Here is a 55,371-nt window from a genome sequence, read left to right on the forward strand (position 1 = left end):
GCATGCCACCGCCCCGCATGCCACCTCCGCGGATGCCGCCACCCGCCGCGCCCCGACGCACACCGCCTCCGCCGCCACCTCGGGCAGGCGCTCGCCCCACGGCCGCCCGCGGACCGGCACCACGACCCCTACCGCCACCGCCGCCTGCAGCCCCGACGAAGCCGAAACGCGCTCGGCGCCAACGGCATTGGGGCCGACTGCTGTTGGTGGTGCTGTTACTGGCCGTGACGGCGGTCGTGGCCGGTGGCATCTGGATGGACTCGTCACTGCAGCGCATCCCCGCGCTGGCCGATTACGCCGGCCGGCCCGCCGCGGGCGCGGGCACCACGTGGCTGCTCGTCGGATCGGACAGCCGTCAGAACCTGACCCCTGAACAACAGGCGCAGCTGACCACCGGCGGGGACATGGGCAACGGCCGCACCGACACGATCCTGCTTGTGCACATCCCCGGCATCGCCTCGAGCACCGACACGACGATGGTGTCGATACCTCGTGACTCCTACGTGTCGATCCCGGGCTACGGCAGCGACAAGATCAACGCCGCGTACTCGGTGGGCGGCCCGCAATTGCTCGCCCAGACGGTCGAAGAGGCGACGGGCCTGCGGATCGACCGCTACGCCGAGATCGGCTTCGACGGGTTCGCGACCATGGTCGACGCGGTCGGTGGTGTGACGATGTGTCCCGCCGAGCCCATCAGCGATCCCCTTGCCGGCATCGACCTGCCGGCCGGATGCCAGAAGCTCGACGGCCGCAGCGCGCTGGGGTTCGTCCGCACCAGGGCCACCCCGCGCGCGGACCTCGACCGCATGGTTCACCAGCAGGAGTTCATGTCCGCGCTGCTGCACCGCGCCACCAGCCCGTCGGTGCTGCTCAACCCGCTGCGCTGGTATCCGATGGCCGAAGCCGCCGGCCACACCTTCACCGTCAACGAGGACGATCACGTGTGGAACCTGGCCCGGCTCGCCTGGGCGATGCACGGAGACGTCCTCACCACCACCGTCCCCATCGGGGAGTACTCCAGCGGTGACGCCGGCTCGGTCGTGGTCTGGGACGACGCCCTGGCAAGCCAGTTGTTCGAGGCGCTGCGGACCGACTCCCCGGTACCGCAGGACGTTCTCGACGCGCAGCCCTGACGCACCTTCAGCAAACATTCATCCGGGCGTGTAACCGCCGTCACAAAGGGTCGACTCATTAAGGTAAACCTGACCTCTGTTAGGTCGACCTTCGCTGACTATGGCCTCTGAGCTGGGATATCGTGGCGTCCATGACCACTGCTGAAGCATCCGACACCAAATTCCACGCCCTGCTGCAAGAGCAGATGCGCAACGAGTTCGGCGCCGCGCAGCAATACCTCGCCATCGCCGTTTACTTCGACGGAGCCGACCTTCCGCAGCTGGCCAAGCATTTCTACCGGCAGTCGGTCGAAGAGCGCAATCACGCCATGATGCTGGTCCAGTACCTCCTCGACCGCGACGTCGAATTCGAGATCCCCGGGGTCGACGCGGTGCGCAACGCCTTCGATGCTCCGCGCGATGCGCTCGTGCTGGCCCTCGATCTGGAGCGCACCGTCACCGAGCAGATCGGCCGGCTGGCCGGCGTGGCCCGCGACGAGGGCGACTACCTCGGCGAGCAGTTCATGCAATGGTTCCTCGGTGAGCAGGTCGAGGAAGTCGCGCAGATGACGACGTTGGTGCGCGTCGCCGACCGGGCCGGCGACGACCTCTTTCGCCTGGAGGACTTCGTAGCGCGCGAGCTCGGTTCGACGTCGAAGGACGTCGGCGCACCGAAGGTCGCAGGAGGCAGCCTCTGAGCGTCGCGCGGATCTGAGCGCGGCTAATCGCGACCGGCGGCGCCGGCCAGACCGTTCTGCAGCCAATCCTTGGTGCGGCCGGGGTGGTTGGTCGCGGCCCATGCCACACCGAGGTCGCGGCAGTACTGCACGTCCTCGAAATGGTCGACGGTCCAGCAGTACAGCGCGCGGCCTTGCGCGGCCGCCCGGTCGACCAACTCCGGATGCTCCCTCAGTGTGGCGATCGACGGCCCGACCGCGGTGGCGCCGACGGTCGTGGCGGCGCTGCCGCCGAGGTAGCGCGACGTCTCGCCGAGCAACACGGTCGGCAACATCGGGGCTGCGCGTCGGATTCGCCACACCGCGGCCGCCGAGAACGACATCACCACGGCGCGCGACAGGTCCGCCGATGCCGGGGAGGCGATCCCGAACCGGTGCAGCAGCGCCAGCACCTTGCTCTCCACCAGCCCACCGAACCGGACAGGGTGCTTGGTTTCGATGAACACCTTGACCGGCCGGTTCCAATCGAGCACAAGAGAGATCAGCCCTTCGAGGGTGAGCAAGCCCGTATCACCTTGCACCTCAACGGCATTGCGGCTTGGATGCCAACCGCCGTAGTCGAGCTCGCGCAGTTGGGCGAGCGTCATGTCGCTGACGAGCCCCGTTCCGTTCGACGTGCGGTCGACCCGTCGGTCGTGCACACACACCAGGTGGCCGTCGCGGGTGAGTCGCACATCGCATTCCACGCCGTCGGCGCCCTGCTGCAGCGCAAGCTCGTACGCCGCGAGCGTGTGCTCGGGACGGTCGGCCGACGCGCCGCGGTGCGCCACGACGAAGGGATGGCCCCCGGGCGTCGGTCCGGAAGTCGCGTTCTCGGCGGCTTCGGAGTCGCCTGTCATAGGGCCTATGCTGCCGGGTCCTGCCCGTGCGACTCAACCGGAGCCTCGGGCTCGGGTCGATCCTCCGCCGGCCTGCTGTCGTCGGGGACGATCACCCAGCGCTTGCTCGGGCGCTCGACCGGCTGCCGTTCGAAACCGGAAACGACCTTCATGGCGAGCAGCAGGGTGGTCAGCGCCAGCAGATAGGCGATCATCGTGGTCATCGTGTTGTCGGCGATTCCCTGCGCATCGCGGGTGAAGCTGGTCGCGATCGACCAGATCGACACCGCGTAGCTGGCTACCCACGCAAGCCACCACACCGCGATCGGCCTGCGCAGATAGCTGAGCCGCTCCTCGACGCCCGCCAGTTCGAGGACGAACACCGGCGCCCAGAACAGATTGACGAACGGGAGCAGGCAGCCGGCCTTGAGTCGCCAGGAGGATCGAGGGTCCGTCGTTCCCCGGTAGGTGTAGGCGGCGGCCCGCCTGGCGATGAGCCAGTTCGTCAGCACGATGAGGCTGGCCACCACCATGAACGCGGCAACGACGCTGAGTACGACACCGAACCAGGTCGCGATCGCGGCGATCCACGGGGGCAGCAACACCGACCGGTTGATGATCAGCAGCACGTAGCGCGCGAGGTGGATCAGCGCCGCGGCGCCCAGCACCGCCATCGTCAGGAGCAGCGTGCCCGTCACCATGCCCGGCGACGGGCCGCGGCGCGGCGCCTCCTGCTGTTGGTCAACCGGCGCGGGCTGGTCGACAAGTCCCCATCGCGGGATGGTCGCGTAGCGAGGTGTCGGGCCGAGCGCGCGCTTCGGGCGCCGCGGATGCGGCGGTGCGCCCGGCCGCACGGCGATCCAGCGGTATCCCGGTGGCAGCTGCGGCCGTGGGCCGGGCGCTGCGGCCGCGGACCGTGCGCTCCACTGGGCGTTCGCGGTGTCCGGCGCAGACGCCGATGGCGGCATCAGCGATCCGTTGCACCGCGGACACCACGTCCGGCGCCGGTCGCGCACGTTCCACCGGGTTCCGCACGCCGAACACACCTGAATCATTTCGCTCCTCGCGCGCGCGGAATCACTTCACTCCTCGCCCGACCATTCGACCAGCGTAGCGACGATGCGTCAGACCACACCCGGCCCGCCGTCGTCGGTCACGATCGGTCGGCCGGCACCGGCCCAGGCGAACATGCCGCCGCTGACGTTGACCGGTGAATAGCCGTTCCTGGCCAGGTACTGCGCCACGCTCTGCGACCGCCCACCGGCTGCGCAGATCACGAACACCTGCGCGTCGACGTCGATCTCCGCCAGACGCGCTGGGACCTGTCCCATCGGGATGTGCCGCGCATCCGGGGCATGCCCGCGTGCCCACTCATCGTCCTCGCGTACGTCGAGCAGGATCAAGCCGGCGTCGAAGGTCGTCGGCACGTCGGCAACGTCGACCTGCGCGATTTCAGCCTCTTTCATGCCTCAATGCTGACATGCCGCCAGCCGGCTCGCGGCGACAGCAATGACCACCTATCCACAATTTCCACAGGTTCATCCACAAGCCGCGACATCGGAGAACCCGCCTTGAGCCGCTGAATCTGTGTTTTTCCTGAGGATCGCTGTGGATAAGCGGTCGACGTTTGGGCGCTCCCATCAACAGGCGGTCGGGCGGCGAGCGAAATCCCTAGTCCCGCTAACCGCGACTTGAGCCGGCCGCACCCACATTCCGTGGTGCGCGCGAGCCGATTTTTCCGGTTCGACGCAAGGGGCTATGATCGGCGTCACAACCAGCAGTTGTGATAGATCTCACCCGGGGGAACGTGAAACATGCAGGTCAGGAGGGGTTCATGACATCTTCGATGGGATCGGGTTCGGCGATGCCCCCCACGAAGTGGCAGTCCTCGACGCCCGCCGCCTACAACCGCAGCCAGCTGATGGCGTTACTGCGCGCCGGCGTGATCGCGCTGGTGCTCGTGATCGTGCTGGCCCTGATCGTCCTGTTCTGACGACGAGCCGCCGACTCCTTCGCGAGGATACGACTTCTTCGCGACAACACGACAAAGCCGCCGGGTCTATGACTCGGCGGCTTCTTGGTGTCAAGAAGGTTTTCAGGCGGGCGGATAGACACCCATCTGCTTGCCCTTGTCGGTCTGCCAGAAGATGTCGGCGATCTCGTCGATCGTCTTGAGCAGCTTCTCGGCGACGGCGACATCGAGCGACTTCTTGACGTCGCCCGCGCCGTGCACGCCGTCCCAGAACAGCTGATGCAGGTTGGGGAACTGCTCGAAGTGATCCTTGGCGAAGAAGTCGGCCCACAGCACCATCAGGTGATGTTTGACCTCCTCGGCCTGCCGCTCCTTGATGATGATGCAGCGCGCGCGGAAGTGCTCATCGTCTGAGTCGTGGTACTTCTGGATCGTCTTGAGGCACGAGAGCGCCTCGATTTTGGCCTGCGCGGGGTCATAGACGCCGCAGTAGAGATCGCAGTGGGCATGGGCAGGGGTCGCGTGGTTCAACAATCGATGCAGCATGTACCTAACCTACCCTTTGGAGGTGCGCCGCAACCAGACACCGCGACGCTGGCCTCTGCGGTTGTTCCGAGTGGTCGACGACTCGATGCGCCCGACGGTCGGCCCAGGGGATGGCCTATTGGCCCTGCGGGGCGGGAGCATTCGGCGCGGGCAGCTACGGGTGTTCCCGGATCCGCGGCGTTCGACACGGTGGCTCGTCAAGCGGGTCGGCGATGTCTACGCCGAGGGTCGCGACGTGATCTTTGAAGCGCGCTCGGACAATCCGGGCGCCCCCGGTGCCGTCGACTCCCACGAATTCGGCTGGGTCCCGGCGGCCGGTTCGTATCGCGTGCTGTGGACTGCCCGAGCCAATTCCGGTGATTAGCAGTCGTGTCCACTTGCGTGCCAGCCGAGTTCTGCCGCATGCTGAGCAAATCGACCCACTGGCGTGTCGGGCCATCAGTCGGCCAGAGGCCGGCGTCCGAACACCGATGGCGCGGAGGCGATATGGAGAGGGAGTCGGGCAAGGCGATCGAGATCGCCCCCTTTCATTCACGCGGTTCACTCAAGGGATTCGTCATCTCGGGTCGCTGGCCGGATTCGACCAAGGAGTGGGCTCAGTTGCTGATGGTCGCCGTGCGCGTGGCATCGCTTCCCGGGTTGTTGTCCACGACAACGATTTTCGGTGCCCGTGAAGAGCTGCCCGACGAGCCTGAGCCCAATACGGTCGGCCTCGTCCTTGCCGAAGGCACCGTGGTCGGTGAATCAGCGGTACCGCCAGGTTATTTCGCCGAGCACCAGCCGCCGGCCCTGTTGATGCTGCATCCCCCGTCGGAAACCACACCGTCACTGCCGGAGTGCAGCGGCGCGGCCTCCGGTTGCGTGTTGCTGCCCGGCCTCCCCCATCTCGGCCTCGAGCACCGCGCAGCATGGGTGGAAGCCGAATCCGACGGAACAGTGACCTCCATGGTGAGCCGCGTCGGCGTGGACCCGATCAGCCACCCGGACACCGCGATCCTCGCGATGCTGCTTGCGGCATAAGGGCTTTCGAAGCATTTGATTCGGGTGCATGAACGGTGGATTCGGGTGCCCGAAACCCTACGTGACACTGGCACATCCGCGCGATCGAAGCTATGGTCGGGTCAGTAAGCGAAGGGGAGTAGCCCCCAATCGTCGTGTCGACATACTGGCGCAAGCCCGGCCGGCGAACCACACATCCGAGGTGGTGGGCGAGACCTTCGACCGAAGCCGGCGGGGCATGAACATCGCTACGTCGGCGACGCGTCGAAAGGGTCGTCTAAATGCTCGCCGCCATCGTGGTCAGCCTGGCCGTGGTCTTCGTCGCCGAACTCGGCGACAAGTCGCAGCTGATCACCATGACCTACTCGCTGCGGCACCGATGGTGGGTCGTGCTCTCCGGGGTCGGGATCGCCGCGATGCTGGTTCACGGCCTGTCCGTCGCGGTCGGACACTTCCTCGGGGTGACGCTGCCCGAACGCCCGATCGCGTTCGTCGCCGCCATCGCATTCCTGTTGTTCGCGGTGTGGACGTGGCGCGAAAACGGGCACGACGACGAGGTCCGGATCGCCGAGCCGCGGTTCGTCGTCCCCGCGATCGTGTCGTCGTTCGTGCTGGCCGAACTCGGTGACAAGACGATGCTGGCCACCGTCGCCCTGGCCAGCGAACACAGTTGGGCCGGGGTGTGGATCGGCGCGACTGCGGGCATGGTTCTGGCCGACGGTGCCGCGATCGCTGCGGGCAGGCTGATGCACCGCAGGCTGCCCGAACGGTTCCTGCACGGCCTGGCCAGCGTGCTGTTCCTGCTGTTCGGGCTGTGGCTGCTGTTCGACAGTGCGCTGGGGTTGCGGTGGGTTGCGGTGGCGGTCACCGCTTCCGTCACCGTCGCGGTGCTGGTGATCTGGCTCATCCGCCGCCGCAGTGCACCCGTACCGTCCGGGGCACCCCAGCCGTCGACCCGGGCGTCCTGACCTCCATTCGCGCGCTCGGCGACCGCTCGCGCGGGCTCCCGCGACCATCCGCGCGGCACTTGGCAAACGCTGCGTTCGGCTCGAATGCATACAACTGACGTTGCCGGCGGCGGTCAGCGGGTTTCCTGCGCACGCGGTGCACGGCACCATGGCAAAACTAGCTCGACGAAGTGACTGTTGTTTGCTTCGTCGCACCGTATGGTAGAGGCGTCGGCGCACGGGGAACACGCGGTAGCCGGCAAGTAGCGGGCCTTGAACGCGGGGGCTGGTCAACTTTTCCCGGGTTTGCACTTGGTTGTTGCCACAACACTCGCTACGATGATCAGCAAATACGCCGCTTGTACACCGCTCGTCCAATGCATGTGGAGGTCATATCGATGAGCACGACGTTCGCCGCTCGCCTGAACCGGCTGTTTGACACGGTCTACCCGCCGGGACGCGGCCCGCACACCTCTGCTGAGGTGATCGCGGCACTGAAGGCCGAGGGCGTCACCATGTCCGCTCCGTACCTCTCGCAGCTGCGCTCGGGCAACCGCACCAACCCCTCTGCCACCACCATGGCCGCTCTTGCCAACTTCTTCCGGATCAAGCCGGCCTACTTCACCGACGACGAGTACTACGAGAAGCTCGACAAGGAGCTGACCTGGCTCGCCAGCATGCGCGACGAGGGTGTCCGGCGTATTGCCGCACGCACCGTCGGCTTGTCGCCGGAGGCCCAGCAGGACATCGTCCAAAAGGTCGATGAGCTGCGTCGCCGCGAGCATCTGGACGATTAGCCCGGTGCGGCTCGCCGCGTCATAGCTGGCGAAGCGGGGCCGCGCTACCAGCTACGTCGCTTGACCCGTCGCGCCATCGCGACGGGTCAGTGCTCTGTACTGCTCGGCGATCTCCAGAATCCACTCGCGGTCGGAATATTCGCTGGGTTGGTTCAACCAGCCCAGGCCCGGAAAATCGACGCGCTTGTCCTCCGATGCGCGGTCGGCGGTTCCCGAATGGATCCACTCGGCGATCGCCCGGGCCTGTTCCTGCGGCGGAACCGGCGGGGACTCGAGGTCCGCCTCGTCCAGGTCGGCATCATCGCCGGAAATTGAACCGTCGCCGGACACCGCACCGCGCGGGTCGACTCGAAGCTTGCGCCGGTGTTCGGCGGCCGTGGCTTCCAAGTAGAGCGCGTCGGAGATCAACGACATCCGTTCCGCCACCCGGAAGACGAGGGGTCCCCGCGGGCGGACACCGATGCCGATGTCGGGGTGCCTGCGGCCCAGTTCGGTGAGGATCGGCTGGATCGCCCGCAGTTCGCGCCTGGCGCCGAACCAGTCCTCGATGCTGGGTAGCAGCGATCCCGCGGCGACGACCAACATCGCGCAGCCCAGGAGCGTCGCCGCGGCCCCGACGCCGACCGGTCCGCCGCGGTCGAGGGCACGCAGGAAGAAGAAGGCCGACGCCACCACGATCAGCACGATGCCGATCGTGAACACGAACAGCGCACGCCCCCGGCGGCTGCGGTTCGAGTAGCGCAGCCCCGCCCACGAGACCAACGACAATGCCAGCAGCACGTAGAGCAGCGGCAGCAGCCACGGCAGCGTGTTCCCACCGCCGCTGAGATTGCGCTGCAGGTATTCCTGGGGCGACATCTCGGGCTGACGGCCCGCGGAGAAGAAGGCCACCGCGGTCACCACGGCGATCACCGCCGCGACGCCGTACTGCGCGGCCGCGATCTTGCGGATGGTTGCCGGTTTGCGCACCGACGACACGGTCGTGATCATCACGCAGCTGCCCGCGGCGCACGCGACGAGCGCCACCTGGGACAGGCCCAGCGAGATGTTGGGCCAGCGCAGCAACCGGTCGATGAGCAGCGTCAGGGGCTGCCAGTTCAACGCGGCGATCAGCGCCAAGCTTGCCAGCGCGACGATCATCGCGGTGCTCACCAGGCTCTGCTTATTGACCAGCGCCCATCCGATGCGTAGTCCGGTGGCCAGTCCGAGCAGACCGGCGATCACCCAGACGATCAACCAAACGCCTCTCCGAGCCGCACCTGGACGATCGACGAACGGTCCGAAGGAAGCCTGCCCAACCGGTACAGCAGCAGGGCCGCAAAATCCTCCGCCTCCTGCTCGGCCTCCTCACCGGCCGGACCCATACAACCGGTCCGCTGGTTGAGCATGTAGCTGATCAGATCTGAGCTGGCGAACTCGGTGCTCTCTTCGGCGGCCTGCGCGACGGGAATACCGTCGTGGCCCAACACCAGGTGTCCCAGCTCGTGGGCCAAGGTGCGGTCCCACGCGGGCAGACCCTTCTGTATCAGGAACACGTCGTGGTCGTTGTACTGGCGCCACTGCCCGCAGACACCGGGCGGCAGCTCGGCCATCTTGAGCTCGATGGGTCGTTTGCGGTCTTCGCTGACGGCCTCGACGAGTCGGGTCAGCGACACCTCTCCCTGTCGCGGCGCCAGTTCGAGCACGGCCCCGACCGCGCGGGTGACACGGCGGTTAGCTGGCATGGATCCCCCTTCCGACTAGTTCACTATGCGCTGTCCGCCGTCTTGATGGGCGGCTTCTTCAGTCAGTTCGCGAACTTTGCGGTCTGTATAAGCATGCCCTCAATACGCCATGCAGCCAAGACGGGCTCGGCGCCCTCCCGTCGGCGCCGAGCCGCCCGCAGGCCGAACGCTGTGAACGATAGGGTTGTGCTGCACCAACAACCTGCACAGCCATGACGTCAGCAATCGAGAAAACCACCGGGAGGCAGCCGGGATGAGCCCGTTCAAGCGACGCAAAACCCGCGCCACCCGCAGGGCCGAGGCCCGCGCGATCAAGGCGAAGGCGAAATTGGAGGCCAAGCTGGCCGCCAAGAACGAAGCCCGTCGCATCAAGTCTGCCCACCGGGCCGAGGCCAGGGCGCTCAAGGCGCAGCTCAAGGCCCAGCGCGACAGTGACCGCGCAGCCCTGAAGGTGGCCGAGACGCAGCTGAAGGCCGCACGCGAAGGCAAGCTGTTCGCCCCCGGCCGGATCCGTCGCATGCTCACCGTCATCCGCCTACTCGCGCCGATCGTGGTGCCCGTGGGCTACCGCGCGGCCATCGCCGCGCGCGGCTATGCCGATCAACGCCGGGCGGACCGGCTCGGTGTTCCGCTCAGCCAGGTCGGCCAGTTCAACGGTCACGGCGCCCAGCTGTCGGCGCGCATCTCCGGTGCCGAACAGTCGTTGCGGCTCGTCTCCGATAAGAAGCCGAAGGACGCCGAGACCAAGCAATTCGTCGGGGCGATCACCGAGCGCCTCGGGGACCTGTCCGCCGCGATCGCCGCCGCCGAGCACATGCCGCCGTCGCGGCGCCGGTCTGCGCACGCCGCTATCGAACGGCAACTCGACGGAATCGACGCCGACCTGATGGCTCGGCTCGGCGTGAGCTGAGCTGAAAGTGTCGCCGTCCGGCTCCGCAGCCCGCCTTCGTGGCGCGGTTGCGGGGCTGCTGACGGCGACGCTCGCGGTGGCCGCACACGGTTACGGCGGTGCAGAGCCGCCGGGCGGTGCCGCGATCGTGGCGCTGGTCATCGTCGCCGCGACCGTCGGCACATCGACCGCCACCCTTTCCGCCGGTTCGAAAACGCCTGTCCTGCTTGCCATTCTGGCGTCAGGTCAGATCGCCGGCCACATCGTGCTCGGCGCCTCCGGGCATATCCATGCGACGCAGACCGCGACGATGGTCACCGCCCATGCGGTGGCGGTCGGCGTGGGGGCGGTGCTGATCGCGGCCGGTGAACGACTGAGCCGGGCGCTGTCGCGTGTAGTGCGTGTGGCGGTGCGCGTGGTGTGCCCGCCTGCCGCACCGCAGGGCCGTCCGATCGTGCGGCGGGCCGAACAACCGCTTCGCTCTGCGCTGCTTCTCGCCGCTTCGGTATCTGATCGCGGGCCGCCGGTCGCCCCCGCGTTCTGATCCACATACCAACGGCTCGAGAAAGACACATTCGATGAGAACCATCACCAGGGTGCCCCGTCGTGCCCTCACCACCGTCACCGCCGGTGCGGCCCTGCTCCTGTGGCTGACGATCGGAATGCTGGCCACCGCGGGCACCGCGTCCGCGCATGCGACCCGCATCGCGTCGGACCCTGCGGAGAACAGCCGGCTGACGGAGGCACCGGAAACGGTGTCCGCCACGTTCAGCGAGGCACTGCAGCCGCAGTTCGCGGCCATGACCGTCGTCGGCCCCGACGGCAACCTGTGGTCGACCGGCGAACCGCAGGTCCAGGGCGCTGTCCTCAGCGTCGGTGTGCGCTCACTCGGACCGACCGGGCGCTACACCGTGAACTACCGGGCCACGTCGGCCGACGGACACGTGGTCAACGGGTCCTGGTCGTTCGAGCTGAGCGTGCCGGGAACCGGGACACCGGGCCCGTCGGCGGCCGCACCGGCCAAGGCCCCGGCCGATGACGGCATCCCTGTGTGGCCGTTCTTCGCGGGAGCGGTCGTCATCATCGCCGCGGGCGCGGTGTGGGCGGTGCGGCGCCGCGCGTGACCCGTCGACGCACTGTGGTCGTCGGGGTGGTGCTCGCGACCGCCGCGACAGGCCTGACCTGGGGGCTGGCCTACCCGCAGGGGTCGCTGGGTGCGACCGCGGTGCGGATGGTCGCCGACTGCGCCGGTGTCGTCACGCTGGGCTTGGCGGTGGTGCCGGTACTCGACGGTGAGCGGCACCGCGGCGAGTTGTTGGCCCGCTCGACGCGACCGCTAACAGTAGCCTCGGTGCTGTGGCTGCTCGCCGAATTGACCCGGCTGATCGTCGCGGCCGCACAGGCCGCCTCGCTACCGGTGTTCCGCCTCGGCGTGCAGACCACCGCCGACTTCGCGACGACCACCGCGGCGGGTCGAGCGGGCATGCTCGCGGTCGCCGCCGCGACCGCCATAGCCGTGGCGGCGCTCGTCGCACCGCGGACGGCGTCGTGGAATGTCGCGGTGATCGGCGCCGCGGCGGTCGGAGTCGTCGCGCGCCAGCTGACCGGGCACTTCGCGAACAGCCCGCTGGGTGGTGTGGCGGTCACCGTGCATACCCTCGCCGCCGCATTGTGGGTCGGGGCGCTGGCGGCGCTGGTGCTGACCGTCGACCACCGCGGACAGTGGGCCCGGATGCTGCCGCGCTTCTCCGCACTGTCGCTGGTCTGTGTGGCGGTGCTGCTGGTCGGCGGGGTCGCCGGCGCCGCGCTCCGGTTGGGCGCACCGGCCGACTTGTACGCGACCGGTTACGGGCGGCTGGTGTCGGCCAAGATCGCGGTGACGGTCGCGCTCGTCGTCCTCGGCTGGCGAAACCGCACGATGTGGCTGCCCGCCGCACGGTCGCATCGCGCCACGGCGGTGGTCTCCCGAACCCGGGCGCAGGTCGAAACCGCGGTGATGCTCGTCGCGCTGGTCCTGGCCGCTGGTCTGGCCGTCACGGGGTAGTGCCATAGCCGGCCTGGCATGATGGACCGATCGACTTCCGGCCGCACGCTCGGCCGGCCTGGCGACCAGACACTGCAAAGGAGCAGCCCGATGGCAGACCAGCAGGGCCGACCCGACGAACAGCCGCACAGCACACCACCGGCGGATCAGTCGACCCCGCAGCCCGCTGCCGCGGAGTCGGCGAGCGTCTCCCCCGACCCGCTGATCCCTCCTCCGCCGGCGAAGAAGACACCCGCCAAGAAGGCTCCCGCCAAGAAGGCCGCCAAGAAGACTCCCGCGAAGAAGGCGGTGAAGAAGGCCGCACCGGCGAAGAAGTCGCCCGCCAAGAAAGCACCCGCCAAGAAGGACCCGGTAAAACAGGCGCCGGCGAAGAAAGCACCCGCGACTGAACCCGCCGCTACCGGCAAAGATGTTGAGTCTGCCGCGAAAGTGACTGCTGCGCAGGCGAAGTCGACGGTCGCTGCTGCCAGCAATCCGGTGGCCGGGCCGCCGCCGACGCCGTTGATCGGGCCCGAGCCCTCACGGTTGCCGGTTGCGGCGGCCATCGCTGCGGGTGTGCTGGCGATCATCGTCGTGCTGCTGATCCGCCGGGGAAGCGACGAGGGCTGACGAAAAACGCTTGACCCTCACGCCGCGTCAGGGTCGATAGTGGCGCTATGGACGCCATGACCGTCGGCGCGGTGGCCACCCTCACGGGTGTCTCGGTACGCACCTTGCACCATTACGACCACATCGGTCTGGTGGTGCCGAGCGTGCGCACCGCGGCGGGCTACCGCGGCTACACCGACGCCGACATCGAACGGCTGCATTTGGTGCTGGTGTACCGGTCGGTCGACATGCCCCTCGAGGAGATCCGCGCCCTGCTGGATGGGGATGGGGATGTGCTCGACCATCTCGAGCGCCAGCACCGGCTGTTGCTGGACCGTGCGGATCGGCTGCAGCACACGATCAAGGCAGTGGAGGAACTGATGAACTCACATCGCAGTGGCATACAACTGACCGCCGACGAGCAGGTCGAGATCTTCGGCAGCGCGGTGTTCGACGAGTACGCCGCCGAATCCGAGGAGCGGTGGGGAGGCACCGACGCGTGGAAACAGTCGCAGCAGCGCACCGCGCGAATGACCAAGCAGGACTGGATCGAGCTCAAGGCCGACAACGATGCGCTTTTGGCCGCGCTGGCCGAGGCGCGCCGCGACAGCGTCGTACCCGGCTCAGAGCGTGCGAACGAGCTGGCCGCCTGGCATCGCGCAAACATCGAGCGCTTCTACGACTGCGATCACGACATGCACGTGTGCCTGGCCGAGATGTATCTGGCCGACGAGCGGTTCACGCGCTACTACGACGACGTCGAGCCGGGGCTCGCGCAGTTTGTGCACGACATCATCGTGGCTAACATCGACCGGTGAGCATCGAACCCCGCCCCACCGCCGACCTTGTCGATGACATCGGGCCCGATGTGCGCAGCTGCGACCTACAGCTGCGCCAGTTCGGCGGGCGCGCGCAGTTCGCCGGCCCGATCGTCACCGTGAAGTGCTTCCAGGACAACGCCTTGCTGAAGTCCGTGCTGTCAGAACCGGGTGACGGCGCAGTGCTCGTGATCGACGGCGACGGGTCGCTGCACTCGGCGTTGGTCGGCGACGTCATCGCGGGGCTCGGCGTCGAAAACGGCTGGGTCGGCCTGATCGTCAACGGCGCGGTCCGTGACTCCGCGATGTTGCGCACCCTCGACATCGGTATCAAAGCGCTGGGGACCAATCCGCGTAAGAGCACGAAGACCGGTGCCGGAGAACGCGATGTCGCTGTCGAGTTCGGCGGTGTCGTGTTCCAGCCGGGCCACATCGCTTACAGCGACGACGACGGCATCGTCGTGGTCGCCGAACCGGACTGATCGCGAACCGTACACCAGGGTCGTCAATATTGGGGAATCACAGCCCTGGTGTACATCTCGCGGGCGAAGTTAGGCCGAAGCCTTCACCGAGGCGCGGTGTTTGGTGAACTCCAGCGCCTCGTCGTCGACCTTGCCGCGACGAATCAGCCGCAGGTCGAGCAGGTAGTTCTGCTTGAGCCGCCACGGCGGGACATGTCCGGCCTTCGGCAGGTAGTCGAGCGCGCGCAGGACGTAACCGGGGGTGAAATCCATCAGCGGGCGTTCGTCGACGCTGTTGCCGGGATGCATCGGTTCGAAGCGATCGAATCCCTCGGCGTCCATGTAGTTGAGCACCCGGCAGAAGAACTCGGAGACCAGGTCTGCCTTGAGCGTCCATGATGCGTTCGTGTAACCGATGGTGAATGCCATGTTCGGCATGTGGGTCAGCATCATGCCCTTGTAGGCCATGGTCTCGTTCAGCTCGATCGGCTCGCCGTTGCGCATGATCGCCGCGCCGCCGAACAGCTGCAGGTTCAAACCCGTTGCGGTGATGATGATGTCGGCCTCGAGCTCCTCGCCGGAGGCGAGCTTGATACCCGTCTTGGTGAACCGCTCGATGGTGTCGGTGACGACATCGGCCTTGCCGTGGCGGATCGTCCGGAACAGATCGCCGTTGGGCGCCAGGCACAGCCGCTCGTCCCACGGGTTGTAGCGGGGTCCGAAGTGCTTTTGCACGTCGTAGCCCTCGGGCAGCCGGCGCTGCGCCATGGTCATCAGCTGCTTACGCATGAAGTTCGGGAACCGACGACTGATCTGGTACTGCGCGGACTGGAACAGGATGCTCTTCCAACGGTTGAGCACATACGCGGGCTTCTCCGGAAGCGTCTTTTTCGTCCGAACCGCGAACGGATCCACGTCGGGCAGCGACCCGACATAGGTCGGTGAGCGCTGCAGCATCGTGACGTGCCCGGCACCCGAATTGGCCAACGCCGGGATCAGGGTGACCGCGGTCGCGCCGCTGCCGATCACGACGATCTTCTTGCCCTCATAGTCGAGGTCCTCGGGCCAGTGCTGCGGATGGATGACGGTGCCCTCGAAGTCGTCACGGCCGACGAACTCCGGGGTGTAACCCTCGTCGTAGTTGTAGTAGCCGCTCGCGGCGAACAGGAACGACGCGGTGATCTCGGCTTCCTCTCCGTCGCGCTCGACGCGCACGGTCCAGTGGTTCTTCTCATCCGACCAGTTCGCGGACAGCACGCGATGCTGATAGCGGATGTGCTTGTCGATGCCGTACTCGGCCACTGTCTCCTTGAGGTAGGCCATGATCGACGGCCCGTCGGCGATCGCCTTCTCCGAGGTCCACGGCTTGAACCGGAAGCCGAGTGTGAACATGTCCGAGTCGGAGCGGATGCCCGGATACTTGAAGAGGTCCCAGGTACCGCCGAGATTCTCCCGGCGCTCCAGGATGGCGTAGGTCTTGCCCGGGCAGCGGTCCTGCAGATGCCAGGCGGCGCTGATGCCGGAGATACCGGCGCCCACGATGACGACGTCGAGGTGTTCGCTCATGGTACCGGAGCGTATCAACGGTATGTCGAGTTAGTCAACGGGGTGTCGATAATCTCGACACCGTGTAAAGTCAATCGACGTGACCACCGTCAGCCAGTCCCGCGGACCGCGGGGACGTCGCTCCGGCCGCCCCTCCGGCGACGACCGCGAACACGCGATTCTCTCGACACTCGAGACGCTGCTCGAGGACCGCTCGCTGGCTGACATCTCGGTGGATGACCTGGCCAAAGGCGCAGGCATCTCCCGCCCCACGTTCTACTTCTATTTCCCCTCGAAGGACGCGGTGCTTCGTGCGCTCGTCGAGCAGGTCATCGCCGAGGCCGACGGCAACGCCGACGACGCGATGGGCGGCATGGATCCCGCGGTGGATCCGGCCGGAGTCTGGAAGGCCATCAACGCGCTGTTCAGGACGTTCGGTGCGCACCGCGCCGTGACCCTTGCAGGCGCCGCCGCCCGGCCCACCAATCCCGACGTGCGCGCGCTCTGGTCGCGCTTCATGCAGAAGTGGATCGACCACACCACCGCGTCGATCGAGAGTGAACGCGCGCGGGGTGAGGCGCCTGAGACCATCCCGGCGCAGGACCTCGCGACGTCGCTGAACCTCATGAACGAGCGCACGATGCTCGCGGCCTTCGCGTCCGAGCAGCCCGCGGTCAGCCCCGACCAGCTCGTCGACACCCTCGCCCACATCTGGGTCACCAGCATCTACGGCACCACTGGCCACTAGTCGGACATCGATGCGAACATATGTTCGTGTCGACTGGTTTCGGGGCAGCGGCGGCGAGCATCCTGCACGCTGACCTCGATTCGTTCTACGCCTCGGTCGAGCAGCGTGATGAGCCGTCGCTGCGCGGCCGGCCGGTCATCGTCGGGGCAGGTGTGGTGCTCGCCGCCAGCTACGAGGCCAAGGCATACGGCGTGCGAACCGCGATGGGCGGACGAGAAGCCCGCCGCCTCTGTCCGCACGCGATCGTCGTGCCTCCGCGCATGTCGGCGTATTCACAGGCCAGCCACGACGTCTTCGAGGTGTTCCACGACACCACACCGGTGGTCGAACCGCTGTCGGTCGACGAGGCGTTCCTCGATGTGTCGGGGCTGCGTCGGGTGTCGGGCAGCCCGGTCGAGATCGCCGCGCGGCTGCGGGACCGGGTCCGCGAAGAGGTCGGGCTGCCCATCACGGTCGGGATCGCGCGGACCAAGTTCCTGGCCAAGGTCGCCAGCCAGGAGGCCAAACCCGACGGGCTGCTGCTCGTCCCGCCCGATCGTGAACTGGCATTCCTGCACCCGTTGCCGGTTCGGCGTTTGTGGGGTGTCGGCGCCAAGACCGCCGAGAAGTTGCACACCTACGGCATCGAGACCGTCGCCGACGTCGCCGAGCTCAGCGAGCCCACTCTCGGATCCCTGGTCGGGGCGGCGATGGGCAGCCGGTTGTTCGCGCTGTCGCGCAACATCGATCGCCGTCGGGTGGTCACCGGCGTGCGCCGGCACTCGGTCGGCGCGCAGCGCGCGTTGGGCCGGCGTGGCAACACGATGTCGGCGCAGGAGATCGACGCGGTCGTCGTGAACCTGATCGACCGCATCACCCGGCGGATGCGCAAAGCCGGCCGGACCGGTCGCACCGTGGTCTTGCGACTGCGCTTCGACGACTTCGGCCGCGCCACCCGGTCTCACACGATGCCACGGGTGACCGCGTCGACCGAGGTGATCCTGCACGCCGCCCGAGGCCTCATCGCCGCGGCGGCGCCGCTGATCGCCGAGCGCGGTCTGACCCTCGTCGGGTTCGCCGTGTCCAATATCGATCGCGACGGTGCACAACAGCTCGAGCTGCCGTTCGAGGAGAGCCACGACACGACAGCGGTCGACGAAGCGGTCGACCAGGTGCGTCAGCGGTACGGCAATTCGGCGGTGACCCGCGGTGTACTGCTGGGCCGCGACACCGGTCTCGAAGTGCCCCAGCTACCCGACTGACCCGGGCCTGCCCTTGCGCGGCTGGGCCTTCTTGGCCGTCGTCCTCTTCGCCGTCCTGCCGGGCTTCGGCGGGGGGTTGGCGGCTTCCGTTTTCGCCGACTTCATCGGCGGGACAGCCTTTTTCGCCGGCGTCTTCTTGGCGGGAGTCTTGGTGGCGGCCTTCTTCGCGGCCGTCTTCTTTGCCGGAGCCTTCTTCACCGGCGCCTTGGTCGCCGCCTTCTTGGCGGGCACCTTGGTCACCTTCTTGGCAGGCACCTTCTTCGCGGGCACCTTCTTGGCCGGTGCCTTCTTGGCCGGTGCCTTCTTGGCCGGTGCCTTCTTGGGTGCAGCCGATGACGGTGGCGCCGACGGCGGTTGGATCTGCTCGGCCTGGTCCTCGGGCTCGCCGCTGACGCGTCGCACGAGGCGCCCGGCCGTCTCGCCCGCAGCGGTCGCGAGCTCTGCGGCACGCGCGCCGAGCGCCGCGGCCGTCTCACCGATAATTTTTCTCACAGTGACCCTGTACCCCGTTCGGGGCGGTTAACCGCGGGCGATTCTCATGATCCGGCCCACGTCAGCAATTCCTCGGCGGGCCAGGTGTTGACGATGCGGTCGACCGGCACCTCGGCATCGAGCGCACGTTGCGCGCCGTAACCGAGGAACTCCAGCTGCCCGGGTGCATGCGAATCGGTGTCGATCGAGAACAGGCAGCCGACCTCCAGCGCCAGCTTGAGCAGTCGGGTCGGCGGGTCACGTCGCTCGGGTCGAGAGTTGATCTCAACGGCCGTTCCATGGTCCCGACATGCCGTGAACACCTTCTCGGCGTCGAATTTCGATTCCGGCCGCATCCCACGTCCTCCGGTGACCAGGCGGCCGGTGCAGTGGCCCAGCACATCGGTGTGTGGGTTGGTGACCGCCTTGAGCATCCGGCGCGTCATCGACGGGGCGTCCATCGCCAGCTTCGAATGCACGCTGGCCACCACGATGTCCAGCCGCTCGAGCAGTTCCTCCTCCTGGTCGAGAGAGCCGTCCTCGAGGATGTCGACCTCGATGCCAGTCAGAATCCGCAGCGGGGAGACCTTCTCGCGCAACTCGTCGATCACGTCGAGTTGTTGGCGCAGCCGCTCGGGCGACAGGCCGTTGGCGATCCGAAGGCGCGGCGAATGGTCGGTCAGCGCACAGTACTCGTGGCCCAGATCCCTTGCCGCCGACATCATTTCCTCGATGGGGGCCGAGCCGTCCGACCAGTTCGAATGCACGTGCAGATCGCCACGCAGCGCGGCGCGGACGTCACCGCCTCCGAGATCCTTTGCATTGGAGCGCAATTCGGTCAGCACTTCGGGTTCGCGCCCGGCCCATGCCTGCGCGATGACCTTCGCGGTCTTGGGGCCGATGCCGGGCAGCGACTGCCAGCTGTTGGCGGTGCCGTGGCGGTCACGCTCGGCGTCGGAGAGGGCTTCGACGACGTCGGCGGCATTACGGTAGGCCATCACCCGGCGGGGGTCCTCGCGCGCACGGTCCTTGTAATAGGCGATCTGCCGCAGGGCGATGACGGGGTCCATCACTCCAGTGTGCACAGGCCTAGTCGACGCGGTCGAGGATCGCTCGGGAGATTGCCGAGGCGATGCGCTCGGCATCGGGTAAGGCCACCACAGATACGTCGACAATGATCGTCGACTTGACTGAGAAGACCGACACGAAGCCACTGTTGAGCAGGACCACTTCGTCCTGATTCGGCCGCGAAATCGTTCCGCCTAAGTGGGGAAGGTTCAGATCGACGCATTCTTCCATCGCCGCGACATGGCGGTCGAATGTTACCCGCGCGGCGGATTCGTCCGGGTAAACGACCACGTTCTGTACGACAGTGGCCATCACGGGCACGATCAGTGGAGCAGTTCCGTCCCCAGTCGCGCCGGACGTTCTCGGCCGGCGACCACCGGACGGTAGATCGCCAGAATCCGCGATCGACTTGAACCGGGTCCAGTTCGCGCCGAAAACAATGCGCTGATCCGCCATGTCACGGCACGGACCCTCCGGCGTGTAGTCATCCCCGACCGGTTCGTCGGTATCTACCTCACGTGTGAACTCGTCGAATCCGCTGATCTCCCTTACATGTTCCAGGCTCAGCGGTAAACGCTCCGTAATGTCCTCGCCATCCGGTTCGACGTGGCTTTGGCAAGCGAGACCGGACAGCATGACAAGGCATCCGAGGGCGAGCACTCTTGGAATCAAGCCGGCACAGCCTTCCCGATAGTAGGTTTGGCGGAAATCAGACCACTCGGTACCGCCGTGCTCTGAGGAACCTGCGCCGAGTTGTCCACCGTCGGTGGGGGTGTAACAGTGGGCTCGGGAATGCCGAGCTGAACCGCGTCAGCGGCGAGTTGCTGCTGTTTCGCGTAGATGCGCTCGGCGTTGGCAGAAAGTTCGGCCCCGCGCGCGTTCCAGAGGCCGACTGCCACGCTGTTAGTCGGCGGCGGACGTGTTCGCAGGTGTGCTGCAACGGCGGCATTGTGGGCTGCGGCCTCCCGCTGCAACTCGTTCCAGTCGACATACCATGCTGCGACCTCGTCCGCGGGAGGACTGTAGTCGTCGTCACTTGCGCCCGGCGGGCCTTCCTTTGTGTCGTTTGTGACGAGTCGTACCCCGTTGCTTTTCCTGTTCGGCAACGGGACACCGCCGTGCTCGTCGAAGACGAGGTTCTCAACTTGGCTGAGCCTCTGGGAAAGTCGGGCTGCGATGTGGTTATCGAGGCTGATGAGCTGTGCCGCATGGTAGCGGATATCTTGAGCGAACTCTTGTGCTTCGGCTTCACGGGCCGCCCGCTCAGCGACAGTGCCGCCGGTGCGGCGATCGGTGACCGAGTACTCATCTCCGACATCGAATCCGGCGTCTCTGGCTGCCGTTAGGGCGTCTCGGAAGCGGTTCTGGGCTAGCTGTACGTCAGCCGCGCCCTGGCGGGCGACCGTAACAGCTTCGCGGAGATCGGCGACTGGACCATTCGCGACTCGTATGCGGTCCCAATACGCGCGCTCGGCCGCGGCGTCGGAGCCTGCTCCATCCCAGCCGCCGTCCCGGGTTCGCTGCTCGACCTCGACGAAGGCGCGTTCCCACCGGTGGGCGAGATCATCCCAATAGTCCGCACCTTCGGTGAGGTGATGGCCGGTCCAGGCGAGCAGTTGAGAAACGGTCGGCGAGCCGGTCGACTCCACCTACGAGACCTCTTGATCTGCTGCGCGCACGGCATCCGCTGACCGCGTGTCGACATCGTGGTAATTGAGGCTGGCAGCGCTGACCTTAGCGGCGGTGGCTTGCATCCGGGCGGACATCGCGGTAGCTGCAACCCCTACAGCAGAATGCCCCGCGCTCATCGCCGCCGAGCTCACCTGAGTCGCGTGCCCTGGTGCCGGAGGAGTCCCGGCGCTCATTTCGGTAGCTAGAGCACCGCATCTGTCCGCCAACGCTTGAAGTTCGTCGTTGACTACCCGCAAGGGACTCATAACCCAAGTTTAAAGTCGCGCCCCGTCGCTACAGGACACCACTATGTGGCGAACCCCAGTTGGCGTATACCTGCCGGCTGGCCAGCGAGGCCGGACTGCTCGTGCGGTCCTTATCGCGCGTTGGTGGCGACATCCTCAGTGCCGCCAGAAGGCATCGTGGGCGCCGAGGGGGAGCACTCTTGGAATCAAGCCGTGCGACCGCCGCACATCAGGAGTCGTTGATCGCGCCGTGCACGAGCGCGGCGACTTCGCCGTGGGTGGAGCCGCCGGCCAGGAAGAGCATCTCGTCACCGGCTTCCAACACGTCGTCGGGCCGGGGCAAGACGATCCCGCTGGCGCGGATGATGACCGCCAGCGCGGTGTTCTCCAGCAACGGCAGGTCGCGCATCCGCTGACCGACCAGTGAATCACCCTCGGGCAGCGTCAGTTTCGCCAGGCTGACCTGCCCGTGCCGTAGCTGCATCAGCCGCACCACGTGGCCGATGTCGATGGCGCCCTCGATCGCCGCCACCAGCGCGCTCGGTGCAGAGACCGCGACGTCGACGCCCCACGCCTCGGTGAACAACCACTCGTTGCGCAGGTCGTTGACCCGAGCCACCACGCGGGTGACGCCGAACTCCGTCTTGGCCAACAACGCGGCGGCCAGGTTCACTTTGTCGTCGCCGGTCGCCGCGATCACCACGTCACACATCTGCAGCCCGGACTCTTCGAGCGAGGACAACTCGCACGCGTCGGCGAGCAGCCATTCGGCGTCGGGGACCGTCCCCGGTTCGTAGTGCCGCACGTCGTGTTCGATCAACAACACCTTGTGGCCGTAGTCGATCAGTTCCTGCGCCACCGATCGGCCGACTGCCCCGGCACCGGCGATGCCGACCCGCATCATCGTCCGCTCCTCGACGCGCTGCGATGCGTCGAGTTGCCGCCAGCGGAGCCGTATCACGCACTCATACTTACCCATCGCGGCGGATTTGGGCGCAGCTAACGGGTCAGACTGCTCGGTCACCGCCCGTGGTAGGTGTTTTACTGCCTCTCACACCGCCCACCCGGTCCCGAACGGGGATGAAATGACCCTCGAGCAGCTCTATCTTGTGCTGCTGATCGCTGGGGTGGTGCTGCTGGCGAGCATCGTCGCCACCAGGGCCGCCAGCCGGGTCGGGCTGCCCAGCCTGCTGCTCTTCCTCTTCGTCGGCGTCATCGTCGGCGAAGACGGGCTCGGGCTGGACTTCGACAACTATCTGCTCGCCGACCACTTGGGCACGGTGGCGCTGGCCGTCATCCTCGTCGAAGGCGGCCTGACGACCCGGTTCTCCGACATCCGGCGCGTCCTCGCGCCTGCCGGTTTGCTCGCGACAGTCGGCGTCGCGGTCAGCATGCTCATCACGGCCGCCGGGGCGCACCTGCTGCTGGGTACCAACTGGCAGCTGTCGCTGCTGCTCGGCGCGGTCGTCTCCGTCACCGATGCCGCGGCGGTGTTCTCGGTGCTGCGCGTGGTGCCCCTGCCCCGCCGGGTGGCGGGCTTGCTGGAAGCCGAGTCCGGCTTCAACGACGCCCCCGCCGTCATCCTCGTTCTGATGTTCAGCGTGGCCCCGCTCGAGCTGTCGCCCGTGCACGCACTCACCGAACTGGTCTACGAGCTGGTGGTCGGTGCGGCGATCGGGATCGGCGTCGGCTATCTGGGCTCGATGGCGTTGCGCCGCATCGCGCTTCCGGCGTCGGGACTGTATCCGTTGGCAACGTTCGGGCTCGGCATGGTCGCGTTCGCGGCGGGCGGCACCGCACACGCCAGCGGGTTCCTCGCCGCGTATGTGGCCGCGGTCGTGCTCGCCAATACCGGGCTGCCTCACCGGTCGGCGACGCGGTCGTTCGCCGAGGGTCTCGGCTGGCTCGCTCAGATCGGACTGTTCGTCCTGCTCGGCTTGCTCGTCGACCCCAGTGACCTGGCCGCGGAGGTGGTGCCGGGCATCGTGACGGGTCTGGTGTTGCTGCTCGTCGCCAGGCCGCTGTCGGTGTTCGTCTCCCTGGTGTGGTTCCGGATCCCTTGGCGCGAACAGATTTTCGTCTCCTGGGCGGGTCTGCGCGGCGCCGTCCCGATCGTGCTGGCCACCTTCCCCATCGTGGGCGGTGTGCCCGACAGCGTCCGCCTTCTCAACATCGTGTTCATCCTGGTGGTGGTGTTCACACTGGTGCAGGGCCCCAGCCTGCGTTTCGTCGCGCATCGGCTGGGGCTGATCTCGAAGGAGGCGACGCGGGAGATCCAGGTGGAGTCGGCGCCCCTCGACGTGCTGGACGCGGAACTTCTGACGATGACGGTGCAGGCGCCGTCACGGTTGCACAACGTCACGGTGCTGGAATTACGGCTACCCGATCCGAGCGTGATCACGTTGATCATCCGCGACGGCCGCACCTTCGTGCCGCAGCCCGACACCCGCATCGCGATCGGTGACGAGCTGCTGATCGTCACCACCACCAAGACGCGTGCCGTGGCCGAACGCCGCCTGCGTGCGGTGAGCCGCCGCGGCAAGCTCGCGTACTGGTTCGACGAATTCGGCGAAACCGATTAGCCGCGCGGAGGACTCGGCGCACAGCTCGCTGCCAGGCACTCGGGACTAACCTCGGTTCAGTGAGGTTCGCTTTCAAGACATCGCCGCAAAACACCACGTGGGCCGACATGCTCGCGGTGTGGAAGGCCGCCGACCAGATCGACGTGTTCGAATCCGGCTGGACGTTCGACCACTTCTACCCCATCTTCTCCGACTCCACCGGCCCCTGCCTGGAGGGCTGGGTGACGCTCACCGCGCTCGCGCAGGCGACCGAGCGGTTGCGCCTCGGTGTGCTCGTCACCGGCATCCACTACCGCCACCCCGCGGTGCTGGCCAACATGACCTCCGCGTTGGACATCGTGTCCGACGGCCGACTCGAGCTCGGTATTGGCGCGGGCTGGAACGAGGAGGAGTCCGAGGCGTACGGGATCGAGTTGGGTTCCATCCGTGAGCGGTTCGACCGCTTCGAGGAGGCGTGCGAGGTGCTCACCAACCTGCTCAGCCAGAAGACCACGTCGTTCGACGGGAAGTTCTTTCAACTGAAGGACGCTCGTAACGAGCCGAAAGGCCCGCAGCGGCCGCATCCCCCGATCTGCATCGGCGGCAACGGCGAGAAGCGCACGCTGCGCATCACCGCCCGATACGCCCAACACTGGAACTTCGTCGGCGGAACGCCGGAGGTATTCGCCCGCAAGCGCGACGTGCTGGCCGGCCACTGCGCCGACATCGGACGGGATCCGGCCGAGATCATGCTGTCGGCCCACGTGCGGCTGGACCCCGACCTCAACTACGACAAGGCGCTGTCCGAGGCCGCGGCACTGGGACGGGAGGGTCTGGATCTGGCGATCATCTATCTGCCGCCGCCGCACGATCCGGCTGTGCTCGAACCGCTGGCCGACGCGATCGCCGCGTCGGGCCTACGGCGTTAGCCGCCGTTTCTGACGGTCACGAAAATATAACGATTTGGCAAACGCGCGGTGGCAGCGCTTCAGCGCGAGGGAGTTCGCGCTTTCCAGTTCGCTAGACGCCGTAGAGACGAAGCTCGTCGGCAGTGATGAGGCGTTCGGCTTTGGCCGGGAACTCGCGGCTCTTCAGCGGATGACGGAGGAGTGACCAGGCGATTCGGCTGACCCGAGACCGGGATAGCGGGTTGACATACACGGAACTGACTCCTGTGTCGAAACCGATAGCTGACCGGGGCCCAACCTTACCGCAGTGCCCCCATGAAGTCATTAGAACCCGACAGCCGGCAAACTGTGGTAGGCGCGCCGGACAATCATCTGATGTTTTTAGAGTTGCTGAAGTGACGCATGTGACTCGGTTTCCGAATCGCTCGGTCTCCCGCCTCGTGCCGTCACGGTCGCAGGAACACGTCGTTCAGCGTCACGGTCCGCAGCCCGCGCGCCCGAATGATGTCGACCAACTCCCCGAAGACCTCGGTGACGGGCGAATGGTTGAGATGGCCGATCACAATCGTCTGCGCGGTGAAGTGTTTGTCGGCCATTGCGACGACCTCCGCGGCCGGGATCCACACGTGGTCCTCCAGCGTGCCCGACCACAACGTGTCGATGGTGTAGCCGAGATCGGCCGACACCTTGTCGACGTGGGGGCCGGTCGCGCCGTAGGGCGGCCGGAAGTACGGACGTGCGTCCACGCCGTACGTCTTCCACAGGAAGTCGTGGTTACGGCGGAACTGCTCGGCCACATCGACCAGTGACAGCTTGGTGAGGTCGGGGTGCGACCACGTGTGGTTGGCCAGCTGGATCTGACCGTCGTCGACCAGCGGACGCAGCAGGTCGGCGTGATCGGTCCACGACCGGTAGATCCCGTTGACGAAGTAGGTCAGGCGTATCCCGGTGTCCTTGGCGAATTGCGTGTAAGCCCGCACAACCTCACTGCTGACACCGTCGTCGACGGTCAGCGCCAACAGGTCCCCGTCGCCGGGCAGGCTGCTCAGCACGCCACCGCCGGGTAGCGCGATCCGCGCCGACGCCGGTGGCGGCGGCAACAGGCCGACCGAGGGTGCGGGCGGGACCTGCGCGGCCACACCAGCGACTCGCGGTTGTGCCGCGGTCGCGCAGCGGCTCAGGCCCACTGCGCCGAGGGTGGCGACGGACAGGGCCGCGACGAAGTTGCGCCGGTTGAGTCTCAGCCCGGCGCCGGCGGTTGGGGAGCGGCCGATCACCGCCCTTACTGTCGCGCGCTCGGGCGCAAAAGCCGCCCATTGCGCGGCGTGTCGCGCCGGAACCTACCGGGAGCTACCGCTGCGGTACGGCGGTCGGCTTGATCGGCGCCGGAAGCGCTGAGCGGCCCATCAGGTAGCGGTCCACACCCGCCGCGGCCGCGCGGCCCTCCGCGATGGCCCACACGATCAGCGACTGCCCGCGCCCCATGTCGCCCGCGACGAAGACGCCGGGCACCGAGGAGGCGAAGTCGGCGTCTCGGCTGACATTGCCCCGCTCATTGATCTCGACGCCGAGGTCGGTCAGCAGGCCTTTGCGCTCGGGACCGGTGAAGCCCATCGCGAGCAGCACGAGATCGGCTTCCATCTCGAACTCGGTGCCCTCGACCTTCTCGAACTTGCCCGCGTTCATCTTGACCTCGTGGCCGCGCAGTCCGGTGACATGCCCGTCGCGGCCGATGAACTCCTCGGTGTTGACCGAGTAGACGCGCTCGCCGCCTTCCTCGTGCGCCGAGGACACCCGAAACATCAACGGGTAGACCGGCCACGGCGTCGAGTCGGCGCGTGTCTCCGGCGGCCGCGGCATGATCTCGAACTGGTGCACGCTGGCCGCGCCCTGGCGGTGCGCGGTGCCCAGACAGTCGGCGCCGGTGTCACCACCGCCGATGATGATGACCTTCTTGTCCTTCGCGTGGATCGGCGGCAGGCCGTTCTCGTCGGTGACGGGGTCGCCGAACTGCACGCGGTTGGCCCACGGCAGGTACTCCATCGCCTGATGGATGCCGTCGAGCTCGCGACCCGGGATCGGCAGGTCACGCCGCTCCGTCGCGCCGCCGGCGAGCACCACCGCGTCGAACTCCTTGCGAAGCTGCTGCGCTGTTATATCAATGCCGACGTTGACCCCGGTGCAGAACTCGGTGCCCTCGGCCGCCATCTGCTCCAGACGACGGTCGATGTGGCGCTTTTCCATCTTGAACTCGGGGATGCCGTAACGCAGCAGCCCGCCGATGCGGTCGTCGCGCTCGAACAGCGTGACGCTGTGCCCGGCGCGGGTCAGCTGCTGGGCGGCGGCCAGCCCGGCCGGGCCCGAGCCGACGACGGCGACCTTCTTGCCGGTCTTGACCTCCGGCGGCAGTGGCGTCACCCAACCCTCGTCGAAGGCCTTGTCGATGATCTCGACCTCGACCTGTTTGATCGTGACCGGATCCTGGTTGATGCCCAGAACGCAGGAACCCTCGCACGGCGCGGGGCACAGCCGGCCGGTGAACTCCGGGAAGTTGTTCGTCGCATGCAGCCGTTCGATGGCGTCGCGCCAGCGGTCGTTGCGCACCAGGTCATTCCACTCGGGGATCAGGTTTCCCAGCGGACAACCGTTGTGGCAGAACGGAATCCCGCAGTCCATACAGCGGGTTGCCTGCTCACGCAGGGTGTCGTGGGAGAAGTCCTCGTAGACCTCTTTCCAATCGCGCAGGCGAATCGGCACGGGCCGCCGCTGCGGCGTCTCGCGCTGGGTGTATTTCAGGAAACCGCGGGGATCAGCCACTGGCGGCCGCCATGATCGCCTCGTTGACGTCGGCGCCGGTGCGTTCTGCCTCGGCGATCGCCTCGAGCACCCGTTTGAAATCGCGGGGCATCACCTTGGTGAAGTGCTTCACGTTGTTGTCCCAGTCGTTGAGTATCCGTGCTCCGACAGCGGAATCGGTGGCATCGACGTGGGCCTGGATCATGCCCGCAAGCCATTCGAGGTCCTCCTCGTCGAGGCCCTCCAGTTCCACCATCTCGGCGTTGAGGTTGTCCGGTAACGCGCCGTCGGGGTCGTAGACGTAGGCGATGCCACCGGACATGCCCGCGGCGAAGTTGCGCCCCGTCGGACCGAGGATTGCGATCTTGCCGCCGGTCATGTACTCACAACCGTGGTCGCCCACACCTTCGACCACCGCGTGCGCACCGGAGTTGCGCACCGCGAACCGTTCGCCGACCTGGCCGCGGATGAACACCTGGCCGCTCGTCGCACCGAACAGGATCACGTTGCCCGCGATGATGTTGTCCTCGGCGACGTAGTCCTCGGGTGCGCTGTCCGATGGCCGCACCACGATCCGTCCACCCGAGAGGCCCTTGCCGACATAGTCGTTGGCGTCGCCGTAGACCCGGAGCGTGATGCCCTTCGGCACGAACGCCCCGAAGCTGTTGCCCGCCGAACCGTCGAAGGTGATGTCGATGGTGCCGTCCGGAAGGCCCTGCCCGCCATAGGCTTTGGTCACCTCGTGGCCGAGCATCGTGCCGACTGTCCGGTTGACGTTGGCGATCGTCGTCGAGAAGCGCACCGGCGTCTGTGAATCCAGCGCTTCGCGGCACATCACGATCAGCTGCTGGTCGAGCGCCTTGTCAAGGCCGTGGTCCTGACGCGAACTGCAATACAGGTCCTGGTTCATGAACGCCGACTCGGGCTCGTGCAGAACCGGCGTCAGGTCGAGCTTGTAGGCCTTCCAGTGCTCGGCGGCCTTCGTGGTGTCCAGCGCGCCGACTTGCCCCACCATCTCGTTGACGGTGCGGAAGCCCAACTGGGCCATCATCTCCCGCACCTCTTCGGCGATGAACATGAAGAAGTTCTCGACGAATTCGGGCTTTCCGGTGAACCGCTCGCGCAGCACCGGATTCTGGGTGGCCACGCCCACCGGACAGGTATCGAGGTGGCAGACGCGCATCATGATGCACCCCGAGACCACCAGCGGCGCGGTGGCGAAGCCGAACTCCTCGGCGCCGAGCAGTGCGGCGACCACGACGTCGCGGCCCGTCTTGAGCTGACCGTCCACCTGGACGACGATGCGGTCGCGAAGACCGTTGAGCAGCAACGTCTGCTGGGTTTCGGCCAGTCCGAGTTCCCACGGGGCGCCAGCGTGCTTCATCGACGTCAGCGGGGTCGCGCCGGTGCCGCCGTCGTGGCCGGAGATCAGCACGACGTCGGCATGCGCCTTGGACACACCGGCGGCAACCGTTCCGACGCCGTTCTCGGATACCAGCTTGACGTGCACGCGCGCCTGCGGGTTGGCGTTCTTCAGGTCGTGGATCAGCTGCGCGAGATCCTCGATCGAATAGATGTCGTGGTGCGGCGGCGGAGAGATCAGGCCGACGCCGGGCGTCGAGTGCCGCACCTCGGCGACCCACGGGTAGACCTTGCCACCCGGAAGCTGGCCGCCCTCACCGGGTTTCGCGCCCTGAGCCATCTTGATCTGGATGTCGGTGCAATTGCTCAGGTAGTGGCTCGTCACGCCGAACCGCCCCGAGGCCACCTGCTTGATCGCGCTGCGGCGCCAGTCGCCGTTCTCGTCGCGGTCGAAACGCGACACCGCCTCGCCGCCTTCGCCCGAATTCGATCGTCCGCCAAGGCGGTTCATCGCGATGGCCAACGTCTCGTGCGCCTCGGCGGAGATCGAGCCGTAACTCATCGCGCCGGTCGAGAACCGCTTGACGATCTCGCTGGCCGGCTCCACCTCCTCGAGCGGCACCGGCGGGCGCAACCCGTCGCGGAACTTGAGCAGGCCGCGCAGCGAGGCCATCCGCTCGCTCTGATCGTCGACGAGCTTGGTGTATTCCTTGAAGATCTCGTACTGGCCGGTGCGAGTGGAATGTTGCAGCTTGAACACCGTGTCCGGGTTGAACAGGTGGTACTCACCCTCCCGGCGCCACTGGTACTCGCCGCCGACCTCGAGTTCGCGGTGCGCCCACTCGTCGGGCCGGTCGAGATAAGCCAACGCGTGCCGGGCGGCGACGTCGTCGGCGATGTCGTTGAGGTCGATTCCGCCGACGGGACAGGTCAATCCGGTGAAGTACTCGTCGAGCACCTGCTGGTTGATGCCGATGGCCTGGAACAGCTGGGCGCCGGTGTAGGAGGCCAGCGTCGAGATGCCCATCTTCGACATCACCTTCAGCACGCCCTTGCCCGCGGCCTTGACGTAGTTGGCCTTGGCCTGGTCGCTGGAGATGCCGGTGATCACGCCGCGGTCGACCATGTCCTCGATCGACTCGAAGGCCATGTATGGGTTGATCGCAGCCGCGCCGAAGCCGCACAGCATAGCCATGTGGTGCACCTCGCGGGCGTCGCCGGCCTCCACGACCAGCCCGACCTTTGTGCGGGTGCGTTCCCGGACGAGGTGGTGGTGCACGGCCGAGACCGACAGCAGCGACGGGATCGGCGCCATCTGCTCGTTGGATTCGCGATCCGAGAGCACGATGATGCGGGCTCCCTCGCGAATCGCGGTCGACACCTTGGCGCGCACGTTGTCCAGCGCCTCCTTGAGACCCTGCCCGCCTCGGTTGACCGGATACAGGCAGCGGATGACGGCCGCGCGCATGCCGTGCTTACGCCCGCGGATCTCGTGGTCGGGGTCGACGCAGATCAACTTGGACAGGTCGGCGTTGCGCAGGATCGGCTGCGAGAGCACGATCTGTCTGCAGGATTCCGGACCCGGGTTGAGCAGGTCGCCCTCCGGTCCGACTGCGCCCTGCAGGCTGGTGACGACTTCTTCCCGGATGGCGTCCAGCGGTGGGTTGGTCACCTGGGCGAACAGCTGCTGGAAGTAGTCGTAGAGCATCCGCGGGCGTTGCGAGAGCACCGCGACCGGAGTGTCGGTGCCCATCGAGCCCAGCGCCTCGGCGCCGGTGCGCGCCATCGGCGCGACCAACAGGTTGAGCTCCTCGTAGGTGAAGCCGAAGATCTGCTGGCGCAGCACGACCCGGTGGTGCGGCATCCGCACATAGTCGCCCGGCGGCAGCTCATCGAGGTCGAACAGGCCGGCGTCGAGCCACTCCTGGTAAGGGTGCTCGGCGGCGAGCTCGGCCTTGATCTCCTCATCGGAGACGATGCGGCCCTTGGAGGTGTCGACCAGGAACATGCGGCCGGGCTGCAGACGCATCCGCTTGACGACGGTCGACGGGTCGAGTTCGAGCACGCCTGCCTCCGACGCCATCACCACCAGGCCGTCGGCGGTGACCCAGATCCGCGACGGACGCAGGCCGTTGCGGTCGAGCACGGCGCCGATCACCGTGCCGTCGGTGAAGCAGACCGATGCCGGGCCGTCCCACGGCTCCATCAGCGAGTCGTGGAACTCGTAGAACGCCCGGCGCGCCGGGTCCATCGACTCGTGTCGCTCCCACGCCTCCGGGATCATCATCAGCATCGCGTGCGGCAGGCTTCGCCCGCCCAGGTGCAGGAGTTCGAGCACCTCGTCGAACCGGGCGGTGTCCGACGCCCCGGGGGTGCACACCGGGGTGATCTTGTCGAGATCCTGATTCGGGCCGAACACGTCGGTCTTGATGAGCGCCTCTCGTGCGCGCATCCAGTTCTCGTTGCCGGTGACGGTGTTGATCTCGCCGTTGTGGGCGATGCGCCGGAACGGGTGGGCCAGCGGCCACGACGGGAACGTGTTGGTCGAGAAGCGTGAGTGCACGATGCCCAGCGCACTGGTGAGGCGGTCGTCTTGCAGGTCGAGGTAGAAGGCCTTGAGCTGCGGGGTGGTCAGCATGCCCTTGTAGACGAAGGTTTGCCCGGAAAGGCTTGGGAAGTAGACGGTTTCACGCCCGGGCCCGTCCTGGCCCGGGCCCTTGGTGCCCAGCTCGTGCTCGGCGCGCTTGCGCACCACGTACGCGCGACGCTCCAAATCCATGCCCGACGCACCGCCCATGAACACCTGCCGGAATGTCGGCATCGCGTCGCGGGCCAGCGCGCCCAGCGGCGAGTCGTCGATCGGCACCTCGCGCCAGCCCAGGACCTCGAGTCCTTCGGCCTCGGCGATCTTCTCGACGGCCTCACACGCGGTCGCCGCATCCTTCGACGACTGCGGCAGGAACGCGATTCCGGTGGCGTAGCTACCCGGCTCCGGCAGCTCGAAGTCGACCACCTCGCGCAGGAACGCGTCGGGAACCTGCAACATGATGCCCGCACCATCGCCGGTGTTCGGCTCGGCACCCTGCGCGCCGCGGTGCTCCAGGTTCACCAGGGCGGTGATCGCCTTGTCGACGATGTCGCGACTGCGGCGGCCGTGCATATCGGCCACCATCGCGACGCCGCACGCATCGTGCTCGAACGCGGGGTTGTACAGCCCTTGCATCCTGGGCGCCATTCGCACCTACCCTTTTCCTGCACGTCTTATGAAGCTTCTGCCTGACAGCCGTAGACAGCGGCGGTTAGCCGGTCCGGCCATGGAGTGCCTTCGTGCAGCATCGAACGCCGGCCTGTATCCACTTGCCCCGAGTGGAGAAAACGATATGACAAACACCGGGTGACATGCCAACTTAGTAGACCCTAACTACATCGGCGGGACGGTGCGGCCGTCTCGCTTGCCACCACTCGGTTTTGCACCCAACATCGTTGCGGCCCTGGGGTTTTCAAGGCGATCAGCGATTCTCCAGCGGGGTGCGGTACACGTCACACTTGCCTCCCGACGCCGCCTGGCGTTTGCTGAAGGGCGCTATTTCGGCGCTTTTTCCAGCTTAGACCGCTGCGTACGAGTTTGCGAAAAGCCTAGCCAGATTCTTAAGAAAGCGCTTTCAGGCTGGCTTCGGGGGTGAGGTCCAGCCGTCGCAGCAGTTGAGCGTTGAGCGCCACCACGACCGTCGACGCCGACATCAAGATCGCGCCGACGGACATCGGCAGGATGAAGCCGACCGGCGCCAGCACCCCCGCGGCCAGCGGCACCGACACCAAGTTGTATCCCGCTGCCCACCAAAGGTTTTGCTGCATCTTGCGGTATGCGGCCCGAGAGAGCTGCAGCACCGACAGCACCGAGCGCGGATCCGAGCCGGCCAGGATCACCCCGGCCGAGCCGATCGCCACGTCGGTTCCCGCGCCGATCGCGATGCCGACATCGGCCTGGGCAAGCGCGGGGGCGTCGTTGACGCCGTCCCCCACCATCGCCACCTTGCGCCCGTCCCGCTGCAACTGGGCCACCTTTGCCGCCTTGTCCTCCGGTCGTACCCCGGCGAACACCCGCTCGATCCCCAAGCCGGCGGCCACCGACTGCGCGACGGCCTCCGCGTCGCCGGTGATCATCACCACTTCGATGCCCAGCTTGGTCAGCGCCTCGACCACCTGGCGGGACTCCGGTCGCACCTCGTCAGCCAGCTTGATCGCACCGGCGGCCTCACCGTCGACCACGACGTGCAGGATGATCGCCCCTTCGTCGCGCCACTGTCCCGTTTCGGGCAGGTCGGCGAGCCCCGCTTCGGCCAGCATCCGCGGCCCGCCGACCTGAACGGTGCTGCCCTCGACCATGGCCTTGACGCCCACCGCCGGGGACGAGCTGAAGTCGGTGGTCGGCGGCAGGTTCAGCGAGCGGTCGCGCGCGGCCGCGACGATCGCCTCGGCCAGCGGATGCTCGGAGTACGCCTCGGCCGCCGCCGCCCACGTCAGGACATCCTCGGCGGAACGGCCGGGTGCGGTCGCGACCGCGGTGACCGTCGGCTCGCCCTTGGTCAGCGTGCCCGTCTTGTCGAACAGCACGGCTTCGACGGTCCGCATGCTCTCCAGCGCCAGCCGGTCCTTGATCAGAACGCCTCCGCGTGCGGCGCGTTCGGTGGCGATCGAGACCACCAGCGGTATCGCCAGCCCCAGAGCGTGCGGGCAGGCGATCACCAGGACGGTAATGGTCCTGATGACGGCCGCGGCGGGCAAACCCACGAACGACCACACCACGGTCGTAACGATCGCCGCCGACAGCGCGAACCAGAACAGCCAACCCGCCGCCCTGTCGGCCAGGCGCTGCGCCCGCGACGACGAGTTCTGCGCTTCGGTCACCAACCGCTGGATACCGGCCAGCGTCGTGTCGTCGCCGACCGCGCTGACCTGCACCCGCAGCCCTGAGTCGGTGGCCACCGTGCCGGCCACGACGTGGTCGCCCGCCTCGCGGCGAACCGGCCGCGATTCGCCGGTGACCATCGACTCGTCGACGTCCGCCGTACCGGCGATGATCTCGCCGTCGGCCGGGATGTTGCCTCCGGGGCGCACCAGCACGACGTCGCCCACACGCAACTCGGCCGGTGCGACGATCTCCGTGCCGCCGTCGACGACCCGCTCGGCCTCGTCGGGCAGCAGCGCCGCCAGGGAGTCGAGCGCCGATGTGGTCTGCGCGAGCGAGCGCATCTCGATCCAGTGCCCGAGCAGCATGATCACGATCAGCAGTGCCAGTTCCCACCAGAAGTCCAGCTCGTGGTGCAAGACACCGAGGCTCGCGCCCCAGGACGACAGGAACGCGACCGTGATCGCCAGCCCGATCAGCAGCATCATTCCCGGTGCGCGGGAACGGATTTCATTGACGGCCCCGGACAGGAAGGGCCGCCCGCCCCAGACGTACATCACGGTGCCGAGCACCGGCGGCACCCATCGGACCCCGGGGATGTCGGGCAGCGAGTAGCCGAGGATCATCGAGAACATCCCCGACAGCGCGACCGTGGGGACGGCGAGCACGAGCATGGTCCAGAACAGGCGCCGGAACTCGGCGACGTGGCCAGAATGATCGTGGCCGCCCGAGTGGTCTTGGCCCTGCGGATGGTCGTGCCCCGAATGACCGACCGCGGCCGTGTCTGGGTGCTGGGCGCCATGGCCGGCGTGCGTCATAGCGGCCATGCTATACCCCCTAGGGGTATATGGCCAGGGCTTGTTCGGTCACGCTGTACCTCGATGTCGCATCCACTGAACACTCCGCTGGGCCGGTTCGGCATCGTGACGTCCACGGACGCGCCCGGTGAGTGCGTGGCCTCGATCCCGGTGGGCGGCATGGTGAACCCGCTGACGGGCGCCCCGACGATCGCGCCCATGGCGATGCTCGTCGACCACGCGTGCGGCCTGGTCAACCACCGGCGCCGCGCCGCCGATGAGTGGACGGTGTCCAGCGAGCTGTCTCTGGAAGCCGATCCCGACGCCGCCGAAATCATCGCGGGCACCCCGGATGTACCGGTGGTCGCGACCGCCCGACCGTTCGGCGCCAAGAGCGACGTCGCGTTGGCGTTGTGCGAGCTGACGCACCGCGACACCGTGCTCGCCACGGCCACCGTGCGTTCGTTCTACATCCACTCACCCGCCGACATCGCACCGTTTCCCGACGGTCCGTCCGGCCCGCTGCCGCCGGGCACGCTCGCCGACCGGATGGCGGTTCGCGTCGCCGAGAGCGGCGGCGCGGGGCGGGTTCTGCTGCAGGACGAGGACCCCGTTTTGAACAACGCGATCGGCATCGTGCACGGCGGGGTGACCGCCATGGCGCTGGAACTGGTGGCGTCGGCGGCACTCGACACCGATGGTTCAGACCGGCCGCTGCGGACCGCGTCGTTGCGGGTCAACTTCATGCGGCCCTTCCGCAGTGGACCCGAATCTCGTTATGTGGGAACCGCTTTGCGCATCGGGCGCCGGACGGGCGTCGCCGAGGGGCAAGCCGTCGGCCCCGGTGGAGGTGTGGCGATCCTCGCCAGACTGACCGCATACCGCTGATCTGCGCACTAGCATCTGGAGACCATGGCCGAGACCCGTGAAACCGGCGGCGGCCTCGGGGGATTCGTTCGACGCTCCGGCTACATCCGTAAGTGGCTGATTCTCGGGATCGCGATCGGCGTCATCGCCGGCCTCGGCGCGGTGGTGTTCTATCTGGCGCTCGACTATGCGGGCGACTTCCTGCTCGGTGACCTGGCCGGCTACCGGATCCCCAAACCGGTCGGCGACGGCGGCGATCCCGGCTCGGCGGGCTTCGACCGGCCGTGGGCCATCCCACTGGTGGTCTGCGGCGGCGCTCTCGTATCGGCGTGGCTGGTCGCGAAGTTCGCACCCGAGGCCGAAGGGCACGGCACCGACAGCGCGATCGAAGCCGTGCACACCGACCCCCGCGCCATCCGGGGACGAGCCATCGTCATCAAGACCATCGCCAGCGCCCTGACCATCGGGTCGGGCGGCTCCGGCGGCCGCGAAGGCCCCGCCGCGCAGATCTCCGCGGGCTTCGGATCCATGCTGACCCGCTGGCTGAACCTGTCCGACGAGGACGGGCGGATCGCGGTGTCGCTCGGCATCGGGTCGGGTATCGGGGCGATCTTCGGCGCCCCGCTCGGCGGCGCGGTGCTTGCGGCCTCGATCGTGTACCGCCGAGATTTCGACTACCGGGCGTTGATACCGGGATTCATCACCTCGGCGACCGCCTACTCGGTACTGGGTTCGATCCTCGGCTTCGACCCGCTGTTCGGATTCGTCGCCGCCGACTACCGCTTCGACAGCCCGCTCGATCTGGGCTGGTTCGTCGTGCTCGGAGTCGTCGCGGCCGGCGTCGGCTACCTCTACGCGCGCATCTTCTACGGAACCGTCGCACTGACCGGTCGGCTGCCCGGCCACAAGGTGTTCAAACCCGCGGTCGGCGGGCTGGCGGTGGGACTGCTGGGCCTGGCGATCCCGCAGGTTCTGGCCAGCGGATACGGATGGGCGCAGAAGGCCACGGCCACCGACACACTGATGGCGATACCGCTGTGGATCGTGCTGCTCCTGCCGCTCGCCAAGATCGTGGCGACGTCGTTGTCGATCGGCACCGGCGGTTCGGGCGGCATCTTCGGGCCGGGTGTCGTGGTAGGCGCCTTCGTCGGCGCCGCGCTGTGGCGACTGGGCGATCTGGTCGACGCCCCTGGAATCCCCGACAGCCCCGCCACCTTCGTCGTCGTCGGCATGATGGCGTGCTTCGGCAGTGTCGCGCACGCGCCGCTGGCCGTGATGATCATGGTGGCGGAGATGACCGGCTCGTTTTCGGTGATCCCGTGCGCGATGGTCGCCGTCGGTATCGCCTACATGTTGATGTCGCGCACCGACGTCTCGATCTACCGCGCGCAGCGCCTGGACCGGGAAGCCGCCGACGCCGCGCGTGGCGCCGACGGACGCCGGCCACCTCCGCCCGAAACGACTACTTGACCGGCGCCTTCTTCTTGGCCTGGCTGGCGGCGTCCTTCTCCGTCGACGCGCCCTTGTTGGCCAACTGGCCACCGGAATTCTCCAGGTGCGCACGCACGAACCACTGGAACTTCTCCAGCTCCGCGGCATGGCCGATCAGCATGTCCTCGGTGACCGGATCGGAATCCTCGGCGTCCTCGATGTTCTTTCGGGTGTCCTCGATGACTCCGTCGTAGACGAGATCGAGTGCGGCCAAGTGTGCCTGCACGGTGTCGCGGTCCAGCGAGTAGTCATCCCAGGAGCGGTCGCCGATGATCGCGCCCGGCGTGCCCTTCGGCGAGTAGCCCAGAGTCGCGATGCGCTCGGCGACCTCGTCGGCGTAGCCACGCACCAACTCGACCTGCGGGTCGATCATCTCGTGGACTCCGATGAAGTTCGGGCCCACCACATTCCAGTGAATGTGCTTGAGGGTCAGGTGCAGATCGTTGTACCGGCTCAGCTGCTTCTGCAGCAGCTCGGCCATCTTGGCCGCGTCTTTGTCGGTCATACCCGGAACGGTGTACTGAGACTTAGGCATGGGAAAGCTCCTTTGCACGCATACGGTGTCGAGGCTTCGACTACCCGCTGCGTCGGCGAGGTAATCACCACGTCACAGGCGTCACATCTCGATCAGATTCGGAATCGCCATGCGCGGGCCGAACCGCGGAAGCACCGCAAGACCGCTCACTTCCAACAAGCGCACAGCGCGGTGACGGTGCGGGCGAAGCGGTTCGAGCAACTCGACCATCGCGGGATCGTCGATCGGATGGCCCAGCAGGCTCCACCCGACCATCTTCGCCAGGTGGTAGTCGCCGACCGAGAGCGCATCCGCGTCACCGAACGCGCGCTGACTCGTCTCTGCCGCGGTCCACTCGCCGACCCCGGGCAGCGACGCCATCGCCGTGCGCGCCTTCGCCGGTGACCGGGCGCCCAGTCGTTCCAGCGAGTCGGCGCGCTGAGCGCACACGACGACGGTGCGCGCGCGGCGCGGATCGACGTTGGCGCGGTGGAACTCCCACGACGGGATGCGGCGCCAGACGTCACCGGGCGGTGGCACCCGCATGTGCGCGGGCGCCGGTCCGGGTGCGGGGGCGCCGTACTTGGTGACCAGCAGCCGCCACGCGCGGCGCGCGTCCTTGCCGTAGACCCGCTGTTCGAGCACCGCGGGAATCAGGGCTTCGAGCACGCGGTCGGTGCGGCCCAGCCGAAGATGCCGCACGCGTCGATGTGCGGCGGCGATGGTCGGTTCCGTGGGCGCGAAGCCGACGCTGTCGTCGTACGCGCCGAGTTGGGCGGGCAGGGTCTCGGCGAATTCGGTCGCGCCGTCACCCCACGCTTCGCAGTCGACGGTGTTGGGTGCCGATTTGGTGAGGCGCGCGGTGACCGGGCCGCTACGCATCAGGCTGGTGCGCCAGATCGCGCCGTCGGGGGCGTCGAAGTAGCAGGGGTCCTTTCGGCCACGCCGCAGCGGCGCCAAGGTCAACGCGGGGCTGACCGGGCCGTCGAAGACGACCCTGACCGAGGTGTGCACCGGCCAAGGTTATGCCGGGCCTACGCGTTATGCGTGAACGACGGTGACCTCAGCCTTGTCCGGGTAGAACGCGACGTGACCGGCGATGGGGGCGACGGCGGGGTAGGGCTTCTCGTAGGTCCAGATGGCGTCCTCGACGACCGCGCCGCTGCCGGTCACCAGGTCGTAGTAGCTGGCGTCGCCCTTGAACGGGCAGTACGTCTGGGTGTCGCTGGGCCTGAGTTTGTCTTGGATGACGTCGTTGTGCGGGATGTACTGCACCGCCGGATAGGTCGACTCCCGCAGCGTCAACGCCCGATCTGTGTCGGCGACGATCTCGCCGTTCACCCGGACGGTGACGTGTCTGCCGGTCGGCTCGACGGTGATGGGGTGCTCCGCGGTGGGCTCGAGTACGGGTCGATCGCTCATGTCATGGCCAACGCACGAGGTGCCGGTCGGAATTCCGGACGTGTCGGTGGGTGGTGGCATAGTCGAACACATGTTCGGATCGGACTTCGCAGAGGCGGACGACGCCGCTGTGGTCGCCGCTATCGCCGAGGGTGCACGTGCGGAGGCGCAAGCCGCCGCACGCCGGCTCGCGGCCATTGCAGAGTTGGTCCGGCGCAAGGTGTGCGATGACGACGAGCGGCAGCGGTCGGCGTTCGATCCGTGGGACAGCGTCGCCGCCGAGGTGGCTGCGGCGATGACGGTCGGTCATCGGCGCGCTTCGGGGCAGATGCGCATCGCGCAGGCGCTGCGCGAGCGGCTGCCACAGGTGGCCGCCTTGTTCGAGCAGGGCGGTATCAGTGCGCGGATCGTCTCGACGATCACCTGGCGCACCACGTTGGTCGAAGATCCTGAGGCGTTGGCACTCATCGACACCGCGCTCGCACAACGGGCGTCTCGATTGAGTCCGCTGTCGGAGCGGCGACTCGACGACGCAGTCGACGCGCTCGTCCACCGGTTCGACCCGCTCGCGGTGCGGAAGTCGAAGACAGCGGCGCGCAGCCGAGACTTCCACTTCGGTGACGAAGAAGACCCGGCCGGCACGACTTCGGTGTGGGGCCGGTTGTTGGCCACCGACGCCGCCGCCCTCAAACGGCGCCTCGCCGAGATGATGAAGGGGCTGTGCGACAACGATCCGCGCAGTATGGGCGAGCGGCGCTCCGACGCGATCGGCGCCTTGGGCGCCGGCCAAACCCAATTGGCTTGTGCGTGCGGATCACCGACATGCGCCGCTGCCGGTGTGCAGGCGTCGAACGTCCAAATACACGTGATCGCCGACCAAGCCGCGATCGACGGTGCCACTGGCGCTGCCGCTGCCCGCGAAAATGCGGCTGCCGCTGCCGAACACAATGCCGCTCCTGCTGCCGACGGGCCCGCCGCTCACGCTGCCGAAGGCAACGCGGACCGCACCACCATAGGCGACAGAGGCGGCGACGCCTCACCCCCTGCGGAAGGAAAAAAGCCCCAGAAACAAGGCACCGCAGTGCTGCTAGGCCACGGGGCGTTGCCCACGTTCCTACTGCCCTGGCTGATCAGCCGCGGGGCGAAGGTGCGCCCGATCAAGATGCCGGGGTCGGAAGCCGAGTCGCGGTATCAGCCGTCAGCGGCGCTGGCCGAATTCGTGCGCATGCGGGATATGTACTGTCGCGCACCGGGATGCGACGTGCCCGCCGACCTCTGCGACATCGATCACACGACCCCGTGGCCCCTGGGACCCACGCATCCGTCGAACCTCAAATGCCTGTGCCGTAAGAACCACCTGATGAAGACATTCTGCGGCGGCCCTGACGGCTGGCGCGACATACAGCTTCCGGATGGGACTGTCATCTGGACCGCGCCGAGCGGCCTCACCTATACCACCCACCCCGGTAGCAAGCTGTTCTTCGAATGGGACACGACCACGGCCAACCTGCCACCGCCACCGGATACTCCACCGCCCGTGACCGATCGCGCCGCGAAGATGCCGAAGCGAAGACGCACTCGCGCGGCCGAATTCGCCGCACGGATCAGAGCCGAGCGGGCACGCAATGTCGACCCTGCACCGTTCTGAGAGCGGAAACCGGCTAGTGCGGTCGGTCGGTCTTACTCAAGTCGTACGCCGTCCGGACTTAAGCAGGTGGTGTAATCGGCTGATGGCAGAACTTGAACGGCACGGCGCGGTGTATGTGTTGATCCTCGGCGAGGACGAGAACCGTTTCCACCCCGACCGGCTGACCGCGATGAACTCGGCACTCGACGAGGTGGAGGCCGCCGACGGGCCGAGGGCCGTCGTCACGACCGGCAGCGGCAAGTTCTACTCCAACGGCCTGGACCTGGACTTCATGGCCGCCAATCCCGATGTGGCTGAGGCCAATCTGGGCGACGTCCACGCGCTGTTGGCACGCGTGCTGGCGTTCCCGGCACCGATCATCGCCGCGGTGCAAGGGCACGCGTTCGCCGCGGGCGCGATGCTGGCGCTGGCCCACGACCAGATCGTGATGCGCGCCGATCGCGGCTTCTTCTGCCTGCCGGAGGTCGACCTCGGCATCCCGTTCACGGCCGGGATGAACGCCCTCATCCGGTCCCGCCTGCCGATCGCGACCGCACACGAGGCGATGACCACCGCGCGACGGTACGGCGGCGAGGACGCCCTCGCGGCAGGAATCGCCGCGGCCACCGCTGGGGAGGGTGACGTCCTCAACGCAGCGGTCGACCGCGCCGATGCGCTGGCCGCCAAAGCCGGCGCGGTGTTCGGCACGATCAAGGCGCGCTTGTACGCGGAAGTGATCGCCGAACTGAAGGTGCGTTAGCCGCCGAAACTGAACAATTGCACGATCTTTCCGGCATTTTCATACATAGCTTCAGTTTCGAGTGCAACAGCTCAGAACGCCCAACGGTGATACTGCGCCATGTACCGCAACGCCGGCAGCGCCGACATCACCCGCCCCATCGCCCGGTAATACCAGGCGACGTCGCGGAACGTTGGCGAATCGAACGGCGACACCCACGCCAGCAACCGCGCACCGGGCACCGCCCCGGCGATATCGTCCGGACCGTCGATCCCCCACTGCAGCGTCGCCCCCGAGCGCCGTACCACCGCGTTCAGGACCTGCGACCGGATGCCGAGCCGGCTGAACGCATCGAATTGCAGTTCGCCGGAGGGAAACCCGTCGACCACCCGCCGCAGCAGCGCCGCGCCATCGGATTCCGTCAGGTACATGGTGAGGCCCTCGGCGATCATCAAAGTCGGCCGGTCCGAGGGGATTTCGGGCAACCACGATGCATCCGTGACCGAGGCGCCGATCACCCGGTAGTGGTCGCGGTCCGGATAGAGTCGCGTGCGAAGACTTGCGACCTCCGGATAGTCGATGTCGAACCAGTCGACCCCGCGACCGGCGTCCACCCGAAACGCCCGCGCGTCCAGCCCGCATCCCAGATGCAGCACGACCGCCCGCGGGTGCACGGCCAGGAACTGGCGCGTCCACCTGTCGAAGTGCGCGCTGCGGGTGGTCACCGATGCCGAATTGGCCGGAGTGATCGTCGTTTTCGACCAGTCATAGTCGATGCGCTCGACGATGTCCTTGGCGAACCGGTCACCCAGGATCGGGTTCGGCAGGTCAGCGTCGAGCGCCTTGGCGTAGAACGTCGCAAGCATGGTCTGCGGCGCACCGGACAAATCGACGGAAAGCTTGTCGGGCATCTCTACTCGCGGGCTAGCCTGCCTTGCTTGTACGCCGCGCGTCCCGCAGCCCCGCCCAGAACCTCGCGGCCTCGCGGATCGAATCCTCGACAGGCCTTGGACTCCAACGCAATTCACGTCGGGCCTTACTGCAATTCACCGGTGCTTCCGCACGCATCAGCCGCAGCGAGCCGAGCGAGAACTTCTCGTCCTTGCCGGTCACCCGCGCCTTGGCGGTGCCCAGGGCGGCCATCGCGTAGGAGACGGGCAGCGGGAGCGACTTCGTCGGCGCAGGCATCCCCGCGGCTTCGGCGGCGATGCGCACCACCTCGGCATTGCTGATCATCTTTTCCGAGATCAGGTACCGCTCGCCGACTCGGCCGTGCTCGGCGGCGAGGATCATGGCGCGCGCCGCGTCGTCGACACCGACGGCCTCCAACTCGATGCCGCGCATCACGAACGGCAGCTTGCCGAACGCCGCCCCGGCGATGATCGCGCCGTGCGGGGTGCGGCCCCAGTCGCCGCCGCCGTAGGTGGTCGACACGCACATCGCCACTGCGGGCACGCCGTGCTCGCGCGCATATTGCAGCACCAGCGTCTCGGCCTGCACCCGCGACCGCACATACGGCGTCAGACCTTTGTCGACGATCACGTCGTCCTCGGTCGCCACGTGCCCGCGCCTGCGGCCGACCGTCACATAGCTGCTGGTGTAGACGAACCGCCGCAGACGCATGTCCTTGGCGACCTCGAGCACGTTCCGGGTGCCTTCGACGTTCGTATAGAAGAGCGGCGTCGGGTCCTTGAGCCAGCCGCGCGTGTCGACGACGCAGTAGTACACGTCGTCGACTCCGGTCATGGCCGCGCGCAGCGTGTCGTTGTACCAGATGTCGCCGAGGAAGCGCTGTACCGGCAGATCGTCGATGCTCTTGGTGTTCGCGTTCGGGCGGACCATGACGCGGACGTCGTGACCGGCGGCCACCAGCTGTCGAGTGACATGGGATCCGAGGAAACCGTTGGCCCCGATGACCAGCTTGCTCACTTGCCTCCTCCGTACTGCTTCATCCACTCCTCGGCCTCCGGCGGCAAGGTGCCGAGCTCCGCGGCCTTGCGGCACCACTTGACGGTCGCCTTGACGAACCGCAACGGGTTGTAGATGTCCTCTTGCCGGCGCCACAGTCCGTCGCCGGCGTAGGTGACGATCGAGATGTTGGTGGCGCTGATGATGGTGCCGTCGCCGGGGTCGCGCATCGGGTTGTCCAGCTCGCAGATGATGCGACCGGTCGCCTCGTCGATCACGGTCCACCGCGACGGGAACGACGTCATGTGGCTACCGGGAAACGACTCCATCGTCTTCCAGATCCAGGGCCGCACCTGTTCGCGGCCGCGCATGGTGCCCGCCGCGTGTTCGACGTAGACGACGTCGTCGGTGTACTGGTCGACCCAGGGATCCCAGTCGCGGGTCTGTGCGGCGCGGTCGACCGTCGCCTCGAACTGTTGGAATGCCGCGGCTAATTCGTCGCGGCTGAAGGTGCTGCCCGTCACATCAGAACTAGAACACGTTCTACCGAGCTTGTCGAGGGTCAGAACGCGGTGAGCACCTGGCGGCTGCCCAGCGGATTCTGCAGCGGGACGTCGAGGATCCCCGACACCGCGATCATGATGCACGGCCGGCCGGCGGCTTCGGGAAGCGCGCCGCCGAAGAGTTCCACGGTGACGGCTTCGGGTGTCTCCTGCACGGTCGCGTGGACGCCGTAGCACTGCGGTGTGCCCGTGGTGAAGTGCACGCCGACGGCGCGGTCGCCCGCGACACGGTTGAAGGACTCGGCGCGCATCGGCTGCGGGTCGAAGATCGCGGGATTGTCGATGAACAGCAGGCCCGGATAGCCGGGCCGTTCGGGCAGCAGCGCCGTCTCCGCCGATGCCGCCGGGGCCGCCCACAGGGCCAACGCAGCGGCCATCACGGCAAGGAATATGCGCATCACACAACCGTAATCGCCGGCTGGAACATGGCGGTCGGTTCGGTGGTTATACAGGCACTATGGCAAAGCAATACATCAAGAATCCGGCCGCGGTGAAAGCGTTGTCGCCGGAGCAGTACCAGGTCACGCAGAAAAACGGCACCGAGCGGCCCTTCACCGGCGAGTACTGGGACAACCACGAACCGGGCATCTACGTCGACGTGGTCTCGGGCGAGCCGTTGTTCGCCTCGGTCGACAAGTTCGACAGCGGGACCGGGTGGCCCAGCTTCACCCGTCCGATCGATGTGGCCAACGTCGTCGAGAAGCGCGACTTCTCGCACCTGATGATCCGCACCGAGGTGCGCTCGGCGCACGGTGACAGCCACCTCGGCCACGTGTTCACCGACGGCCCCCGCGCCGAGGGTGGGTTGCGCTACTGCATCAACTCCGCTTCGCTGAGGTTCATCCACCTCGACGACCTCGAGGCCGAGGGGTATGGCGATTACAAGAAGCTGTTCGTGAATGAGGAGGCGCAAGCATGAGCGACCACAAGACGGCCATCCTGGCGGGCGGTTGCTTCTGGGGCATGCAGGATCTGATCCGTAAGCAGCCGGGCGTGGTGTCGACGCGGGTCGGCTACACCGGTGGCGAGAACGCCAACCCCACGTACCGCAGCCACCCCGGCCACGCCGAGGCGATCGAGATCGTCTACGACCCGGCGCGGACCGACTACCGCTCGCTGCTGGAGTTCTTCTTCCAGATCCACGATCCGACCACGAAGAACCGTCAGGGCAACGACGTCGGTACCAGCTACCGGTCGGCGATCTTCTACCTCGACGACGAGCAGAAGCGCGTCGCGCTGGACACCATCGCCGATGTCGACGCGTCGGGGCTGTGGCCCGGCAAGGTCGTGACCGAGGTGTCCCCGGCGGCCGAGTTCTGGGAGGCCGAGCCCGAGCACCAGGATTACCTGGAGCGGTACCCGAGCGGTTACACCTGCCACTTCCCGCGCCCGGGCTGGAAGCTGCCCAAGCGCGAAACGGCCAACCAGTAGCGCGCTAGGTGCGGTGGCGCACCACGACGCGGCCGCCGTCCTTCGGGGTGAACGCGATCCCGCGGAAGTGCACCTTCTCGTCGGGCGCATTGTCGGTCTCGATCACGAAGTGGCGCAAGACTGTTCGCAGGACGACATCCATCTCGACGTTGGCGAACGCGGCGCCGATGCACCGGCGGGTCCCGCCGCCGAACGGCACCCACGCCGTCGGCGGGCGCTTGCCCAGGAACCGGTCCGGGTCGAAGCGTTCGGGGTCGGGGAACACGTCCGGGTTGGCGTGCATGTTCGCCAGCGCGACCATCACGGTGTAGCCGTGCGGAATCCGCCACTCGCCGACGTCGAAGTGCGGTGCCAGCACGTGGCGCCCGGAGAAGTCGATGACGGTCCGGTTGCGCTGCAACTCGTTGATGAAGGCCTGGCGGTACTCGTTGCCGCCGGCGTCGTTCTCCTCGACCAGTTTGGCCAGCACCGCGGGATGGCGGCGCAACCGTTCGAACGCCCAACCCAGCGTCGACGCGGTCGTTTCGTGGCCGGCACCGAGAAGGGTGAGCAGCTCGTCGGAGATGTCCTGGTGCGACATCGGGGTGCCGTCCTCATAGGTGCTGCCCAGTAGCAGCGCCAGGATGTCGGTGCGCTCCTCGCGGGCGGGGTCGGCCTTGCTCTTTTCAATCAGGGCTTTGTCGATCAACGCAAACACGGTCCGGTCGAAGTTGCGCCGGAACGTCTCAAGGCGGCCCCACGGGCTGTAGGGGCCGGTCTTGAACGGCGGTTCGGGCAACGTCGCCATGCGTGAACCGAGCTTGGCCCACGGCGGGATGATCTCGCGCAGATAGTCCAGTTCGGCCCCGTCGGCCCCGAACACCGTGCGCAAGATGACGTTCAGCGTGATCCGGTTCATCGGTTCGAGCGTCGCGAACTCGACACCCTCGGGCCAGGTCGCGGTCTCGCGGAGCGTCTCCTCCTCGATGATCTTCTCGTAGTTCTTGATGCTCTGGCCGTGGAACGGCGGTGCGAGCAGCTTGCGGCGCTTGCGGTGCTCGACGCCGTCGAGCGCGAACACCGAACCGGGGCCGAAGATCCGACTGAGGTTCGGCTGCACGTTGATCAGGTCGTCGGTGCTCGCGAGATACACGGTGCGGATCAGCGCCGGATCGGCGATCACCACGCTGCGACCGAAGAACGGCACGTTGATCGCGAACACCGGACCGTATCGCTTGAGCGCTTTGCCCAGGAACCAGCGGCGGAAGCCCGCCATCAGCACCATCTGAACGGGTTTGGGCAGCGGGACCGCCGGCGGCAATTTGCCGGGTGTGACCGGGGCTTGCTGGTCGGCGGCGGTGGCGTTCGTCATCGGTTCTTTCACTCCTCCTGCGCGAGCGGTGTCCTGCGGCGGTGCACCACGATGCGGCCGCCGTCCTTCGGGGTGTAAGCCACGCCGCGCGAGTGCGTCTTCTCCGCAGGTGCCGCGGTGGTGTCGATCACGAAGTTGCGCAGCACAGTTCGCAGCACCACGTCCATCTCGACGTTGGCGAACACGGCGCCGACACAGCGGCGGGTGCCTCCGCCGAACGGGATGAAGGCGAACGTCGGCGGTCGCTCGTCGAGGAAGCGCTGCGGGTCGAAGCGCTCGGGATCGGGAAACTCAGCGGCCCTGTCGTGCATCAGCGAGATGCTCGCCAGCATTGTATAGCCCTGCGGGACAACCCATTCGCCCAGCTCGAAGGTTGGCGAGTAGACGTGTCTGCCCGCGAAGTCGATCACCGTGCGCGACCGCTGCACCTCCCCGAGCACGGCCTGGCGATAGTCGTTGCCGTCGGTCTCCGCCTCGGACACCAGCTTGGCAAGGACGTCGGGATGGCGGGTGATCCGCTCGAACGCCCAGGCCAGGGTCGAGGCCGTGGTCTCGTGACCGGCCGCAAGCAGGGTCAGCAACTCGTCGCCGATGTCCTTGCGGGACATCGCGCTACCGTCCTCGTAGGTGCTGCCGAGCAACAGCGCAAGAACGTCGGTCCGCTCGTCGAACCCCGGATCGGCCGTGACCCGGTCGATCAGTTTGTCGATGACCTCGTCGTACTGCCTGCGGTATTCGGCCAGCCGCCCCCACGGACTGAACCGGCCGTACGTGCGTGACGGTGCGGGCAACGACGCCAAACGCGAACCGAGCGTCACCCACGGCGGAATGATGCGCCGCAGGTCGTCCAACTGCTCACCGTCGGCGCCGAACACCGCACGCAGGATGGCGTTGAGGGTGATGCGCATCATCGGCTCCAGCGTCGGAAACGCTTGACCCTCAGGCCAGTTCGCCGATTCGCGCAGGGTCTCCTCTTCGAAGATCGCCTCGTAGTTCTTGATGCTCTTGCCGTGGAACGGCGGTGTCAGCAGCCGCCGCCGGCGCCGGTGTTCTGACCCGTCGAGCGCAAACACCGAACCGGGGCCCAGCACCCGCGACAGGTTGGGTTGGATGTTGCCGACGTCGTCTGTGTTGGCCATGAACATCTGTTTGGCCAGCTGCGGGTCGCCGACGACGACCGTGCGTCCGAAGACCGGAACGTTCATCGTGAAGACCGGACCGTGGAGGCGGGCGAACTGAGCGACGGTCCAGCGCCGGGAAACCGCGAACGCGAGACCCAACAGCGGCTTGGGAATCCGCGCCGCCGGTGGCAGCTTGACCGCGGCAGGCGACACCGCTGCGGGTGTGGGCTTATCGACGACCAAAGCTTCGCTCATGACGCTCCCAGCCTGTTCCCCGGTACTACGATGTACCGTAGGTTCGTGTAGTACGGTACCGCTTGGTACCAGCAGGCGCAAGGCTGTCGAGGAGGCGGTATGACCACTGCGCTGGACAACGGCGCGCATACCGCGGCCGACGGGGCGTTCCGCGACCGCCTGCTCGACGGTATGGCCGCCTCGATCACCGAACGGGGCTATCGCGACACCACCGTCGCCGACATCGTGCGGCAGGCGAGAACCTCCAAGCGCACGTTCTACGAACAGTTCGCGAGCAAAGAGGAATGTTTGATCGAGCTGCTGCGGCGAAACAACGAGACGATGATCGCCGGGGTGCGTGCAGCGGCGGACCCCGATGCCGACTGGCGGGCCCAGATCCGCTCGGCGGTGACCGCCTACGTCGACCACATCGCGGCGCGACCGGCCATCACGCTGGCGTGGATCCGCGAGGCGCCGGCACTGGGCGCCGTCGCACATCCGCTGCATCGCGAGGCCATGGAGAATTTCACCGACATGCTGGTCGACATCAGCAGCACGCCGGGCTTCGAACGCGCTTCGCTGACTCCGATATCGCGTCCGTTGGCGCTCATCATCCTTGGCGGCCTGCGCGAGCTGACCGCGCTCTTCGTCGAGGACGGCCACGATCTGGGCGGCATCATCGAGCCGGCGATCACCGCGTCGGTGGCGATCCTCGGCTCGCGCTGAGGATCAGTTCAGGATCAGCCGCGCCGATTTCTCCAGTCGCTCCGCGATTTCGGTGTACGACGCATATCCCATGCCCGCGCGCACCAGCGCACCGGAGTACAGCATCTCCAGCGTGTCGATGACGTCGGGATCCGTGTCGGCGCCCAACGCCGCGGCCAGCCGGTCGCGGATCTCGCGGCCGATGCGCAGCCGCAGCACCTCGACATCGGGGTCCCGACCCAACAGCGCCGTCGTCACCGCACCGGCGAAGGCGGGCTCGTCGGCGACCAGCAGGGCGATGTGGCGCAGCACCTCGATGACCCGTGCTGCGGGGTCCTCGGACTCGTGCGCCGCCGGTGGAGATGCCGCGAGCCTGCGCCAGAACACCTCGGCGACAAGGTGTTCCTTGGAGGAGAAGTAGGTGTAGGCGGTAGCCGCCCCGACACCGGCATCGGCGGCCACGCGGCGCACCGTGAGACCGGCGAACCCCTCGCGGTTGAGGAGTTCCACCGCGGCGCGGCCGAGGCGGTCGACAGTGTCGGCTTGTTTGGCGGTCAGACGGCGCCGAGTCGACTCCAAGGCCGTGTCGGACACATGTCCGGACGCTACTACAACACCCCTGCACCAGCAACGATCCGCGCCGAGTAGGTTCGTTACCGATGCGCACCACAGACGAACTCTTCGCCCTTGCCGAGCAGGTCATCGGATTCATGCCAGCCGACGAGGGCCGGGCCCTGTTCGACGCGGCCGTGAAGTATCTCGGCGACGGCATCGGCGTCGAGATCGGCACGTACTGCGGCAAGTCCACCGTGCTACTCGGCGCCGCCGCACAGCAGACCGGCGGCGTGATCTACACCGTCGACCACCACCACGGCTCCGAAGAACACCAGCCGGGGTGGGAGTACCACGACGAGTCGATGGTCGATCCCGTCACCGGCCTGTTCGACACGTTGCCGACGGCTCGGCACACGCTCGACGCCGCGGGCCTCGACGACCACGTCGTCGCGATCGTCGGCCGGTCACCGGTGGTGGCGCGGGGATGGCGAACTCCGTTGCGCTTCCTGTTCATCGACGGCGGCCACACCGAGGAAGCCGCACAGCGCGATTTCGACGGCTGGGCCAGATGGGTGGAGGTGGGCGCGGCGCTCGTCATCCACGACGTGTTCCCCAACCCCGACGAGGGCGGGCAGGCGCCGTTCCACATCTACCAGCGGGCGTTGAACACCAACCATTTTCGCGAGGTCTCGGCAACCGGATCCATGCGGGTGCTCGAGCGCACGGACGGCGTCGCCGGCGAGCCGCTGGGCTAGCGGTCGCTGGTCGCGCACTCGCAGTCGTATTCGCCTTCGAGGCCGCGCGGAAGGTCTGCTCCCCGGAAGATCCCGCTGGCTGCCGACGTCGACGACAGCGCGTCGGCGGCCAGAATCATCGCCGCGCCGGTCCACGTCGTACGTTCCTCCGGCCAGCGCTTGCCGTCGGCGAACACCAGACCCGTCCAGTAGGAGCCGTCGTCCTCACGCAGATGGTGCATCGCGGCGAACTGCTCCCTGGCGCGCACCGCGTCACCCATCGCGTCCAAAGCCAGTACCAGCTCGCAGGTTTCGGCTCCGGTCACCCACGGCCGGTCGTCGACGCACCGGATACCCAGTCCGGGAACCACGAAGTCGTGCCACCGCTCGTCGATCCGCATCCGCGCCGCGGGACCGCGCACCGCGCCGGTGAGCACCGGGTAGTACCACTCCATCGACCAGCGGTCCTTCACCGTGAACGCCTCGGGATGGTGGGCGATCGCGTGGCCGAGCCTGCCGACCGCGACCTCCCATTCCGGCTGCGGGTCGTCGAAGTAGTCCGCGAGCGCCAGCGCGCACCGGATGCTGTGGTAGATGCTCGCGCACCCCGTCATCAGGGCCTCGGATTCGATGGTCGAAGGGCTTCTCGCCCACGCGATCTCACCGCCACTGAGCTGCATGCCGAGCACGAAGTCGATCGCCTTGGTGACCACCGGCCACATCGTCTCCGCGAAGCGGCGGTCACCGGTGACCAGCACGTGGTGCCAGACGCCGGTGGCGATGTAGGCGCAGAAGTTGCTGTCGCTGTTGGCGTCCTCGATGACACCGTTGCGCAACTGGATGGGCCACGATCCGTCGCGGCGCTGGTGCGTGCGCGACCACTCGAACGCCGCACGGGCCGGCTCCAGCAACCCGGCGACCGTCAGCGCCATCGCGTTCTCGATGTGATCCCACGGATCGGTGTGGCCACCGTCGAACCACGGCAGCGCACCCGAGGACTCCTGGGTAGCAGCAATCGATTTCGCGGTCTGACGGCACTGTTCGGGTGTCAGCACCCCGGGAACGCCCGGGACGCCGTCGAGTTTAGGTGTCAGCACCGGCACCCACCGGTTTCGTGAAGTACAACGCGACGCTCTTGCCGATCAGCGGGTTGAGCAGCGACTCCGCCGTCCGCGTCAGCCACGGGCGGCTCATCATGTCCCACACCAGCATCCGGTGGTACGCCTTCACCGCGACGTGATCCGAATTCTCGGTTCCCACCGCGCATTTGAGCCACCAGTACGGGGAGTGCAAGGCGTGCGCGTGTTGAGTGTGCTCGAGTTGAAGGCCATGGGCGAGCACTTTGTCGCGCAGCCGGTCGGCGTGATAGATCCGCACGTGCCCGCCCTCGTTGGCGTGGTACTCGTCGGACAACACCCAGCACAGCTTCTCGGGGAGCCACCGCGGTACCGTGACGGCGAGCATTCCGCCGGGCTTGAGCACCCGGACCAGCTCGGCGATCGCCTTCTCGTCCTCGGGCACGTGCTCGAGGATCTCCGAGGCGATCACACAGTCGAAAGTGCAGTCGGCATAAGGCAGATCGAGCGCGTCGCCCTTGACCGCCTCGGCCTTGGCCGTCGGCGGCGCCTCACCCTGCTCGCGCATGGCGGTCAGGATCTCGTCGACGTCGTTGAGGTCGGCGGCGCTCTGGTCGAACGCGACGACGTCCGCTCCGCGCCGGAAGGCCTCGAAGCTGTGCCGGCCTGCGCCGCAGCCCACGTCGATCACCTTCGTGCCCTCGCCGACGCCGAGCCGGTCGAAGTCCACCGTCAGCATGCGCCGACCCGTTCGCGCGCCTTCTCGTAGACCGCAACCGTCTGCGCCGCAACCGATTGCCAGCTGAACACCTCTACCGCGCGCTTGCGGCCGTTCGCCCCGAGGCGGGCCAGCTCACGCGGTGAGTCGAGCAGTTCGCCGAGCACCGCGGTCAATTCGTCGACGTCGGCGGGCTTGACCAGCCGGGCGCAATCGCCGTCGGCGCCCACCACCTCGGGCAGCGCACCGGCGCGGCTGGCCACGATGGGCGTGCCGCTGGCCATCGCCTCCACCGCTGGCAACGAGAACCCCTCGTAAAGCGATGGGATGCAAGCGACTTCGGCCGAGGCCAGTAGGTCGGCCAGCTCGCTGTCGGACAACCCGCTGGAGCTGTGCACGATGTCGGAGATGCCGAGCTCGGCAATCAGCTTCTCGGTGGGACCGTTCGGTTCGAGCTTGGCGACCAGCTGCAGTTCGAGATCGCGTTCGACGCGCAGCCGGGCCACCGCGTGCAGCAGGTGCCTGACGCCTTTGAGGGGAACATCGGCGCTGGCGATCGCGATGATGCGGTTGCGCACCCGTCGCTCGGCGGGCTTGAACATCGCGGTGTCCACGCCCAGCGGCACGACGTGCAGCTGGCTGGGTGCGACGCCGAAGTCCTCGGCGATGTCAGCGGCCGACGTCGACGACACGGTCAGCAGTTCGGGTATCTCGCAGGCCACCTGCTTCTGCATCTCGGCGAAGCCGTACCACCGTCGCACCAGCGGTTTACGCCACCACTTGGCGGCCGCGACGTCGACCACCTTGTCGCGGGTGATCGGGTGATGCACGGTGGCGACCACCGGAAGGCCGAGGCCGGCGATCTTGCGCAGCCCGGTGCCCAGGCACTGGTTGTCGTGCACGACGTCGAACTCGTTGCGACGTTCGGCGAGCACCCGCGCGGCGCGCAGGCTGAACGTGCGGGGTTCGGGGAAGCCCGCCGTCCACGTGGTCAGCAGCTCGAGCAGGTCGATCGACGTCTTGATCTCGTTGGGCCACGGGATCCGGAAGGGATCGGGTTCCCGGTAGAGGTCCAGGCTGGGCACCTCGGTCAGCCGAACGCGGGGATCGAGTTCCTCCGGATAGGGCTGGCCCGAGAACACCTCGACCTCGTGGCCCAGGTCCGCGAGGCCGCGGGACAGGTAGCGGACGTAGACGCCCTGCCCACCACAGTGGGTCTTGCTCCGGTAGGACAGAAGTGCGATGCGCATGGTCAACTCAAGACGATGCGCAGAAGCGGCTGAATCCAGGGCCGGTGAGCTGGACAAATCGTGTCACGCAACAACTCCGAACCTTCTGGACATGTGTCCAGACTATAGTTTGACGTGCTAGCGGACGCAACGCGGCCGTGATGCCTTGACTATCACAGTGACCGGCGGTGCTGCCCGTCGGCCTCTCGGTTCCGCGGTCCGGTGACCGGGTATCCGCCGGTCATGAGCAGACATATCGAGGCGACCTTCCAGATCGCCAGCTGGGATGAGACGCCGTTCGAGAACGGCGACGAGGCCACCAAGCTCACCGAGGCCCTGGTCTCGAAACGCTACGAAGGTGACATCCAGGGTACGTCGACGACCAAGTGGCTGTTGGCCTACGGACCGGACAAGAGTGCGCTGTTCGTCGGCATCGAGCACGTCACCGGCACCATCGCGGGCGCGACCGGCGGCTTGGTGTTGCTGCACGACGGCGCCTACCGGGACGGCGTGGCCAGTGGAGAGGTGCGGATCGCATCGGGCACCGGCGGGCTGGCCGAAGCGGCGGGCAACGGAAAGTTCCGCGCCGACCCTGCGGGGGCGCTGACCCTGGACGTCGACGGTCTGGACATCGCGGTCACCTAGCCCGCAGGCGCTGCGGTAACCGACGCGGCAGCCCCTGGTGACGGGCGTGCGCCACCAGATAGTGGAATGACTCCCCCGAGCGGCCCCTTAAGATTGGCTGCGTGCAATCGGCCCATCGGCGTGACGTGAGCGTTTGCCCTGCGCAACGGGCAGATTTCAGTTTGCTGCCGGTGTCGTGGCACACCGCCGACCAGTCCGGCCGCCGGGGAGGTGCGTAGCGCGTGCGGTGCCTCTTCGAACGCGTCGGCGTGCTGACGGCGGTGCTGTTGCTGGCCTTGATCGCCGCCCCTCCGGCGACGGCGATCGAGCCGCCGACGATCGATCCCGCGGCCGTGCCCCCGGATGAGACCGGGCCGGATCAGCCGATGGAGCAGCGCCGGGTCTGCTCTGCGCCGACGGTGTTTCCGAACGCGAACTTCGCCGACCGGCCCTGGGCGAACGACTACCTGCGGTTGTCCGAGGCGCAGAAGTTCGCGACGGGCGCGGGCGTGACCGTCGCGGTGATCGACACCGGCGTCGTCGGCTCACCGCGGGTGCCCGCCGAACCGGGCGGAGACTTCGTCGACCAGGCCGGGAACGGCATGTCGGACTGCGATGCGCACGGCACGTTGACAGCGTCGATCATCGCGGGTCGGCCCGCGCCGAACGACGGCTTCGTCGGCGTCGCGCCCGACGCCCGCATCCTGTCGCTGCGCCAGACCTCCGAGGCGTTCCAGACGGTGGGGACGCGCCAGGACCCCAACGACCCGAACGCCACCCAGACCGCAGGATCGCTGCGCAGCCTCGCGCGCGCGGTGGTGCACGCGGCCAATCTCGGCGCGCAGGTCATCAACATCAGCGAGGCGGCCTGCTACAAGGTCACCCGCCCGATCAACGAGACCAGCCTTGGCGCCGCGATCAACTACGCGGTCAACGTCAAGGGCGCCGTCATCGTCGTCGCCGCGGGCAACACCGGCCAGGATTGCGCGCAGAACCCGCCAGCCGATCCCGCGGTTCCGACCGATCCGCGCGGTTGGAAGCAGGTGCAGACGATCGTCAGCCCGGCCTGGTATTCACCGCTGGTGCTGACGGTCGGCGGGATCGCCCCGAACGGCCAGCCGAGCACGTTCTCGATGTCGGGTCCGTGGCTCGGCGCCGCGGCACCTGCCGAGAACCTCGTCGCGCTCGGCTACGACGGCAATCCGGTCAACGCGCTGCAGGGCCAGGACGGCCCGATCCCCATCAGCGGGACGTCGTTCGCCGCGGCCTACGTCTCCGGGCTGGCGGCGCTGCTCAAACAGCGCTTCCCCGCGCTCACGCCCGCCCAGATCATGAACCGGATCACCGCGACGGCGCGGCACCCGGGCGGCGGCGTCGACAACTATGTGGGCGCCGGGGCGGTCGACCCCGTCGCCGCGTTGACGTGGGACGTGCCTCCCGGCCCGGAGCAGGTGCAGTACCGGGTCAAGGAGCTTCCGGCGCCGGTGTTCACCCCGCCGCCGGATCGGGGGCCGATCACCGCGGTGGTCGTCACCGGAGCCGGGCTTGCGGCCGCGCTCGGACTCGGCGCGCTGGCCCGCCGCGCACTGAGGCGCCGATGAACAGGCTCTTCGGCATGTTCGGCCTGCGCTTCACGACGGGCCACGCGATCTGGGCGGCGGCGCTGATCCCCGCGACCGTCCTGGTGTTCGCCGAGCTGAATTTGTTGT

At 67.3% G+C, this 55,371-nt stretch carries 58 protein-coding genes (1 of these 58 only partly in view); 29 read left to right on the top strand and 29 right to left on the bottom strand.

Features of this window, described 5'->3' with window-relative positions:
- The first annotated feature begins 203 nt into the window (after positions 1–203).
- Positions 204–1,133 carry an LCP family protein gene (locus CEX87_RS09945; RefSeq protein WP_064427656.1) on the top strand — a complete coding sequence of 310 codons (930 nt, stop codon included), beginning with the start codon at positions 204–206 and terminating at the stop codon, positions 1,131–1,133.
- A 131-nt stretch (positions 1,134–1,264) separates the two neighbouring features.
- Positions 1,265–1,810, top strand: a complete 546-nt coding sequence (locus tag CEX87_RS09950; RefSeq protein WP_094287092.1) for a ferritin — start codon at positions 1,265–1,267, stop codon at positions 1,808–1,810.
- Positions 1,811–1,833: 23 nt separating this feature from the next.
- Here the strand turns inward: CEX87_RS09950 and CEX87_RS09955 are convergent, their stop codons facing one another.
- The 3 genes from CEX87_RS09955 to CEX87_RS09965 form a co-directional block, all read right to left on the bottom strand.
- Positions 1,834–2,688: a glycerophosphodiester phosphodiesterase gene (locus tag CEX87_RS09955; RefSeq protein ID WP_064418189.1), complete on the bottom strand. Its 855-nt coding sequence runs from the start codon at positions 2,686–2,688 to the stop codon at positions 1,834–1,836.
- Between the two features lie 5 nt (positions 2,689–2,693).
- Positions 2,694–3,722: a DUF4328 domain-containing protein gene (locus CEX87_RS09960; protein ID WP_094287002.1), complete on the bottom strand. Its 1,029-nt coding sequence runs from the start codon at positions 3,720–3,722 to the stop codon at positions 2,694–2,696.
- 69 nt (positions 3,723–3,791) lie between these two features.
- Entirely contained in the window at positions 3,792–4,133 is a 342-nt protein-coding gene (locus tag CEX87_RS09965) for a rhodanese-like domain-containing protein (protein WP_066811799.1), read from the bottom strand.
- A 368-nt stretch (positions 4,134–4,501) separates the two neighbouring features.
- Between CEX87_RS09965 and CEX87_RS27200 the strand changes: the two genes are divergently transcribed.
- Positions 4,502–4,660 (top strand): hypothetical protein, encoded by a 159-nt coding sequence (locus CEX87_RS27200; protein ID WP_158220762.1) that lies wholly within the window; start codon positions 4,502–4,504, stop codon positions 4,658–4,660.
- A gap of 102 nt (positions 4,661–4,762) precedes the next feature.
- Here the strand turns inward: CEX87_RS27200 and sodN are convergent, their stop codons facing one another.
- The gene (gene sodN, locus CEX87_RS09975) at positions 4,763–5,185 is read right to left on the bottom strand and encodes a superoxide dismutase, Ni (RefSeq protein WP_064395071.1); all 423 of its coding nucleotides are present in this window, start codon (positions 5,183–5,185) and stop codon (positions 4,763–4,765) included.
- A gap of 85 nt (positions 5,186–5,270) precedes the next feature.
- Here sodN and CEX87_RS09980 point away from each other — a divergent pair, with 85 nt between their 5' ends.
- From CEX87_RS09980 to CEX87_RS09995, 4 genes are all read left to right on the top strand, one after another.
- On the top strand, positions 5,271–5,549 hold the full coding sequence (locus CEX87_RS09980; protein ID WP_233151341.1) for a S26 family signal peptidase: 279 nt from the start codon (positions 5,271–5,273) through the stop codon (positions 5,547–5,549).
- Positions 5,550–5,671: 122 nt separating this feature from the next.
- Complete coding sequence (locus CEX87_RS09985) at positions 5,672–6,205, top strand: hypothetical protein (protein ID WP_064395070.1); 534 nt, start codon at positions 5,672–5,674, stop codon at positions 6,203–6,205.
- A gap of 260 nt (positions 6,206–6,465) precedes the next feature.
- On the top strand, positions 6,466–7,152 hold the full coding sequence (locus CEX87_RS09990; protein WP_064395069.1) for a TMEM165/GDT1 family protein: 687 nt from the start codon (positions 6,466–6,468) through the stop codon (positions 7,150–7,152).
- Positions 7,153–7,529: 377 nt separating this feature from the next.
- Positions 7,530–7,928, top strand: a complete 399-nt coding sequence (locus tag CEX87_RS09995; protein ID WP_064348517.1) for a helix-turn-helix domain-containing protein — start codon at positions 7,530–7,532, stop codon at positions 7,926–7,928.
- 51 nt (positions 7,929–7,979) lie between these two features.
- Here CEX87_RS09995 and CEX87_RS10000 read toward each other — a convergent pair whose 3' ends face one another.
- Both CEX87_RS10000 and CEX87_RS10005 read right to left on the bottom strand, forming a co-directional pair.
- Positions 7,980–9,164: a hypothetical protein gene (locus tag CEX87_RS10000; RefSeq protein WP_094287006.1), complete on the bottom strand. Its 1,185-nt coding sequence runs from the start codon at positions 9,162–9,164 to the stop codon at positions 7,980–7,982.
- The gene (locus tag CEX87_RS10005; protein WP_064418186.1) at positions 9,161–9,652 is read right to left on the bottom strand and encodes an ImmA/IrrE family metallo-endopeptidase; all 492 of its coding nucleotides are present in this window, start codon (positions 9,650–9,652) and stop codon (positions 9,161–9,163) included. Before CEX87_RS10005 ends, CEX87_RS10000 begins: the two co-directional genes overlap by 4 nt.
- 253 nt (positions 9,653–9,905) lie before the next feature.
- On the opposite strand from CEX87_RS10005, the gene CEX87_RS10010 reads away from it, so the two are divergent.
- The 7 genes from CEX87_RS10010 (at position 9,906) to rraA (ending at position 14,473) form a co-directional block, all read left to right on the top strand.
- Positions 9,906–10,562, top strand: coding sequence for a DUF6474 family protein (locus CEX87_RS10010; RefSeq protein WP_064418185.1), 657 nt, complete (start codon positions 9,906–9,908; stop codon positions 10,560–10,562).
- A 7-nt stretch (positions 10,563–10,569) separates the two neighbouring features.
- The gene (locus CEX87_RS10015) at positions 10,570–11,085 is read left to right on the top strand and encodes a hypothetical protein (protein WP_094287008.1); all 516 of its coding nucleotides are present in this window, start codon (positions 10,570–10,572) and stop codon (positions 11,083–11,085) included.
- A gap of 34 nt (positions 11,086–11,119) precedes the next feature.
- Positions 11,120–11,665: a copper resistance CopC family protein gene (locus CEX87_RS10020; RefSeq protein WP_094287010.1), complete on the top strand. Its 546-nt coding sequence runs from the start codon at positions 11,120–11,122 to the stop codon at positions 11,663–11,665.
- Positions 11,641–12,585 (top strand): copper resistance D family protein, encoded by a 945-nt coding sequence (locus CEX87_RS10025; RefSeq protein WP_094287012.1) that lies wholly within the window; start codon positions 11,641–11,643, stop codon positions 12,583–12,585. Before CEX87_RS10020 ends, CEX87_RS10025 begins: the two co-directional genes overlap by 25 nt.
- 90 nt (positions 12,586–12,675) lie before the next feature.
- Entirely contained in the window at positions 12,676–13,194 is a 519-nt protein-coding gene (locus tag CEX87_RS27075) for a hypothetical protein (RefSeq protein ID WP_064395064.1), read from the top strand.
- A gap of 47 nt (positions 13,195–13,241) precedes the next feature.
- Entirely contained in the window at positions 13,242–13,991 is a 750-nt protein-coding gene (locus tag CEX87_RS10035; protein ID WP_094287014.1) for a MerR family transcriptional regulator, read from the top strand.
- On the top strand, positions 13,988–14,473 hold the full coding sequence (gene rraA, locus CEX87_RS10040) for a ribonuclease E activity regulator RraA (protein WP_094287016.1): 486 nt from the start codon (positions 13,988–13,990) through the stop codon (positions 14,471–14,473). Before CEX87_RS10035 ends, rraA begins: the two co-directional genes overlap by 4 nt.
- A 69-nt stretch (positions 14,474–14,542) precedes the next feature.
- Here the strand turns inward: rraA and CEX87_RS10045 are convergent, their stop codons facing one another.
- The gene (locus CEX87_RS10045; protein ID WP_064425946.1) at positions 14,543–16,018 is read right to left on the bottom strand and encodes a flavin-containing monooxygenase; all 1,476 of its coding nucleotides are present in this window, start codon (positions 16,016–16,018) and stop codon (positions 14,543–14,545) included.
- 79 nt (positions 16,019–16,097) lie between these two features.
- Here CEX87_RS10045 and CEX87_RS10050 point away from each other — a divergent pair, with 79 nt between their 5' ends.
- Complete coding sequence (locus tag CEX87_RS10050; RefSeq protein ID WP_064418179.1) at positions 16,098–16,745, top strand: TetR/AcrR family transcriptional regulator; 648 nt, start codon at positions 16,098–16,100, stop codon at positions 16,743–16,745.
- 20 nt (positions 16,746–16,765) lie between these two features.
- Entirely contained in the window at positions 16,766–17,986 is a 1,221-nt protein-coding gene (dinB, locus tag CEX87_RS10055; RefSeq protein ID WP_064418178.1) for a DNA polymerase IV, read from the top strand.
- Here the strand turns inward: dinB and CEX87_RS27355 are convergent.
- The 5 genes from CEX87_RS27355 to CEX87_RS10080 all read right to left on the bottom strand — a co-directional run bounded on the left by CEX87_RS27355 (position 17,975) and on the right by CEX87_RS10080 (position 22,342).
- Positions 17,975–18,478, bottom strand: coding sequence for a hypothetical protein (locus CEX87_RS27355; RefSeq protein WP_198957198.1), 504 nt, complete (start codon positions 18,476–18,478; stop codon positions 17,975–17,977). The two genes, dinB and CEX87_RS27355, sit on opposite strands and share 12 nt — an antisense overlap.
- Positions 18,479–18,522: 44 nt before the next feature.
- A complete protein-coding gene (locus CEX87_RS10065) occupies positions 18,523–19,527 on the bottom strand; it encodes a PHP domain-containing protein (RefSeq protein ID WP_064395087.1) in 1,005 nt (334 codons plus the stop codon).
- A 19-nt stretch (positions 19,528–19,546) separates the two neighbouring features.
- A complete protein-coding gene (locus tag CEX87_RS10070; RefSeq protein WP_064418176.1) occupies positions 19,547–20,161 on the bottom strand; it encodes a sensor domain-containing protein in 615 nt (204 codons plus the stop codon).
- 32 nt (positions 20,162–20,193) lie between these two features.
- The gene (locus tag CEX87_RS10075) at positions 20,194–21,174 is read right to left on the bottom strand and encodes a hypothetical protein (protein ID WP_064418175.1); all 981 of its coding nucleotides are present in this window, start codon (positions 21,172–21,174) and stop codon (positions 20,194–20,196) included.
- 496 nt (positions 21,175–21,670) lie between these two features.
- Entirely contained in the window at positions 21,671–22,342 is a 672-nt protein-coding gene (locus CEX87_RS10080) for a potassium channel family protein (RefSeq protein ID WP_094287094.1), read from the bottom strand.
- Positions 22,343–22,526: 184 nt separating this feature from the next.
- On the opposite strand from CEX87_RS10080, the gene CEX87_RS10085 reads away from it, so the two are divergent.
- The gene (locus CEX87_RS10085) at positions 22,527–24,023 is read left to right on the top strand and encodes a potassium/proton antiporter (protein ID WP_094287018.1); all 1,497 of its coding nucleotides are present in this window, start codon (positions 22,527–22,529) and stop codon (positions 24,021–24,023) included.
- Positions 24,024–24,082: 59 nt separating this feature from the next.
- Complete coding sequence (locus CEX87_RS10090) at positions 24,083–24,931, top strand: LLM class F420-dependent oxidoreductase (protein ID WP_064418174.1); 849 nt, start codon at positions 24,083–24,085, stop codon at positions 24,929–24,931.
- A 425-nt stretch (positions 24,932–25,356) separates the two neighbouring features.
- Here the strand turns inward: CEX87_RS10090 and CEX87_RS10100 are convergent, their stop codons facing one another.
- The 4 genes from CEX87_RS10100 to CEX87_RS10115 all read right to left on the bottom strand — a co-directional run bounded on the left by CEX87_RS10100 (position 25,357) and on the right by CEX87_RS10115 (position 34,804).
- Complete coding sequence (locus CEX87_RS10100; RefSeq protein WP_094287020.1) at positions 25,357–26,187, bottom strand: polysaccharide deacetylase family protein; 831 nt, start codon at positions 26,185–26,187, stop codon at positions 25,357–25,359.
- A 73-nt stretch (positions 26,188–26,260) separates the two neighbouring features.
- Positions 26,261–27,727, bottom strand: a complete 1,467-nt coding sequence (locus CEX87_RS10105; protein ID WP_064395053.1) for a glutamate synthase subunit beta — start codon at positions 27,725–27,727, stop codon at positions 26,261–26,263.
- On the bottom strand, positions 27,720–32,303 hold the full coding sequence (gene gltB / locus CEX87_RS10110; RefSeq protein ID WP_094287022.1) for a glutamate synthase large subunit: 4,584 nt from the start codon (positions 32,301–32,303) through the stop codon (positions 27,720–27,722). Before gltB ends, CEX87_RS10105 begins: the two co-directional genes overlap by 8 nt.
- Before the next feature lie 413 nt (positions 32,304–32,716).
- Positions 32,717–34,804, bottom strand: coding sequence for a heavy metal translocating P-type ATPase (locus CEX87_RS10115; RefSeq protein ID WP_416171898.1), 2,088 nt, complete (start codon positions 34,802–34,804; stop codon positions 32,717–32,719).
- Positions 34,805–34,858: 54 nt separating this feature from the next.
- Here CEX87_RS10115 and CEX87_RS10120 point away from each other — a divergent pair, with 54 nt between their 5' ends.
- Both CEX87_RS10120 and CEX87_RS10125 read left to right on the top strand, forming a co-directional pair.
- Positions 34,859–35,662: a PaaI family thioesterase gene (locus tag CEX87_RS10120; RefSeq protein WP_064418172.1), complete on the top strand. Its 804-nt coding sequence runs from the start codon at positions 34,859–34,861 to the stop codon at positions 35,660–35,662.
- Positions 35,663–35,686: 24 nt separating this feature from the next.
- Positions 35,687–37,111 (top strand): chloride channel protein, encoded by a 1,425-nt coding sequence (locus tag CEX87_RS10125; protein WP_064418171.1) that lies wholly within the window; start codon positions 35,687–35,689, stop codon positions 37,109–37,111.
- On the opposite strand, the gene CEX87_RS10130 is transcribed toward CEX87_RS10125, so the two are convergent.
- The 3 genes from CEX87_RS10130 to CEX87_RS10140 all read right to left on the bottom strand — a co-directional run bounded on the left by CEX87_RS10130 (position 37,104) and on the right by CEX87_RS10140 (position 39,068).
- On the bottom strand, positions 37,104–37,667 hold the full coding sequence (locus CEX87_RS10130; RefSeq protein ID WP_064418170.1) for a Dps family protein: 564 nt from the start codon (positions 37,665–37,667) through the stop codon (positions 37,104–37,106). The two genes, CEX87_RS10125 and CEX87_RS10130, sit on opposite strands and share 8 nt — an antisense overlap.
- An 81-nt stretch (positions 37,668–37,748) precedes the next feature.
- Positions 37,749–38,660: a DNA-3-methyladenine glycosylase family protein gene (locus tag CEX87_RS10135; protein ID WP_094287024.1), complete on the bottom strand. Its 912-nt coding sequence runs from the start codon at positions 38,658–38,660 to the stop codon at positions 37,749–37,751.
- 27 nt (positions 38,661–38,687) lie between these two features.
- Positions 38,688–39,068 carry a DUF427 domain-containing protein gene (locus tag CEX87_RS10140; RefSeq protein WP_064418168.1) on the bottom strand — a complete coding sequence of 127 codons (381 nt, stop codon included), beginning with the start codon at positions 39,066–39,068 and terminating at the stop codon, positions 38,688–38,690.
- 70 nt (positions 39,069–39,138) lie between these two features.
- Here CEX87_RS10140 and CEX87_RS10145 point away from each other — a divergent pair, with 70 nt between their 5' ends.
- Positions 39,139–40,695: an HNH endonuclease signature motif containing protein gene (locus CEX87_RS10145; RefSeq protein ID WP_064418195.1), complete on the top strand. Its 1,557-nt coding sequence runs from the start codon at positions 39,139–39,141 to the stop codon at positions 40,693–40,695.
- Between the two features lie 82 nt (positions 40,696–40,777).
- Positions 40,778–41,434 carry an enoyl-CoA hydratase-related protein gene (locus CEX87_RS10150; RefSeq protein WP_064418167.1) on the top strand — a complete coding sequence of 219 codons (657 nt, stop codon included), beginning with the start codon at positions 40,778–40,780 and terminating at the stop codon, positions 41,432–41,434.
- A 71-nt stretch (positions 41,435–41,505) separates the two neighbouring features.
- Here CEX87_RS10150 and CEX87_RS10155 read toward each other — a convergent pair whose 3' ends face one another.
- From CEX87_RS10155 to CEX87_RS10170, 4 genes are read right to left on the bottom strand one after another with little or no spacing between them, the layout of a single operon-like run.
- Entirely contained in the window at positions 41,506–42,324 is an 819-nt protein-coding gene (locus tag CEX87_RS10155) for a class I SAM-dependent methyltransferase (RefSeq protein ID WP_094287026.1), read from the bottom strand.
- Positions 42,325–42,337: 13 nt separating this feature from the next.
- Positions 42,338–43,342, bottom strand: coding sequence for an NAD-dependent epimerase/dehydratase family protein (locus CEX87_RS10160; protein ID WP_094287028.1), 1,005 nt, complete (start codon positions 43,340–43,342; stop codon positions 42,338–42,340).
- A complete protein-coding gene (locus CEX87_RS10165; protein ID WP_094287030.1) occupies positions 43,339–43,845 on the bottom strand; it encodes a nuclear transport factor 2 family protein in 507 nt (168 codons plus the stop codon). The genes CEX87_RS10160 and CEX87_RS10165 overlap by 4 nt, the downstream gene beginning before the upstream one ends.
- A 38-nt stretch (positions 43,846–43,883) precedes the next feature.
- The gene (locus tag CEX87_RS10170; protein ID WP_094287032.1) at positions 43,884–44,282 is read right to left on the bottom strand and encodes a hypothetical protein; all 399 of its coding nucleotides are present in this window, start codon (positions 44,280–44,282) and stop codon (positions 43,884–43,886) included.
- A 59-nt stretch (positions 44,283–44,341) separates the two neighbouring features.
- Between CEX87_RS10170 and msrB the strand changes: the two genes are divergently transcribed.
- Positions 44,342–44,803, top strand: coding sequence for a peptide-methionine (R)-S-oxide reductase MsrB (msrB, locus tag CEX87_RS10175; protein WP_094287034.1), 462 nt, complete (start codon positions 44,342–44,344; stop codon positions 44,801–44,803).
- Positions 44,800–45,315 (top strand): peptide-methionine (S)-S-oxide reductase MsrA, encoded by a 516-nt coding sequence (gene msrA, locus CEX87_RS10180; RefSeq protein WP_094287036.1) that lies wholly within the window; start codon positions 44,800–44,802, stop codon positions 45,313–45,315. The genes msrB and msrA overlap by 4 nt, the downstream gene beginning before the upstream one ends.
- Positions 45,316–45,319: 4 nt before the next feature.
- Here the strand turns inward: msrA and CEX87_RS10185 are convergent, their stop codons facing one another.
- Together CEX87_RS10185 and CEX87_RS10190 are read right to left on the bottom strand one after the other, a co-directional pair.
- Positions 45,320–46,666, bottom strand: a complete 1,347-nt coding sequence (locus CEX87_RS10185; protein ID WP_094287096.1) for a cytochrome P450 — start codon at positions 46,664–46,666, stop codon at positions 45,320–45,322.
- A gap of 8 nt (positions 46,667–46,674) precedes the next feature.
- Positions 46,675–48,042 (bottom strand): cytochrome P450, encoded by a 1,368-nt coding sequence (locus CEX87_RS10190; RefSeq protein ID WP_064418160.1) that lies wholly within the window; start codon positions 48,040–48,042, stop codon positions 46,675–46,677.
- A gap of 99 nt (positions 48,043–48,141) precedes the next feature.
- Here CEX87_RS10190 and CEX87_RS10195 point away from each other — a divergent pair, with 99 nt between their 5' ends.
- Positions 48,142–48,747 carry a TetR/AcrR family transcriptional regulator gene (locus CEX87_RS10195; RefSeq protein WP_064395038.1) on the top strand — a complete coding sequence of 202 codons (606 nt, stop codon included), beginning with the start codon at positions 48,142–48,144 and terminating at the stop codon, positions 48,745–48,747.
- 3 nt (positions 48,748–48,750) lie between these two features.
- Here CEX87_RS10195 and CEX87_RS10200 read toward each other — a convergent pair whose 3' ends face one another.
- Positions 48,751–49,320: a TetR/AcrR family transcriptional regulator gene (locus tag CEX87_RS10200; RefSeq protein ID WP_064395037.1), complete on the bottom strand. Its 570-nt coding sequence runs from the start codon at positions 49,318–49,320 to the stop codon at positions 48,751–48,753.
- Between the two features lie 65 nt (positions 49,321–49,385).
- Between CEX87_RS10200 and CEX87_RS10205 the strand changes: the two genes are divergently transcribed.
- Positions 49,386–50,036: a class I SAM-dependent methyltransferase gene (locus CEX87_RS10205; RefSeq protein WP_064395036.1), complete on the top strand. Its 651-nt coding sequence runs from the start codon at positions 49,386–49,388 to the stop codon at positions 50,034–50,036.
- Here the strand turns inward: CEX87_RS10205 and CEX87_RS10210 are convergent.
- The 3 genes from CEX87_RS10210 to CEX87_RS10220 are packed head-to-tail and all read right to left on the bottom strand — an operon-like array spanning position 50,033 to position 53,059.
- The gene (locus tag CEX87_RS10210; protein WP_064395081.1) at positions 50,033–51,112 is read right to left on the bottom strand and encodes a hypothetical protein; all 1,080 of its coding nucleotides are present in this window, start codon (positions 51,110–51,112) and stop codon (positions 50,033–50,035) included. The two genes, CEX87_RS10205 and CEX87_RS10210, sit on opposite strands and share 4 nt — an antisense overlap.
- Positions 51,099–51,830, bottom strand: coding sequence for a class I SAM-dependent methyltransferase (locus CEX87_RS10215; RefSeq protein ID WP_064418193.1), 732 nt, complete (start codon positions 51,828–51,830; stop codon positions 51,099–51,101). The genes CEX87_RS10210 and CEX87_RS10215 overlap by 14 nt, the downstream gene beginning before the upstream one ends.
- Positions 51,824–53,059, bottom strand: a complete 1,236-nt coding sequence (locus CEX87_RS10220; protein ID WP_064395035.1) for a glycosyltransferase family 4 protein — start codon at positions 53,057–53,059, stop codon at positions 51,824–51,826. Before CEX87_RS10220 ends, CEX87_RS10215 begins: the two co-directional genes overlap by 7 nt.
- A gap of 222 nt (positions 53,060–53,281) precedes the next feature.
- Between CEX87_RS10220 and CEX87_RS10225 the strand changes: the two genes are divergently transcribed.
- The 3 genes from CEX87_RS10225 to eccE form a co-directional block, all read left to right on the top strand.
- Complete coding sequence (locus CEX87_RS10225) at positions 53,282–53,683, top strand: DUF3224 domain-containing protein (RefSeq protein ID WP_064395079.1); 402 nt, start codon at positions 53,282–53,284, stop codon at positions 53,681–53,683.
- 221 nt (positions 53,684–53,904) lie between these two features.
- Positions 53,905–55,263 carry a type VII secretion-associated serine protease mycosin gene (gene mycP, locus CEX87_RS10230; RefSeq protein ID WP_068196580.1) on the top strand — a complete coding sequence of 453 codons (1,359 nt, stop codon included), beginning with the start codon at positions 53,905–53,907 and terminating at the stop codon, positions 55,261–55,263.
- Positions 55,260–55,371 carry the start of a type VII secretion protein EccE gene (eccE, locus tag CEX87_RS10235; RefSeq protein WP_064418159.1) on the top strand. Its footprint extends 1,286 nt past the window's final position, so the window shows 112 of its 1,398 coding nt (coding positions 1–112); it begins with the start codon at positions 55,260–55,262; its stop codon lies beyond the right edge, outside the window. Before mycP ends, eccE begins: the two co-directional genes overlap by 4 nt.

Source organism: Mycobacterium lehmannii (genome assembly GCF_002245535.1).
Lineage (GTDB): Bacteria > Actinomycetota > Actinomycetes > Mycobacteriales > Mycobacteriaceae > Mycobacterium > Mycobacterium lehmannii.

What these genes read in the sequence shown, in the direction of transcription:
- CEX87_RS09990 (WP_064395069.1), top strand. Translation starts at nt 6,466, where the DNA reads ATGCTCGCCGCCATCGTGGTCAGCCTGGCCGTGGTCTTCGTCGCCGAA.
- CEX87_RS10120 (WP_064418172.1), top strand. Translation starts at nt 34,859, where the DNA reads ATGTCGCATCCACTGAACACTCCGCTGGGCCGGTTCGGCATCGTGACG.
- CEX87_RS10215 (WP_064418193.1), bottom strand. Translation starts at nt 51,830, where the DNA reads ATGCTGACGGTGGACTTCGACCGGCTCGGCGTCGGCGAGGGCACGAAG.
- CEX87_RS10045 (WP_064425946.1), bottom strand. Translation starts at nt 16,018, where the DNA reads ATGAGCGAACACCTCGACGTCGTCATCGTGGGCGCCGGTATCTCCGGC.
- CEX87_RS10145 (WP_064418195.1), top strand. Translation starts at nt 39,139, where the DNA reads ATGTTCGGATCGGACTTCGCAGAGGCGGACGACGCCGCTGTGGTCGCC.
- CEX87_RS10190 (WP_064418160.1), bottom strand. Translation starts at nt 48,042, where the DNA reads ATGAGCGAAGCTTTGGTCGTCGATAAGCCCACACCCGCAGCGGTGTCG.
- msrA (WP_094287036.1), top strand. Translation starts at nt 44,800, where the DNA reads ATGAGCGACCACAAGACGGCCATCCTGGCGGGCGGTTGCTTCTGGGGC.
- CEX87_RS09960 (WP_094287002.1), bottom strand. Translation starts at nt 3,722, where the DNA reads ATGATTCAGGTGTGTTCGGCGTGCGGAACCCGGTGGAACGTGCGCGAC.
- CEX87_RS10130 (WP_064418170.1), bottom strand. Translation starts at nt 37,667, where the DNA reads ATGCCTAAGTCTCAGTACACCGTTCCGGGTATGACCGACAAAGACGCG.
- CEX87_RS09985 (WP_064395070.1), top strand. Translation starts at nt 5,672, where the DNA reads ATGGAGAGGGAGTCGGGCAAGGCGATCGAGATCGCCCCCTTTCATTCA.
- CEX87_RS10155 (WP_094287026.1), bottom strand. Translation starts at nt 42,324, where the DNA reads ATGCCCGACAAGCTTTCCGTCGATTTGTCCGGTGCGCCGCAGACCATG.
- CEX87_RS10140 (WP_064418168.1), bottom strand. Translation starts at nt 39,068, where the DNA reads ATGAGCGATCGACCCGTACTCGAGCCCACCGCGGAGCACCCCATCACC.
- CEX87_RS27075 (WP_064395064.1), top strand. Translation starts at nt 12,676, where the DNA reads ATGGCAGACCAGCAGGGCCGACCCGACGAACAGCCGCACAGCACACCA.
- CEX87_RS10085 (WP_094287018.1), top strand. Translation starts at nt 22,527, where the DNA reads ATGACCCTCGAGCAGCTCTATCTTGTGCTGCTGATCGCTGGGGTGGTG.
- CEX87_RS09950 (WP_094287092.1), top strand. Translation starts at nt 1,265, where the DNA reads ATGACCACTGCTGAAGCATCCGACACCAAATTCCACGCCCTGCTGCAA.
- CEX87_RS10070 (WP_064418176.1), bottom strand. Translation starts at nt 20,161, where the DNA reads ATGCTGTCCGGTCTCGCTTGCCAAAGCCACGTCGAACCGGATGGCGAG.
- CEX87_RS09980 (WP_233151341.1), top strand. Translation starts at nt 5,271, where the DNA reads ATGCGCCCGACGGTCGGCCCAGGGGATGGCCTATTGGCCCTGCGGGGC.
- CEX87_RS10205 (WP_064395036.1), top strand. Translation starts at nt 49,386, where the DNA reads ATGCGCACCACAGACGAACTCTTCGCCCTTGCCGAGCAGGTCATCGGA.
- CEX87_RS10170 (WP_094287032.1), bottom strand. Translation starts at nt 44,282, where the DNA reads ATGCGCATATTCCTTGCCGTGATGGCCGCTGCGTTGGCCCTGTGGGCG.
- CEX87_RS10195 (WP_064395038.1), top strand. Translation starts at nt 48,142, where the DNA reads ATGACCACTGCGCTGGACAACGGCGCGCATACCGCGGCCGACGGGGCG.
- CEX87_RS10065 (WP_064395087.1), bottom strand. Translation starts at nt 19,527, where the DNA reads ATGGACCCCGTCATCGCCCTGCGGCAGATCGCCTATTACAAGGACCGT.
- CEX87_RS09965 (WP_066811799.1), bottom strand. Translation starts at nt 4,133, where the DNA reads ATGAAAGAGGCTGAAATCGCGCAGGTCGACGTTGCCGACGTGCCGACG.
- CEX87_RS10185 (WP_094287096.1), bottom strand. Translation starts at nt 46,666, where the DNA reads ATGACGAACGCCACCGCCGCCGACCAGCAAGCCCCGGTCACACCCGGC.
- CEX87_RS10035 (WP_094287014.1), top strand. Translation starts at nt 13,242, where the DNA reads ATGGACGCCATGACCGTCGGCGCGGTGGCCACCCTCACGGGTGTCTCG.
- CEX87_RS27200 (WP_158220762.1), top strand. Translation starts at nt 4,502, where the DNA reads ATGACATCTTCGATGGGATCGGGTTCGGCGATGCCCCCCACGAAGTGG.
- CEX87_RS10125 (WP_064418171.1), top strand. Translation starts at nt 35,687, where the DNA reads ATGGCCGAGACCCGTGAAACCGGCGGCGGCCTCGGGGGATTCGTTCGA.
- msrB (WP_094287034.1), top strand. Translation starts at nt 44,342, where the DNA reads ATGGCAAAGCAATACATCAAGAATCCGGCCGCGGTGAAAGCGTTGTCG.
- CEX87_RS10020 (WP_094287010.1), top strand. Translation starts at nt 11,120, where the DNA reads ATGAGAACCATCACCAGGGTGCCCCGTCGTGCCCTCACCACCGTCACC.
- CEX87_RS09955 (WP_064418189.1), bottom strand. Translation starts at nt 2,688, where the DNA reads ATGACAGGCGACTCCGAAGCCGCCGAGAACGCGACTTCCGGACCGACG.
- CEX87_RS10225 (WP_064395079.1), top strand. Translation starts at nt 53,282, where the DNA reads ATGAGCAGACATATCGAGGCGACCTTCCAGATCGCCAGCTGGGATGAG.
- CEX87_RS10115 (WP_416171898.1), bottom strand. Translation starts at nt 34,804, where the DNA reads ATGGCCGCTATGACGCACGCCGGCCATGGCGCCCAGCACCCAGACACG.
- gltB (WP_094287022.1), bottom strand. Translation starts at nt 32,303, where the DNA reads ATGGCGCCCAGGATGCAAGGGCTGTACAACCCCGCGTTCGAGCACGAT.
- CEX87_RS10220 (WP_064395035.1), bottom strand. Translation starts at nt 53,059, where the DNA reads ATGCGCATCGCACTTCTGTCCTACCGGAGCAAGACCCACTGTGGTGGG.
- dinB (WP_064418178.1), top strand. Translation starts at nt 16,766, where the DNA reads ATGTTCGTGTCGACTGGTTTCGGGGCAGCGGCGGCGAGCATCCTGCAC.
- CEX87_RS10005 (WP_064418186.1), bottom strand. Translation starts at nt 9,652, where the DNA reads ATGCCAGCTAACCGCCGTGTCACCCGCGCGGTCGGGGCCGTGCTCGAA.
- CEX87_RS10150 (WP_064418167.1), top strand. Translation starts at nt 40,778, where the DNA reads ATGGCAGAACTTGAACGGCACGGCGCGGTGTATGTGTTGATCCTCGGC.
- CEX87_RS10010 (WP_064418185.1), top strand. Translation starts at nt 9,906, where the DNA reads ATGAGCCCGTTCAAGCGACGCAAAACCCGCGCCACCCGCAGGGCCGAG.
- CEX87_RS09995 (WP_064348517.1), top strand. Translation starts at nt 7,530, where the DNA reads ATGAGCACGACGTTCGCCGCTCGCCTGAACCGGCTGTTTGACACGGTC.
- sodN (WP_064395071.1), bottom strand. Translation starts at nt 5,185, where the DNA reads ATGCTGCATCGATTGTTGAACCACGCGACCCCTGCCCATGCCCACTGC.
- CEX87_RS10080 (WP_094287094.1), bottom strand. Translation starts at nt 22,342, where the DNA reads ATGCGGGTCGGCATCGCCGGTGCCGGGGCAGTCGGCCGATCGGTGGCG.